Raw genomic sequence first — 57,017 nt, 5'->3', positions numbered from 1 at the left:
ACCACCTGGTTGCCTTCCAACTGCGGCTGGGTCACCCAGGTGAGGATGTCGTAGTAACGCCGGATGTTCGCCACAAAATGCACCGGCTCCCCACCGCGCGCATACCCATAGCGGGTCTTGCTGTACCACTGCTTCTGCGACAGGCGCGGCAGCATCTTCTTCACGTCCAGCCACTTGTTCGGGTTCAGGCCTTCGCGCTTGGCCAAGGTGCGGGCATCTTCCAAGTGGCCGGTGCCGACGTTGTAGGCGGCGAGGGCGAACCAGGTGCGATCCGGCTCAGCGATGCTGTCGTCCAGTTCATCCTTGATCTTGGCGAGGTACTTGGCACCGCCCATGATGCTTTGCTTGGGGTCCAGGCGGTTGGACACGCCCATCGCCTGGGCGGTGTTCTGGGTCAGCATCATCAGGCCGCGCACGCCGGTCTTGGACGTGACGGCCGGCTGCCACAGCGATTCCTGATAGCCAATGGCTGCCAACAGGCGCCAATCGACCTTTTCTTCCTTGGCATAGGCGCGGAAGTGTTTTTCGTACTTGGGCAAACGCTGCTGCAGATGTTGGGCGAAGGTGTAGGCGCCCACATAGCCGAGTACATCGACATGCCCGTAGTAGCGGTCTTTCAGACGCTGCAACGTGCCGTTTTTCTCGACTTTATCCAAGTAACTGTTGATCTCGTTGAGCAGGCTGTTGTCGTCACCGGCGGCGACGGCCCAGCTCTGGTTGCTGGCATTGCCGAGGTCGAATGCCACGCGCACGTTGGGGAAGTACACCTGGTTCATCGCCACTTCGTTGGAGTCGACCAGGGTCAGGTCGATTTGACCCTCGTCCACCATGCGCAGCAGGTCGACGACTTCAACGGCGTCTGATTCTTCGTATTCAATGGCAGGGTTCTGCTTTTTAAGCGCTGCCAGTTGCTCGGCGTGGGTGCTGCCCTTGAGCACCATGATCTTCTTGCCCACCAGGTCCGCCGCATTGGTCGGGCGGGACTGGCCATTGCGATAGATGATCTGCGGGGTGACTTCAAGGTAAGGGTGGGAGAAACGTACCTGCGCCTGGCGCTGTTCACTGCTGACCAGGCCGGCCGCCGCGAGGACCGGGCCGTTGGGCTTGCCCAACTGGCCGAACAGATCGTCGAGGTTGTCGGCGGTCTCGATCTCCAGCTTCACGCCCAGGTCGTCGGCAAAGCGCTTGACCAGTTCGTATTCGAAACCGGTTTCACCGTTGCGGTCCTGGAAATAAGTCGCCGGGCTGTTCCGGGTAACCACCCGCAATACGCCATCCTCCTTGATTCGCTCGAGCGTGCTGGGCTTATCAACACAGGCGCTGAGCATCAGGAAGAGTCCGGTTGCGATGAGCCATTTGGCGCATCGCGGGCGCAAAGCAGTTGGGGAGAACATCTGCGCAGTATACGCAAACGGCCCACGGCGCCATATCTCGACAGCGCGGGACTTGTCTGCTAGCGCCCGAAAAACTGTGCTGTAGCCCGCAGAAACGTGGCTTGGCAGGGGATTGTGACGGTTAAAATAACTGCGCCGAATGCCCACTATGACCCCTCGAAAGGGCTGTAATCCGGCCAACTGACGTTCGGCGCCAGCCACCGGTAGCGTTTCGGGTGCCGTTGGCGACGGTTTACGCTAGAATGCACGGCCTCAAAGCACACCCCCTTCCCGAGGCTGTCCCGAAGATGTTGATCCTGCGCGGCGCTCCTGCCCTTTCTGCCTTTCGCCACAGCAAACTCCTTGAGCAACTGAGCCAGAAGGTTCCAGCGGTTACAGGCCTGTATGCTGAATTTGCTCACTTCGCCGACGTTACCGGCGTGTTGACCGCCGACGAACAGCAAGTGCTGGCGCGCCTTCTGAAGTACGGCCCAAGCGTTCCGGTTCAAGAGCCTAACGGCCGCTTGTTCCTGGTATTGCCGCGGTTCGGCACCATCTCGCCCTGGTCGAGCAAGGCCAGCGATATCGCCCGCAACTGCGGCCTGAACAAAATCCAGCGCCTGGAGCGTGGTATCGCTTTCTACGTCGCCGGCCAGTTCAGCGATGCCGAAGCCGAGCTGATCGCCAGCAGCCTGCACGACCGCATGACCCAGATCATCGTCAGCCAGTTGGAACAGGCTGCCGGCCTGTTCAGCCACGCCGAGCCCAAGCCGCTGACCGCGATTGACGTGCTCGGCGGTGGCCGCGCCGCCCTCGAGAAGGCCAACACCGAGCTGGGCCTGGCCTTGGCCGAAGACGAGATCGACTACCTGGTCAACGCCTTTAGCGGCTTGAAGCGCAACCCGCACGACATCGAACTGATGATGTTTGCCCAGGCCAACTCCGAGCACTGCCGTCACAAGATCTTCAACGCCAGTTGGGACATCGACGGCGAAAGCCAGGAAAAAAGCCTGTTCGGCATGATCAAGAACACCTACGTGATGCACAGCGAAGGCGTTCTGTCTGCTTATAAGGACAACGCTTCGGTGATCGTCGGCTCCGTCGCCGGCCGTTTCTTCCCGGACCCTGAAACCCGCCAGTACGGCGCGGTGCAGGAGCCGGTGCACATCCTGATGAAGGTTGAAACCCACAACCACCCGACCGCGATTGCCCCATTCCCAGGCGCAGCCACCGGTTCCGGCGGCGAAATCCGTGACGAAGGTGCAACCGGCCGTGGCGCGAAGCCCAAGGCGGGCCTCACCGGTTTCACCGTGTCCAACCTGCAGATCCCAGGCTTCGAACAGCCGTGGGAAGTGCCGTACGGCAAGCCTGAGCGCATTGTGACCGCGCTGGACATCATGATCGAAGGCCCACTGGGCGGCGCCGCCTTCAACAACGAGTTCGGGCGTCCGGCGCTGACCGGTTACTTCCGTACCTTCGAACAGTCCATCACCACCCCGCGTGGCGATGAAGTGCGCGGTTACCACAAGCCAATCATGTTGGCCGGCGGCATGGGCAACATCCGCGAAGAACACGTCAAGAAAGGCGAGATCCTGGTCGGCTCCAAGCTGATCGTACTCGGCGGCCCGGCGATGTTGATCGGCCTGGGCGGCGGCGCAGCTTCCTCCATGGCCACCGGCACCAGCTCGGCAGACCTGGACTTCGCGTCCGTACAGCGCGAAAACCCTGAGATGGAGCGTCGCTGCCAGGAAGTCATCGACCGCTGCTGGCAGTTGGGTGACAAGAACCCGATCAGCTTCATCCACGACGTCGGCGCCGGTGGTTTGTCCAACGCCTTCCCGGAACTGGTCAACGATGGCGACCGTGGTGGCCGTTTCGAACTGCGCAACATTCCAAACGACGAGCCGGGCATGGCCCCGCACGAAATCTGGAGCAACGAATCCCAGGAACGCTACGTACTGGCCGTCGGCCCTGAAGACTTCGCGCGCTTCCAGGCCATCTGCGAACGCGAGCGCTGCCCGTTTGCCGTGGTCGGCGAAGCCACTGCCGAGCCGCAGTTGACCGTTACCGACAGCCACTTCGGCAACAGCCCGGTGGACATGCCGCTCGAAGTGCTGCTGGGCAAAGCCCCACGCATGCACCGTTCGGCGGTACGTGAAGCCGAACTGGGCGATGACTTCGACCCAAGCACGCTGGAATTGGCCGACAGCATCGAACGTGTGCTGCACCACCCGGCCGTGGCGAGCAAAAGCTTCCTGATCACCATCGGCGACCGCACCATCACCGGCCTGGTGGCCCGTGACCAAATGGTCGGCCCGTGGCAGGTTCCCGTGGCTGACGTTGCCGTCACCGCCACCAGCTTCGACGTCTACACCGGTGAAGCCATGGCCATGGGCGAGCGCACGCCGCTGGCCCTGCTGGACGCTCCGGCGTCGGGCCGGATGGCCATTGGTGAAACCCTCACCAACATCGCCGCGTCGCGCATTGGTAAATTGTCCGACATCAAACTGTCGGCCAACTGGATGTCGGCAGCCGGTCACCCAGGCGAAGATGCACGCCTGTATGACACCGTCAAAGCGGTCGGCATGGAATTGTGCCCTGAGCTGGGTATCACCATTCCGGTGGGCAAGGACTCCATGTCCATGGCCACCCGTTGGAACGAAGACGGCACCGACAAGAGCGTCACTTCGCCGCTGTCGCTGATCGTCACCGGTTTCGCACCGGTCACCGACATCCGCCAGACCCTGACCCCGCAATTGCGCATGGACAAGGGCACCACCGACCTGATCCTGATCGACCTGGGCCGTGGCCAGAACCGCATGGGCGCCTCGATCCTGGCACAGACCCATGGCAAGCTCGGCAAACACGCGCCGGACGTCGATGACGCCGAAGACCTCAAAGCCTTCTTCGCCGTGATCCAGGGCCTCAACGCCGACGGTCACTTGCTGGCCTACCACGACCGTTCCGATGGCGGCTTGCTGACCAGCGTCGTCGAGATGGCCTTCGCCGGTCACTGCGGCCTGAACATCGTGCTCGACAGCGTTGCCGAGGATGCCTCCGAAATCAACGGCATCCTGTTCAACGAAGAGTTGGGCGCAGTGATCCAGGTTCGCCAGGACGCTACCCCGGACGTGCTTGCACAATTCAGCGCCGCTGGCCTGGACGACTGCGTCGCGGTGATCGGCCAGCCGATCAACAACGGCGAGATCAACATCTCGTTCAACGGCGACACCGTGTTTGCCGGCCAGCGCCGCTTGCTGCAACGCCAGTGGGCCGAGACCAGCTACCAGATCCAACGCCTGCGCGACAACGCCGACTGCGCCGAGCAGGAATTCGACGTGATCCTGGAAGAAGACAACCCGGGCCTGAGCACCAAGCTCAGCTTCGACGTCAACCAGGACATCGCCGCGCCTTACATCAAGAAAGGCATTCGCCCACAGGTTGCCGTACTGCGTGAGCAGGGCGTCAACGGCCAAGTGGAAATGGCGGCCGCGTTCGACCGCGCCGGCTTCAATGCGATCGACGTGCACATGAGCGACATCCTCGCCGGTCGCGTTGACCTCAATGAGTTCAAAGGCCTCGTCGCCTGCGGTGGTTTCTCCTACGGCGACGTGCTGGGTGCCGGTGAAGGCTGGGCCAAATCGGCCCTGTTCAACAGCCGTGCCCGTGATGCGTTCCAGGGTTTCTTCGAACGCAACGACAGCTTCACCCTGGGTGTGTGCAACGGTTGCCAGATGATGTCCAACCTCAGCGAACTGATCCCAGGCAGCGAGTTCTGGCCGCACTTTGTGCGCAACCGTTCCGAGCAGTTCGAAGCCCGTGTTGCCATGGTGCAGGTGCAGGAGTCCAACTCGATCTTCCTGCAAGGCATGGCCGGTTCGCGCATGCCAATCGCCATCGCCCACGGTGAAGGCCATGCCGAGTTCGCCAGCGAAGAGGCCCTGCTTGAGGCTGACCTGTCCGGCACCGTTGCCCTGCGTTTCGTCGACAACCATGGCAAGGTCACCGAGACCTACCCGGCCAACCCGAACGGCTCGCCGCGCGGGATCACCGGCCTCACCAGCCGCGACGGCCGCGTGACCATCATGATGCCGCACCCGGAGCGTGTATTCCGCGCCGTGCAGAACTCGTGGCGCCCGGAAGAGTGGGACGAGGACGGCGCCTGGATGCGCATGTTCCGCAACGCCCGCGTGTGGGTGAACTAAGGCCGTGTACAAGCTCAGCTTCTTCGTGCCCGACAGCCACGTGGAGACGGTGAAAACCGCCGTCTTCGCAGCTGGCGGCGGGCGCATCGGCAACTACGACAGCTGCGCCTGGCAAGTGCTGGGCCAGGGCCAATTCCGCGCGTTGGACGGCAGCCAGCCGTTTATTGGGCAGGTGGGCCAGGTTGAAGTGGTTGAGGAATGGAAGGTTGAGCTGGTGGTGGCGGATGAGTTGATTGTGGCTGTCGTGGCTGCACTCAAGCTTAGCCATCCGTATGAGACACCGGCGTATGAGGTGTGGCAGCTGGCGGATTTTTGATCTGTTGGCTGTAGAAACAAGAAACCCGCTGGGCCAGTTTGGTCAGCGGGTTTTTTGTTGGCTGTAAGGGCCAATCGCAGGCAAGCCAGCTCCCACATTCGACCGCGTTTATCCTGAAGGAATGCAGTCGAATGTGGGAGCGGGCTTGCTCGCGAAGGCGTTGGGACAGGCGCGTCAGATCTTTCCCACAGGCCTTTCAGGTTGTCCCTCGGAACCCATCTCCCTAGCCTCCCTGCTTTGCATTTTCTCAGTGGTGGAATGTTATGAGTCTGACGACCAGAACTGATATGCGGCTATTGCATGGCGTGATGTATCACATCACAATCGCGCCATGATCGTTAGTTGGAAACATAAAGGCCTTCGCATCTTTTATGAAACGGGCTCAACGAAAGGGATCAATGCCAACCACGTGAATCGCTTGCGCCGTGTCTTGCTGATTTTAGACAGCGCGATTCATTGGAGCGATCTGGAACTGCCAGGTTGGCGCTTCCATCGCTTGAAGGGGGATCTTGTCGACTACTGGTCAGTGAGCATCAGTGGTAACTGGCGCATCATTTTTCGCATGTATGACGATCAAGTCGAGCTGGTCGACTATCTGGATTACCACTGAGAAGGGGTCTGTTTATGGGTATGCACAATCCTCCTCACCCAGGGGAAATACTGCTTGAGGATGTCATTCCCGGGCTGGGAATGACGATCACTGAAGTTGCTCGCCGCCTGGGTTTCGCTAGGGAAACCTTTTCAAGAATTCTTCATGGGCATGCGCCTGTTAGCCCTGATCTAGCTGTGCGGCTTGAGCGCGCGGGCATCAGCAAGGCCCAGATGTGGCTCTCAATGCAGAGCAGTTATGACCTGTGGCAGGCAGAGCATAGAGAACAGCCTGTTATTGAGCGGTTTGCTCGGATTGAGTAACCGAGATTAAAGCGCCCGGCTTTGGCCGGGTTTTCGTTGCCTGCGATGGCGTCGGTACAGGCGCCTCAGAGATTTCCTACAAGCCTTTCAGGTTGTCCCTCGGAACTCACCTCACTAACCTTTTCCCGTCGCTGCCAATTCAGTGACCGGGACTGCAAGCCCGCCGATAATTTGTTAGTGCTGAACAGCGCACCTATAATCATGCCGCTTTCATAAAGCGGTTATTGATTCATGGTGGCTGTGTGCGGGAGACCCTCGGGTCTGCCGAGGTTCCTAACAACTCGGTCTTGCAGACCCGTACACAGCTGCCACCCATCATCTGCAAGTGATGTCGGTAGCTCCCACTTTTTGTTAGGAGTTTTACCATGATCAAAAACAGTCCAAATCCTCCATCTGATTCTCAGCCCGCCGACCAACTCTTCACTGTACTACCCAACTTGAACAGCGAAACCCTGCTCGCCAATGCTTCCCAAGACCTGGCATCAGTCCAGGCACTGGCGGGCAATCTGGCGTTTGACGTCGACGGCCCCCAGCGTGATGCGGTGCTGGGGATTCATCGAATGGTGGAAGGTATCCAGTTGATGGTCGATCGGGTGTTGGACCTACAGGAAGTGCCGATCAGCAACTGAATACATCACACCCTGTGGCGAGGGAGCTTGCTCCCGTTGGGGGGCGAAGCGCCCCCAAAACCTGCCACAGCGTTCTGTCTGAAAAAAGGGGTGTTCTGAACAAGGGGCTGCTACGCAGCCCAGCGGGAGCAAGCTCCCTTGCCACAGGGGGATCAGGCGTTGATTGGGCGGGTCACCAACCGCTCCAGCGCCTCACTCAACCCGGAGGCCTTATCACCAATCAACAGGTGCCAAGCACCGCTTTCCAGCTGGCTGACACCTTGGCAACGCAGTGTCGGTCAGTAAATGAATACATCACACTCTGTGGCGAGGGAGCTTGCTCCCGTTGGGGGGCGAAGCGCCCCCAAAACCTGCCACAGCGTTCTGTCTGAAAAAATGGGTGTTCTGAACAAGGGGCTGCTACGCAGCCCAGCGGGAGCAAGCTCCCTCGCCACAGGGGGATCAGGCGTTGATTGGGTGGGTAACCAACCGCTCCAGCGCCTCACTCAACCCGGATGCCTTGTCACCAATCAACAGGTGCCAAACACCGCTTTCCAGCTGGCTCACCCCTTGGCAACCCAGTGCAGTGAGATCAGCTTCGGACAACCCCGAATCATCCCCCAACTCCACCCGCAACCGGGTCATCGCCACGGCTTCCAGCTGCCGCACATTCCCCCGGCCGCCCAAGGCACTCAGCCATTTCTCGGCTTCCTGCACATTCACCGCCAGCTGCTTATTCACAGGCGCAACCGTCATAGGTGCACTGACAACAAACGACGGCATGGCCAAGCGAATCTCATCGGCAATGCTATCGGCCATCGGCCCGACCACCACCTGCAAACTTCCGCCGTTGCCTGGCCGCACTACCGCCATGGCACCCAGGGCTTTCAGCTCCGCGTCCACCGCCTTGTTGCGATCCACCATGTCCAACCGCAGGCGTGTGGTGCAGGCGCCGACGCTCAGCAGATTCTCTGCGCCGCCCAGGGCTTGGATGTATGCCGTGGCCCGCTGGTTATCCGTCATCACCTCAGCCTGCACCACCTGGATATCTTCCCGGCCCGGCGTCTTCAGGTTGAAGCGACGAATGCAGTAGTTGAACACGCTGTAGTAGACCACCGCGTAGGCCAACCCCACCGGGAACACCAGCCAGCCATTGGTGGACTTGCCCCAACCCAGCACCATGTCGATAAACCCACCGGAGAAGGTAAAGCCCAGGTGGATATTCAGCATATTGGTGACAGCCATCGACAGGCCCGTCAGCACGGCGTGAATCAGGTACAAAAACGGCGCAAGAAACATAAACGCAAATTCAATCGGCTCAGTCACCCCGGTCAAGAACGAGGTCAGCGCCATCGACAGGAAAATCCCACCCATCACCTTGCGTCGTTCCGGCAATGCATTGCGGTACATCGCCAAACACGCAGCTGGCAGGCCGAACAGCATCACTGGGAACATGCCGGTCATGAACTGGCCGCCTTTGGGGTCGCCTGCAAAGTAGCGGGTCAGGTCACCGGTCACGACCGCCCCGGTCACCGGGTCGGTAAAGGTGCCAAACACAAACCACGCCATGTTGTTGAGGATATGGTGCAGGCCGGTAACGATCAGCAGGCGGTTGAACACGCCGAACACAAACGCCCCCAGGCTGCCGCTTTCCATCAGCAAGACGCCGAAGCTGTTGATGCCATGCTGGATCGGCGGCCAGATCAAACCAAAGATCACGCCCAAGCCGACCGCCGAAAACCCGGTGACAATCGGTACAAAACGTCGCCCACCAAAGAACGCCAGGTACTCCGGCAGTTTGATGTCCTTGAAGCGGTTATACAGCCCGCCTGCCATCAAGCCGCTGGCGATCCCGGCGAGCATGCCCATGTTGATGGTGGTGTCCATCACCTTGAGCGTGGAGACCATCACCAGGTAACCAATCGCCCCGGCCAGTCCCGCCGTGCCGTTGTTGTCGCGGGCGAAACCCACGGCAATGCCGATGGCGAAGATCAGCGCCAGGTTGGCGAAGATCGCCTGCCCGGCATCGTGCATCACCGCGATGTTCAGTAGGTCGGTGTCGCCCAGGCGTAGCAGCAGGCCGGCGATCGGCAGGATTGCGATCGGCAGCATCAGCGCGCGGCCGAGGCGTTGCAGGCCTTCGATGAAGTGTTGGTACATGGCGTGTCTCCCTATTCTTGTTGTTTTCAGCTCAGCGGCCAGTGGTGTTGACAGGCTTGGCGAACGGCCTTGGCACTGCTCAGGTCGAGCAGGCCCTGGCTCAGTTGCCGGCATTGCGCCGCATCCAGGTGGCGGACGCGGTCCTTGATTTCGCCGATCTGCAGCGGGCTGACGGACAGCTCGCTGACCCCCAGGCCAACCAGCACCGGTGTGGCCAGCGGGTCGGATGCCAGGGCGCCACACACGCCGACCCAACGCCCGTGTTTCGCAGCGCCCGCGCAGGTTTGGGCGATCAGTCGCAGCAGCGCCGGGTGCAACGCATCGACGCGGGCGGCGAGGCCGGCGTGGTCGCGGTCCATCGCCAGGGTGTACTGGGACAGGTCATTGGTGCCGATGGACAGGAAGTCTGCATACCGCGCAAGCTGCTCGGCCATCAGTGCAGCGGCGGGCACTTCGATCATCACGCCCAGTTCGGGGCGCTGGGTCAGCTCCAACTCCACGCACAGCTCATCCAGGCGTTGGCGGATGTGCAGCAGTTCATCGACCTCGCTGACCATCGGCAGCAGGATCCGGCAGCGCGCCAGCGGACTGACTTGCAGCAGGGCGCGCAGTTGCTGGTCGAGCACGTCAGGGCGCACCTGGGCCAGGCGAATGCCACGCAGGCCCAGCACCGGGTTGGCTTCGACGGGCAGCGGCAGGTAGTCGAGTTGCTTGTCGCCACCCACGTCGATGGTGCGGATGATCACTGACTTGTCACCCATGGCATCCAGCACGGCTTGGTAGGCGTGGCGTTGTTCCTGTTCATCGGGCGCGGTGCGGCGGTCGACGAAGAGAAATTCGGTGCGCAGCAGGCCGACGCCATCGGCACCGTTTTCAAAAGCAACCTGGGCTTCGGCGCTGGAGGCGACATTCGCGGCGACCTCAATGCTCACACCGTCGGTGGTGTGAGCGGGTTGTTGGGCTTGGGCCTGTTGCTGCTGGCGCCGCAACTTTTGCGCGTCGCGAATCTGGTGCACTTCAGCGTGGCGCGCATCGCTGGGGGCCAGTTCCAGGCGACCGTTGGCGGCGTCCAGCACCACGCGTTGGCCCTGGGGCACGTCGAGTACGTCGGCGCCCAACGCCACTACGCAAGGCAGGCCTTTACCCCGAGCCAAAATGGCTACGTGAGAAGTGGCGCCGCCTTCGGCCATGCAGAGGCCGACGGCGTGTTGCGCACTCAGTTGCAGCAGGTCAGACGGCGTCAGTTCATGGGCGCTGACAATCGCCCCGGCCGGCAATTCGAAGTGCCAGGCTTCACCCAGCAATGCGCGCAGCACCCGTTGTTGCAGGTCACGCAGGTCATTGGCGCGCTCGGCGAACAGCGGTTTGCCCAGGGCCAGCAGCACTGCGCATTGCGCCTGGATTGCATCGCGCCAGGCATGGGTAGCCGCGCTGCCTTGTTCAATCGAGCCGGTCGCAGCTTCGAGCAAATTAGGGTCTTCCAGCAGCGCGAGGTGGGCGGCGAAGATGTCCTCTTCCTCGGTGTTCTTGCGCTGGCGGGCGTGGTCGAGGGTGCTGCGGATTTCGCTGCGCACTTGCTCCAAGGCCGCGTCCAGACGCTGCAGTTGCTCATCGGCAGAGTGGTTGCCGGTGTCGGCAGGCAGCTCGATGCCGGTCAGGCGGAACAGCGGCCCGCACACCAGGCCCGGCGCAGCACACACGCCTTGCAACACACCGACTTCGGTATTCGCCCGGCGCGGCGCGGGGGCTGCGGCGGGGGCGTGGTGTTCTTCTTTAATGACGGCGGACAAGGCCGCGACCAACGCCTGCAGCGCCGCCTCAGCGTCCTTGCCACGACAGCTCACACGGACCTCATTACCTTCACCAATGCCCAGGCCCATCAAGCCAATCAGGCTGTCGCACGACGCCGACTTGTCGCCAAAATGCAGTTGCGCCTGACTGCTGAAACCCTGCGCGGCCTTGCGCACTAATGCCGCCGGACGCGCATGCAATCCGCCCCGATGGGTAATGCGTACGCTGGCGCTGGCTTCACCTGCCGAGTTATCCACAGGCGTTTCAGCCGACGCCGCCGGACGCGCCACGATCTGCAACAACGGCTCGCCGACCTTGACCGTTCGCCCGGCAAGCGCACGCAATTCGAAGCGCTCGCCATTGGTCAGGATGATCAGGCTGACCAGGCTCTTGCACTGGCGCGCAATCCGGTCCAGGTCAAACTGAACCAGGGCTTGGCCCTGGCTCACCCGCGCGCCGTTCTTCACCAGCAAGGCAAACCCCTCGCCATTCAGTTCCACCGTATCGATGCCCACATGCATCAACACCTCGGCACCGTTCTTGGCGCGGATCGTCAGGGCGTGCCCGGTGCGCGCGACGTGGATGATTTCCCCGTCAAACGGCGCGTGCAGGCAATCATTCAGCGGGTCGATGGCAATGCCGTCGCCCATGGCGCCACTGGCGAACACGTCGTCGGGAACATTGCCCAGGGTCAGTACCGGCCCGCTGAGGGGGGCGCAGAGGGTCAGATCATTATTGTTGTTGGACATGGGCACGGTACTCATCAGGAAAACACGGCACTCGACTCAGTGAGTGCGAGTGACTTTGCTCAGGTGGCGCGGTTGGTCCGGGTCCATGCCCCGGGCGACCGCCAGGCCTGCGGCCATCACGTAGAAACTCTGGATCGCCAGGATCGGGTCCAGGCTCGGGTGTTCGGCGCGGCTCAAAGTCAGGTCGCGTTCGGCGATATCGTCCGGCGCGGCCAGCAACACGCGGGCGCCGCGTTGGCGCATGTCGGCGGCCAGGCTCAGCAGGCCGGCTTGCTCGGCGCCGCGTGGGGCGAATACCAACAGCGGATAGTTATCGCCAATCAACGCCATCGGCCCGTGGCGCACTTCGGCGCTGCTGAACGCTTCGGCCTGGATCGCCGAGGTTTCCTTGAGCTTGAGCGCGGCTTCCTGGGCGATGGCAAAGCCGGCGCCTCGGCCGATGACCATCAATTGCTGGCAATCGCGCAGGGCGTCGATGGCTGTGGTCCAATCCTGCTTGGCGGCTGTACGCAGCTCGTCGGGCAGGGCGCGGCAGGCTTCGAGCAAATCGGCTTCCTGGTTCCAGTGGCCGATCAACAACGCGCTGGCGCTGAGGGTGGCGATAAAGCTTTTGGTGGCGGCCACGCTGTGTTCCGGCCCGGCGCACAGCGGTATATGAAACTCGCAGGCGGCTTCCAAGGGCGAATCTTCGGCGTTGACCAGCGAAACGCTCAAGGCGCCACGTTTACGCAGCAGGCGCAGGCTGTTGACCAGGTCCGGGCTCTGCCCCGATTGGGAGAACCCAAATGCGACCTGGCCGCTGACTTTCATCGGCGCTTGCAACAAGGTCACCACGGACATGGGCAATGACGCGACCGGAATGCCCACATGTTGCATGGCCAAGTACGCGAAGTAGCTGGCGGCATGGTCCGAGCTGCCACGGGCGATGGTCATCGCCACTTGCGGCGGCTGGCGGCGCAGGCGGCCGGCGACTTCCTCCAGCAACGGGTCCAGGCGTTGCAGCTGCGCCGCGACGGCGTCGCAGGAGGCCAGGGCCTCTTCAAGCATTTTTGAAGTCAATGGTTTCTCCTTCGACCATTACGTCGGTGAGTGTCAGGGAGCGGTCCAGGCGCACGCAGTCGGCAAAACTGCCGGGTTGCAGGCGGCCGCGTTCTTCCAGGCCCAGGTAGTCCGCAGGAAATTGCGACAGGCGTTGTGAGGCTTCGCTGATGGGCAGGCCGATCTTCACCAGGTTGCGCAGCGCCTGGTCCATGGTCAGCGTGCTGCCGGCCAGGGTGCCGTCGGCCAGGCGCACCCCGCCCAGGCATTTGGTCACGGTGTGGCTGCCCAGCTTGTATTCGCCATCGGGCATGCCGGCGGCGGCGGTGGAGTCGGTGACGCAGTACAGGCAGGGGATCGCGCGCAGTGCCACGCGCATGGCGCCGGGGTGGACGTGCAGCAGGTCGGGGATCAATTCGGCGTACTGGGCGTGCGCCAGCGCGGCGCCGACGATGCCGGGCTCGCGGTGATGCAGCGGGCTCATGGCGTTGTACAAATGGGTGAAGCTGGTGGCACCGGCGGCGAGGGCGGCGACGCCTTCTTCATAGCTGCCCAGGGTGTGGCCGATCTGCATGCGCACGCCGCGTTCGCTGAGGGCGCGGATCAGCGCATCGTGGCCGGCGATTTCCGGCGCGATGGTGATCACCCGGATCGGCGCCAGGCGCAGGTAGGCTTCCACTTCGGCCATCAACGCGGTGTGGGCGAAGTTAGGTTGGGCGCCGAGTTTGCCTGGATTGATGTAGGGACCTTCCAAGTGCACGCCGAGCACACGGGCGCTGCCTGTAGGACGTTGCTCGCAGAAGGTGCCGAGCTGGCCGAGCACGCGGGAGATTTCATCCACCGGTGCCGTCATGGTGGTGGCCAGCAGCGAGGTGGTGCCGAAACGCACATGGGTGCGGGTGATGGTCTCGAAGGCCTCAACGCCTTCCATGATGTCCTTGCCGCCACCGCCGTGCACATGCAAGTCGATAAAACCGGGCAGCAAGTAGGGCAAGTCGTTGTCAGCCGGGTCGCACGGCGTGCCTTCGATGGCGACGACCTTGCCGTGCTCGTGCACCAGGCGGCCGCGAATCCAGCCGCTGGGCGTGAGGATGTTGTCTTCGGACATGGGCAGTTCTCTAAATTCGCAGTTCAGCGGAATAGTCATGGCGGCGCAGTTCTGCGACGAAGTCGTAGTAGTCGTTGCGGCAGTAGGTGTCGGTGATTTCAATCGGCGTGTTGTCGGCGGTGTAGCCGACCCGGGTCATCAGCAGCATGGCGGTGCCGGGAGCAATGCCTACCAGCTTGGCGAACTCATCCGAGGCATTAATGGCCTGGATGTGCTGCAGGGCACGCACCACAGGCTTACCGATGCTTTCCAGGTATTCGTACAGCGAATTGCCGATGGCTTGCGGGTGGGGCAGCACTGAAGCGGGCATGGCGGTCATTTCAATCGCCATGACCGTGTCATCGGCTTTGCGCAGCCGTTTGAGGCGCGCCACTTTGTCGGTAGGCGACAGACCCAGGCGGATCAGCTCTTCGTGGGTCGGCGGGGTGATATCGCGCTCCAGCCACTGGGAGGTGGGGACAAAACCCTTCAGCCGCAGCATCTCGCTGAAGCCCGACAGGCGTGACAGCGGTTGTTCCAGGCGCGGCGTGATAAACGTGCCGGAGCCTTGGCTGCGGCGGATGAGGCCTTGGGCAAACAGCACTTCCAGCGCTTTACGCGCAGTCACTCGCGAAATACTCAACTGCTCGCTGAGGGCGCGCTCCGACGGCAGTGCCTGTTCGGATTTCCACTGGCCGGCATGGATCGCCGCTTCGAGGTTGCGCGCCAGTTGCAGGTACAGCGGCGTGGATTGTTTGTCGTCGGGACGCAGCGTCAGGATGGGGTTCATCTGTGAGGTTTCCGATGCGGTTATTGGAGTGTTGTCGCCCGGTGTGGGCCGGAAATTAATACCACTTAAATACCATGTCAATGCTGCCAAAACGGTGCAAGCACCGGTTTTAGGGCGCTCTATTGGTGCCTGGTATCAAGTGGTATTAGAGAGGTCTTTATCGCGCGCAGAAGTGCGCAGCCCGCACGGTGAACTGGTATTCACCGGCAGGCGCTGCCAGGGGCAGGAATTATTTTCAGATTATTTTACGAACGGTACGAGATTACGGCCGAATCTCGATCAGGGTGCCGTCTTTGACCAGGGTCCAGACTTCACGCATATCCACATTGCGCATGCCGATGCAGCCGTCGGTCCAGTCCAGGGTGTGGAACCACTGCTCCGGGTAATCCTCGGTGTCGGGGGTGCCGTGGATCATGATCATGCTGCCCGGCTTCACGCCTTCGCGGCGGGCGCGGGCGGCGTCGCTGATATTCGGGTAGGAGATGTGCATGGCCAGGTTGAAGCGCTCGCTGGTCTTGCGCCAGTCGATCCAGTACAGGCCCTCCGGCGTGCGGCGGTCGCCCTCGATCAACTTGTGGCCCTTGGGGTTTTTGCCCAGGGAAATACGGTAGGTCTTGAAGGGCTTGCCGTCGTTGATCAACTGCAGCTGGTGGGCGGACTTGAGCACCAGGACTTTTTCGACGGTTTTACCGCCCAGGGTTTCCACGGTGGAGGCCGATGACAGGGTAACGAACGACAGGCAGATAAGAGCAAGCAACCAACGCATTGAAACGGTATCCCTTTAAAGGCCATCTGCCGGAGTGTTATGGGGTGGGCTTGCCCATTGGCGGCACGGCCTCGCTGCGCACCGGGAACGACTGTTGCCGACGGTCAGCGAAAAAGTATTCTAGGGTACGCCCCACGGTGCGGAAAGCCAGCTCGGACCAAGGGATGTCGGCTTCGTCGAACAACTGCACTTCAAGGCTTTCGGGGCCGGCGGCGTAGTCCAGGTCCACCAGCTCGGCGCGGTAGAAGATATGCACCTGGTTGATGTGCGGCACATCGATCAGCGTGTAGAGGCTCAGGTTGTGCACGCGGGCGCAGGCTTCTTCCAGGGTTTCGCGGGCGGCGGCCTGTTGCACCGTCTCGCCGTTCTCCATAAACCCTGCGGGCAGGGTCCAGTAACCCAGGCGCGGCTCGATGGCGCGGCGGCACAGCAGCACTTTATCGCCCCACACCGGTACGGTGCCGGCGACGATATTGGGGTTCTGGTAGTGGATGGTCGAGCAGTGATCACACACAAAGCGCAGGCGGCCGTCGCCTTCGGGGATGCGTTGGGTAACCGGTTTACCGCACTGGCTGCAGAAATTCATGCTGGGGTTCCTGGAAAGTGCGTCTATCTTGGCGTGACGGGCAGGGCGCTGCAAGTTGTCGTTTAGCGACACTGCGCGGGTTTTGGGGTTGGGCACCCGCACGCTTTGGTGCATGATGCAAGGTAGCCAACAGACCGAGATGACTCATGCTGGACGAGCTACTTCGCCGGGTAAGCAATCACACGCCGCATACGCTGGAAACGGACGGACGTTTCCCCGAGGCCGCTGTATTGGTGCCGATTACCCGCAGTGACGAACCTGAGCTGATCCTGACCCTGCGCGCCAGCGGCCTGTCGACCCATGGTGGCGAAGTGGCCTTCCCCGGCGGCCGCCGCGACCCCGAAGACCCGGACCTGATCTTCACCGCGCTGCGCGAGGCCGAAGAAGAAATTGGCCTGCCGCCTGGGCTGGTCGAAGTGATCGGCCCCCTGAGCCCGTTGATCTCCCTGCATGGCATTCGCGTCACGCCGTATGTGGGCGTTATCCCCGATTACGTCGAATACCTGGCCAACGATGCCGAGATTGCCGCCGTTTTCAGCGTGCCGTTGGACTTCTTCCGACAGGATCCGCGCGAACATACCCATCGGATTGATTACCAGGGCCGCAGTTGGTACGTGCCCAGCTATCGGTTCGGCGAATACAAGATTTGGGGGCTGACGGCAATCATGATCGTCGAGCTGATCAATCTGCTCTATGACGACGCTCAGATCAGCCTGCATCAGCCGCCCAAGAGCTTCATCAATACCTAAGCCATCGCTTGAATGGCAATGCCGTGAGGGAAAACCATGAAATACCGCCTGGGCGACGCCCGTGTCGAGACTCATCCACAGAGCTGGGTGGCACCGAATGCCACACTGGTGGGCAAGGTCAAGCTGGAGGAGGGCGCCAACGTCTGGTTCAACGCGGTGCTGCGTGGCGACAACGAACTGATCCTGATCGGCAAGAACAGTAACGTGCAGGACGGTAGCGTCATGCACACCGACATGGGCTACCCGCTGACCCTGGGCACCGGCGTGACCATTGGTCATAACGCCATGTTGCATGGTTGCACTGTCGACGATTACAGCCTGATCGGCATTAATGCTGTGATCCTTAACGGCGCGAAGATCGGCAAACATTGCATCATCGGCGCCAACTCGCTGATCGGCGAAGGCAAGGAAATCCCGGATGGTTCGCTGGTGATGGGCTCGCCGGGCAAGGTAGTGCGTGAACTGACCTACGCGCAAAAACGCATGCTCGAAGCCAGCGCTGCGCACTATGTGCACAACTCGCAGCGTTATGCGCGTGACCTGGTTGAGCAGGAAGCATGAACCCCATTGAACGCCCCGTCGCCTCGCCGTGCGTGAGCATTTGCGCGCTGGACGATGACGACATATGCACCGGCTGCCAGCGTACGGTGGATGAGATCACACGTTGGAGCCGCATGGACAATGCCGAGCGCCGGGTGGTGTTGGGGTTGTGCCATGAGCGGGCGGTGGCGAGTGGGTTGGTGTTTATGGTCTCCGGGGAATCCGGTGCCTGATTTGTAGTGAGCGGGCTTGCCCCGCGCTGGGTGGCGAAGCCGCCCCAAACCCAGGCACTCAGTTCTAACTGGGAAAACTCAGTGCCTGAAATGGGGCGGCTTCGCCACCCAGCGCGGGGCAAGCCCGCTCACCACAAGAAGCCTGCTCACCACAGCAAGCCCGTTCACCACAAGAGGTCCGCTCGCTACAAGGGTTGCTGTGAAGTACCCTGTGCGGCATCACCCACAGGTCCGTCCTCCATGCTCTTCCTGATCGCCTACATCAGCAGCGTCGTGCTGATCAACTTCGCCTTCTCCACCGCCCCGCACCTGGACGTCATCTGGTCCGCCTGGGGTGGCCTGGTCTTCATCTTGCGCGACATGGTGCAAACCCGCTTCGGCCACGGTGCAATCATTGCCATGCTGGCGGCGCTGGTGCTGTCGTATGTCACGTCCGACCCGGCCATTGCCCTGGCCAGCGCCACGGCGTTCGCAGTGTCCGAGTGCATCGACTGGTTGGTGTTCAGTATCACCAAGCGCCCGCTGCACGATCGCCTGTGGATAAGTTCAGCACTGAGTATTCCCCTCGACACGTTTATCTTCTTCGGCCTGATCGGCGCGCTCACCCCGGCCGTGGCGGGCACCGCGCTGGTATCGAAATTCGCCGGGGTCACGGTGGTGTGGCTGATCATGGCTTGGCGAATCCGCAAGCGGGCCGTCGCCAACTGAGGCCAATTTTTACAGTTCATGTAAAATGCCCGCCTTTCTCCCCATGATCCGCTCCCCTGAGGACCTGAGATGACCCGAATCGGAACTCCATTGTCGCCAACCGCGACCCGCGTTTTGCTGTGTGGCTGCGGTGAGCTGGGCAAGGAAGTGGTAATCGAACTGCAACGCCTGGGCGTTGAAGTGATTGCCGTGGATCGCTACGCCAACGCGCCGGCCATGCAGGTGGCGCACCGTAGCCACGTGATCAACATGCTCGACGGCGCCGCCCTGCGTGCGGTGATCGAGGCGGAAAAACCGCACTTCATCGTGCCGGAAATCGAAGCCATTGCCACCGCCACCCTGGTGGAACTGGAAGCTGAAGGCTTCACCGTGATCCCGACCGCGCGTGCTACCTCGCTGACCATGAACCGCGAAGGCATCCGCCGCCTGGCCGCCGAAGAGCTGGACCTGCCGACCTCGCCGTACCACTTCGCCGATACCTTCGAAGACTACAGCAAGGCCGTCCAGGACCTGGGCTTCCCGTGCGTGGTCAAGCCGGTGATGAGTTCGTCGGGCAAGGGCCAGAGCCTGCTGCGCAGCACAGACGATGTGCAGAAAGCCTGGGATTACGCCCAGGAAGGCGGTCGTGCCGGTAAAGGCCGCGTGATCATCGAAGGCTTTATCGACTTCGACTACGAAATCACCCTGCTGACCGTGCGTCACATCGGTGGCACCACCTTCTGCGCGCCAGTCGGTCACCGTCAGGAGAAGGGCGACTACCAGGAATCCTGGCAGCCGCAGGCCATGAGCCCGATTGCCCTGGCCGAGTCCGAGCGCGTTGCCAAAGCGGTGACCGAGGCCCTGGGCGGTCGTGGCCTGTTTGGCGTGGAGCTGTTCATCAAGGGTGATCAGGTGTGGTTCAGTGAAGTGTCGCCGCGCCCGCATGACACCGGCCTGGTGACCCTGATTTCCCAGGACCTGTCGCAGTTCGCCTTGCACGCTCGCGCCATTCTGGGCCTGCCGATCCCGTTGATCCGTCAGTTCGGGCCTTCGGCTTCGGCGGTGATTCTGGTGGAAGGGCAGTCGACCCAGACCGCGTTCGCCAACTTGGGCGCCGCGTTGAGCGAGCCGGACACGGCGTTACGCCTGTTTGGCAAGCCGGAAGTGAATGGCCAGCGTCGCATGGGTGTGGCACTGGCGCGGGATGAGTCGATTGAAGCGGCTCGGGCGAAGGCTACTCGTGCTTCCAAGGCTGTTGTCGTAGAGCTTTAAACCGCGTCGCGCCCATCGCGGGCAAGCCCGGCTCTCACACTTGAATGAGTTCACAAGTCAAAATGTGTGAACCCGATCAAATGTGGGAGCGGGCTTGTCGGGTCGCCGCATGGCTGCGAAGGCGGTCTATCAGGCAACCTTGTTCAGGTCATTATCCCGCGTCTCTTTCAGGCACAGCACAGCAATCAAGCTGAGCAACGCCGCCGCCGACACATACCCGCCGACATAACTCAGCCCACCCATCGCCACCAGCTTGGTCGCGAAGAACGGTGCCGCTGAAGCCCCCACGATCCCACCCAGGTTATACGCCGCCGACGCGCCGGTATAACGCACACGCGTGGGGAACAATTCCGGCAGCATGGCGCCCATGGGCGCAAAGGTCACGCCCATCAGGAACAGCTCCAAGGCCAGGAACAGCGCCACCGCCCAGGTCGAACCGTGGGTCAGTAATGGCTCCATGGTAAAGCCCGACAGGATCGCCAGGATCGCACCGACGATCAGCACAGGCCTGCGCCCGTAACGGTCACTGGCCAAGGCCGCCAGCGGCGTGGCCAGGCCCATGAACAGCACGGCAAAGCACAACAAGCCAAGGAAGGTCTCGCGGCTATAGCCCAAGGTCGAAACGCCGTAGCTCAGTGAAAACGCGGTGGTGATGTAGAACAACGCATAACACACCACCATCGACGCGGCGCCCAGCAATACGGGCAGCCAATGCTGGCTGAACAGTTCCACCAACGGCACTTTTACCGGCGCTTCTTTGGCGACGGCATTGGCGAAGACTGGCGTTTCATGCAGCTTCAAGCGCGCATACAGGCCCACCATCACCAACGCAGCGCTGAGGATGAACGGGATGCGCCAGCCCCAGCTGCGGAACTGCTCGTCGTTCAGGCTCATCGCCAGGATCAGGAACAAGCCATTGGCCGCCAGGAAGCCAATCGAAGGGCCCAGTTGCGGGAACATCCCGAACCAGGCGCGCTTGCCTTTGGGCGCATTCTCGGTCGCCAGCAGTGCCGCGCCGCCCCATTCCCCACCGAGCCCCAAGCCCTGGCCAAACCGCAGTATGCATAACAGGATCGGCGCCCAGGCCCCGATGCTGTCATAACCCGGCAGCAAGCCAATCAGCGTGGTACACACGCCCATCAGCAGCAGCGAAGCCACCAGCGTCGATTTACGCCCGATGCGATCACCGAAGTGGCCGAACAGCGCCGAGCCCAATGGGCGGGCGATGAAGGCGATACCGAAGGTCAGGAACGACGCCAGCATCTGCGCGGTGCCGGAGGTCTGCGGGAAGAACACCGGGCCGATCACCAGCGCAGCTGCCGTGGCGTAGATATAGAAATCGTAGAACTCGATGGCGGTGCCGACGATGCTCGCCGTGGCGACCCGTGCAGTCGAGTTGGTCGGGGCGGCGGTCGCGGCCTCGTTGTAGGTGGTGCTCATGGCGATATCCCTGACGGTCATTGCGCGTTTGGACGCGGATTATTATTGGTCGAACACCCTTGGATCAGGGGTGTACGCGGGGTGGCTCGGGATGGGAGCGAACACCGGTCAGACACGATAAAGCGGTGCCTGGACGCGTTGGGTGCGGGTAGCACGCGGTCGGGCGGGGCTTGGATAAGCCGCAGGGATTATAGGAAGGGGTTTGAACAGACAACAAGTCAAAATGTGGGAGGGGGCTGCCCCCGATAGCTGTGTATTGGTCACCTTATGCAGTGACTGACACTCGGCCATCGGGGGCAAGCCCCCTCCCACATTTGATTGTGTTTTGTCTGGAAACTAAGCGGCGACGGGCATTTTGCTGGTGTGCCAGATCAGCACCTTGCTCACCCGGTTGTCTTCGGTCTCGAGGATTTCCAGGCGGTAGCGGCCGATTTTCAGGCACACCGCGCAGTCCGGGATGGTCTCCAGGGCTTCGGTGACCAGGCCGTTGAGGGTCTTGGGGCCATCACTGGGCAGGTGCCAGTTCAGGCTCTTGTTCAGTTCGCGGATCGAGGCGGCGCCGTCGATGATATAGCGGCCATCCGGTTGCGCTTCGATATGCGGGTTGTCTGCACTCTGCTCGCTTTCGAATTCGCCGACGATTTCTTCGAGGATATCTTCCAGGGTGACAATGCCCAGCACTTCGCCGTACTCGTCCACCACCATGCCCAGGCGTCGCTGTTGCTTGTGGAAATTCAGCAATTGCAGTTGCAGGGGCGTGCTTTCGGGGACGAAGTAGGGTTCGTGGCAAGCCGCCAGCAACGCTTCTTTGGTCAGGCTGGCGTCAGGCAGCAGGTGCTGGATCTGCCGTGTGTTGAGTACGGCTTGGACTTGGTTGATATCACTGTGGAACACCGGCAGGCGGGTGCGCTCGGAGGTGCGCAGTTGCTCGATGATCTCTTCGACCGAGTCATCCAGGTTGATGCCGTCCACTTCGCTGCGTGGCACCAGGATGTCGTTGACCGTGATGTTGTCCAGGGCGTGGATGCCTGGCATGCCGGGGGTACGGTTTTCGTCGGCCTCCGGTTCCGGTTCATCGTCGTGGTCGGGCTGCGGTTCGTCGCTCTTTTTCACCACGCCGGATGTGCGTGCGAAAGGGCGCAGCAGCAACAGGCTGATGCCATTGAGCAGCCAGGCCAGGGGGTAGAGGATTTTCAGCGGGACGCCCAGCAGCGTATTGCCAAAGCCCAGCACCGCTTGAGGGTGGCGAGTGGCCAGAGTGCGCGGCAAGTAGTCGGCGAGGATCAGCAGCAGGGCGCAGGAGATCAGCCAGCCGAGCCATGGACCATTCTGCGCCCAGGCGTAGATCGCCAGCAGCGTGCAGAGGATCACCACCGCCGCGCGGCACAGGCTGTTGCACAGGATCAGGCTATGGCGCGGGAAGTTCAGGCGGGCGGCGGCCTTGTCACCCTGGCGCGTTCCGGGGCGCAGGGCCAGCAGGTGTTGTTGCGCGGCCTCGATGGCGGTAAACAGTGCCGCCCATAACAGCAGCAAGGCAATTACCGCGAGCATCGGCCCCAGGGGCAAGTTGTCCATTTTTGCTGCCCGTCAGATATGCAGGATGTATTCGCGAACCAGCTTGCTGCCGAAATAGGCCAGCATCAGCAGGCAGAAACCGGCCAGCGTCCAGCGGATCGCCTTGTGCCCGCGCCAGCCGAGGCGGTTGCGCCCCCACAGCAAGACGCTGAACACCACCCAGGCCAGGCACGCCAGCAGGGTTTTGTGCACAAGGTGCTGGGCGAACAGGTTTTCGACAAACAGCCAGCCGGAGATCAACGACAACGACAGCAGCGTCCAGCCGGCCCACAGGAAGCCGAACAGCAGGCTTTCCATGGTTTGCAACGGCGGGAAGTTCTTGATCAGCCCGGAGGGGTGCTTGTGCTTGAGCTGGTGGTCCTGCAACAGCAGGAGCAGGGCCTGGAACACCGCGATGGTGAACATGCCGTAGGCCAGGATCGACAGCAGGATGTGCGCGAGGATGCCCGGTTCTTCATCAATCACCTGCACCGTGCCGGTGGGCGCGAATTGCGCCAGCAGCACCGTCAGCACGCCCAGCGGGAATAACAGCACCAGCAGGTTCTCGACGGGAATCCGATAGCAGGCCATCAGGGTCAGTGCGATGACGGCGGCGGCAATCAGGCTGGCGGCGCTGAAAAAATCCAGGCCCAGGCCGACGGGCGTCATCAGGTGGGTAAACAAACTGGCAGCGTGAGCCAGCAGGGCGAGGACGCCAAGGCCCACCAGCAGGCGTTTGTCCGCCTTGGTGCCTTGGGCCAGACGAGTGCCCTGATAGAAAGTCGCAGCGGCATACAAAATGGCGGCGGCGAGGCTGGGTAGCAAACTGGGTGACAAAGGGAGCATAAATCCTGTTAAGCAGGCCCGAAAGGCGCTGAGTTTGGCATACCCCTGCGTAACACGAAAGACTCCCGGACCAGACAGCGGGTGTGCATGGGCGCAGTCTTCGCTATAATCCGCGACCTGCCCACGCCGCAGGCTCGCCGAGCGCTGTTTTTAATAGCGATTTACCGCAGCCTGGGCCGCCATTACCTCGGTCTACCAATGCATTTCGATGAATAGGGCCTGAAAGGATCGCGCATGTTTGAAAACTTGACTGACCGTCTCTCGCAGACGCTGCGCCACGTAACCGGCAAGGCCAAGCTGACCGAGGACAATATTAAAGACACCCTGCGCGAAGTGCGCATGGCGTTGCTGGAAGCCGACGTCGCCTTGCCGGTGGTAAAGGACTTCGTCAACTCGGTCAAAGAGCGCGCAGTGGGCACCGAAGTGTCCCGCAGCCTGACCCCGGGCCAGGCGTTTGTGAAGATCGTCCAGGCCGAACTCGAAAGCCTGATGGGCGCGGCCAACGAAGACTTGAACCTCAGCGCCGTGCCACCGGCCGTCGTGCTGATGGCGGGTCTGCAGGGTGCGGGTAAGACCACCACCGCCGGCAAGCTGGCGCGCTTCCTTAAAGAGCGCAAGAAAAAGTCCGTGATGGTGGTGTCGGCTGACGTCTACCGTCCGGCGGCCATCAAGCAGTTGGAAATGCTCGCGGGCGAAGTGGGCGTGACCTTCTTCCCGTCCGACCTGAGCCAGAAGCCGGTCGACATCGCCAACGCCGCTATTAAAGAAGCCAAGCTCAAGTTCATCGACGTGGTCATCGTCGATACCGCCGGTCGCCTGCACATCGACGAAGAGATGATGGGCGAGATCAAGGCGCTGCATGCCGCGATCAACCCGGTCGAGACGCTGTTCGTGGTCGACGCCATGACCGGCCAGGATGCGGCCAACACCGCCAAGGCCTTCGGCGACGCACTGCCACTGACCGGCGTGATCCTGACCAAGGTCGACGGCGATGCCCGTGGCGGTGCCGCGCTGTCGGTGCGTGCCATCACCGGCAAGCCGATCAAGTTCATCGGTATGGGCGAGAAGAGCGACGCGCTCGAGCCGTTCCACCCGGAGCGTATCGCCTCGCGCATCCTCGGCATGGGCGACGTGCTCAGCCTGATCGAACAGGCCGAAGCGACCCTCGACAAGGACAAGGCCGATAAGCTGGCCAAGAAGCTGAAGAAGGGCAAGGGCTTCGACCTCGAAGACTTCCGCGACCAGCTGCAACAAATGAAGAACATGGGCGGCCTCGGCGGCTTGATGGACAAACTGCCGAACATCGGCGGTGTGAACCTGGCGCAAATGGGCAATGCCCAAGGCGCGGCAGAGAAGCAGTTCAAGCAGATGGAAGCCATCATCAACTCCATGACCCCGGCCGAGCGCCGCGACCCTGAGCTGATCAGCGGTTCGCGCAAACGTCGGATCGCCATGGGTTCCGGCACGCAGGTGCAGGACATCGGTCGCTTGATCAAGCAGCACAAGCAGATGCAGAAGATGATGAAGAAGTTCTCCGCAAAAGGCGGAATGGCCAAGATGATGCGCGGCATGGGCGGTATGTTGCCCGGCGGTGGCATGCCTAAAATGTAAAGTATTCGAGCGGGAGCCCGGCTCCTGCTCCGACCCACAGGGATGTGGGATCTCCAGCAAACCCGCCGTTGGCGGGCGCTGACTCGCCGTTTTAACCGACGGCTCTATAGCAGATCTGAATGGCACGCTGATAGGCGCCAGAAAAAGACATTTGCAAAAGTCCGGATATTCCTTAGAATATGCGGCCTTTCGGGCACCTATGCCCGCTGTGCATTTAGATTTGCAGCACCGACTACAGGAACGATGTTCACATGCTAACAATCCGTCTTGCCCTTGGCGGCTCCAAAAAGCGCCCGTTTTACCACTTGACCGTAACCGACAGCCGCAACCCGCGCGACGGTTCGCACAAGGAACAGGTTGGTTTCTTCAACCCTGTTGCTCGTGGTCAAGAAGTTCGTCTGTCCGTGAACCAAGAGCGCGTAGCCTACTGGCTGAGCGTGGGTGCACAGCCATCCGAGCGCGTTGCAAAACTGTTGAAGGACTCGGCTAAGGCCGCAGCCTGAGCAATATGAACGCGACGCCAGCTGTTGCTGATGATTTGATCGTTATCGGCAAGATTTACTCTGTTCATGGCGTTCGCGGCGAAGTGAAGGTGTATTCCTTTACTGATCCGACTGAAAACCTGTTGCAGTACAAGACCTGGACGCTAAAGCGCGAAGGTAGTGTGAAACAGGTCGAGCTGGTCAGTGGACGCGGGAGCGATAAGTTCCTGGTCGCAAAGCTCAAGGGTCTTGATGACCGTGAAGAAGCTCGTCTTCTGGCCGGTTATGAGATCTGCGTGCCGCGCAACCTGTTCCCTGAATTGACCGACGGCGAGTACTACTGGTACCAGCTGGAAGGTCTGAAGGTTATTGATCAACTCGGGCAATTGTTCGGGAAAATCGATCATCTTCTGGAAACCGGCGCCAATGATGTAATGGTGGTCAAGCCTTGCGCTGGCAGCCTGGATGATCGCGAACGCCTGTTGCCTTATACGAAGCAATGCGTGTTGGCTGTCGACCTGGAAGCAGGCGAGATGAAGGTGGAATGGGACGCGGACTTCTAAGCGTGGCTAATTTGCGCATTGAAGTGATCAGTTTGTTTCCCGAGATGTTCTCCGCCATCAGCGAGTACGGCATCACCAGTCGGGCGGTGAAACAGGGGCTGTTGCAGCTTACCTGTTGGAACCCGCGAGACTACACGACGGATCGACATCACACTGTGGACGATCGCCCATTTGGCGGTGGCCCGGGCATGGTGATGAAGATCAAGCCCCTGGAAGACGCGTTGGCTCAGGCCAAGGCCGCCGCCGGGGAGAAGGCGAAGGTAATTTACCTGTCCCCTCAAGGCCGCCAGCTGAAACAGGCTGGGGTGCGCGAACTGGCGAATGAGGAAGCACTGATCCTGATTGCCGGTCGCTATGAAGGCATTGACGAGCGCTTTATTGAGGCTCATGTCGATGAAGAGTGGTCGATTGGGGACTATGTCCTGTCTGGCGGTGAGCTGCCGGCGATGGTTCTGATAGATGCGGTTACACGACTGCTGCCTGGAGCTTTAGGGCATGCGGACTCCGCGGAGGAAGATTCCTTCACGGATGGTTTGCTGGATTGCCCGCACTACACCCGTCCGGAGGTGTATGCGGATCAGCGTGTTCCCGACGTATTGCTAAGTGGCAATCACGCACACATCCGGCGTTGGCGTTTACAGCAGTCCCTTGGTCGGACCTATGAACGACGCGCCGATCTTCTGGAAAGCCGCTCGCTTTCTGGAGAAGAGAAGAAGCTGCTCGAGGAATACATCCTCGCGCGGGACGATAGTTAACAACGTATCGATGGTAGGTCCATTGACTTACCTTAGGAGCACAGCATGACTAACAAAATCATCCTTGCACTCGAAGCAGAGCAGATGACCAAAGAGATCCCTACCTTTGCCCCGGGCGACACTATTGTCGTTCAGGTGAAAGTGAAGGAAGGCGACCGTTCGCGTCTGCAAGCGTTCGAAGGCGTGGTAATCGCCAAGCGTAACCGTGGTGTGAACAGTGCTTTCACTGTTCGTAAAATCTCCAACGGTGTTGGCGTAGAGCGTACTTTCCAGACCTACAGCCCGCAAATCGACAGCATGGCCGTCAAGCGTCGCGGTGACGTACGTAAAGCCAAGCTGTACTACCTGCGTGACCTGTCCGGTAAAGCAGCTCGCATCAAGGAAAAACTGGCTTAAGTCCAGCTTCCCGATGCAGAAAAAAGCAGCCTACGGGCTGCTTTTTTGTGCCTGAAATTTGTTAACTGTTCGCCGCTAACACAGCCTGGATGGCTACACATCTTTGTAGTGAGCGGGCTTGCCCCGCGCCGGGCTGCGAAGCGGCCCCAATAAAAGCACTGCCGAGTTCCAGATAGAACCAATTCGCCTGGTTTGGGGCCGCTTCGCAGCCCAGCGCGGGGCAAGCCCGCTCACTACAGTGTTGTGTATATACCTACGGCTATCGCAGGCTGTGTTGCCTGCCCCCCATGTTGTGACCGACGATGATCCACTGTGGGAGCGGGCTTGCCTGCGATAGGATCTGACAGACGCCACATAATTTTGCCTGAGCCCCCATGCCCGCCATTGACCACCCCCTGATCGACCGCTTCCTCGACGCCCTTTGGCTGGAAAAAGGCCTGTCGGACAACACTCGCCAGGCTTATCGCAGCGACCTGGCGCTGTTCAATGGCTGGTTGCAGGAGAAAAACCTCGAACTGATCAACGCCGGCCGCGAGCTGATCCTCGATCACCTGGCCTGGCGCCTGGAGCAGAACTACAAGCCACGCTCCACGGCGCGATTCCTCTCGGGTGTGCGTGGGTTTTATCGCTATCTGCTGCGAGAAAAACTGATCGCCCTCGACCCCACCCTGCAAGTCGAGATGCCGCAACTCGGTAGGCCATTGCCCAAGTCCCTGTCGGAAGCCGACGTGGATGCCTTGCTCGCCGCCCCTGACCTGAGCGAAGCCATCGGCCAGCGTGACCGCGCCATGCTCGAAGTGTTGTATGCCTGCGGGCTGCGGGTGACCGAGCTGATCAGCCTGACCCTGGAGCAAGTGAACCTGCGCCAGGGCGTGCTGCGAGTAATGGGCAAGGGCAGCAAGGAGCGGCTGGTGCCGATGGGTGAGGAGGCGATTGTGTGGGTGGAGCGCTATATGCGCGATGCGCGTGGCGAACTGCTGGGCGGGCGCCCCAGTGATGTGCTGTTCCCCAGCTTGCGCGGCGAGCAGATGACCCGCCAGACCTTCTGGCATCGCATCAAGCACCAGGCCAAGGTCGCTGGAATCGGCAAGGCCCTGTCGCCCCATACCCTGCGACATGCATTCGCCACCCATTTGCTCAACCACGGCGCCGATTTGCGGGTGGTGCAAATGCTCCTCGGGCACAGCGACTTATCCACAACCCAGATCTACACCCACGTGGCGCGCGCGCGCTTGCAGGATATGCACGCCAAGCACCACCCGCGGGGGTGAAAACCGCCATTTTATCCCGCCACGGGCTGCCCTGCGGCCCAACTGTGGTAGGCTTTGCCGGTTAGCAAAGGGGACGGCCCACACCCGGGTTTCATATCGGCGTACCTGCACCCGTCCTTGCATCTGCCTTCAGGAGTTCCCATGCGCTTGACCCAGATTATTGCCGCCGCAGCCATTGCGTTGGTTTCCACCTTTGTTGTCGCCGATGACGCGGCCGAGCAGACCATTCGCAAGAGCCTGGCCAACTTGGAGCTCGACACGCCGATCGAAAGCATCAGCGCCAGCCCGATGGCCGGCCTGTACGAAGTCAAGCTCAAGGGCAGCCGCGTGCTGTACGCCAGTGCCGACGGCCAGTACATCGTGCAGGGCTACCTGTTCCAGTTGAAGGACGGCAAGCCGGTCAACCTGACCGAGAAGGCCGAGCGCCTGGGCGTGTCCAAGCTGATCAACGGCATCCCGGTGGCTGAAACCGTGGTGTACCCGGCCATCGGCGAGACCAAGACGCACATCACCGTGTTCACCGATACCACCTGCCCGTACTGCCACAAGCTTCACGCCGAAGTGCCTGCGCTGAACAAGCTGGGCGTGGAAGTACGCTATGTAGCGTTCCCGCGCCAGGGCCTGGGTTCGCCGGGTGACGAGCAGTTGCAAGCCGTATGGTGCTCAGCCGACAAGAAGGCGGCCATGGACAAGATGGTCGACGGCAAGGAAATCAAGGCGGCCAAATGCGCCAACCCGGTTTCCAAGCAGTTCGCCCTGGGCCAGTCCATTGGCGTGAACGGTACACCGGCCATCGTTTTGGCTGACGGCCAGGTGATTCCGGGCTACCAGCCGGCACCACAAGTTGCCAAACTGGCGCTGAGTGCCAAATAAACCAGCATCGTCGAACCTTTGACGATCATGGCCCGTGGCTAAGTCGACGGGCCATTAATTGAAAGCCGCAGTTGTGCGGCTGTTTTCCACGGCCGACCTAGCGTCGGCCGTTTCATGGGGAGTTCTTCAGTGAAACCGGTCAAAGTAGGCATCTGTGGGTTAGGGACCGTCGGTGGCGGCACCTTCAACGTACTTCAGCGTAATGCTGAAGAAATTTCCCGTCGCGCAGGCCGCGGGATTGAAGTGGCGCAAATTGCCACGCGTTCGCCAAAGCCTCAGTTCCAAACGACCGGTATTGCGATTACCAACGATGTCTTCGCCGTTGCCACCAACCCTGAAATCGATATCGTCATCGAGCTGGTCGGTGGCTACACCGTGGCCCGCGAGCTGGTGCTCAAGGCCATCGAGAACGGCAAGCACGTGGTCACCGCCAACAAGGCGCTGATCGCCGTGCACGGTAACGAGATCTTCGCCAAGGCGCGCGAGAAGGGCGTGATCGTGGCGTTCGAAGCCGCCGTGGCCGGTGGCATCCCGGTGATCAAGGCGATCCGTGAAGGCCTGTCCGCCAACCGTATCAACTGGGTCGCCGGCATCATCAACGGCACCGGTAACTTCATCCTCACCGAAATGCGCGAGAAGGGCCGTACCTTCGAAGACGTGCTGGCCGAAGCCCAGGCCCTGGGTTATGCCGAAGCCGACCCGACGTTTGACGTGGAAGGCATCGACGCGGCGCACAAACTGACCATCCTGGCGTCCATTGCCTTTGGTATCCCGCTGCAGTTCGACAAGGCCTACACCGAAGGCATCACCAAGCTGACCACCGCCGACGTGAACTACGCCGAAGCCTTGGGTTATCGCATCAAGCACCTGGGCGTGGCGCGCAGCACACCGGCCGGTATCGAGTTGCGTGTACACCCGACGCTGATCCCGGCCGACCGCCTGATCGCCAACGTCAATGGCGTGATGAACGCGGTGATGGTCAACGGTGATGCCGCGGGTTCGACGCTGTTCTACGGCGCCGGTGCCGGCATGGAGCCGACCGCTTCGTCGGTGATCGCCGACCTGGTGGACGTGGTCCGCGCCATGACCAGCGACCCGGAAAACCGCGTGCCGCACCTGGCCTTCCAGCCGGATTCGCTGTCGGCCCACCCGATCCTGCCGATCGAAGCCTGCGAAAGCGCCTACTACCTGCGCATCCAGGCCCAAGACCATCCGGGCGTGTTGGCCCAGGTCGCCAGCATCCTGTCGGAGCGCGGCATCAACATCGAGTCGATCATGCAGAAGGAAGTCGAGGAGCAAAACGGCCAGGTGCCGATGATCCTGCTGACTCACCGCGTGCGCGAACAGCACATCAACGATGCCATCGCCGCGCTGGAAGCCCTGCAGGGCGTCGTCGGGCCGGTGGTGCGGATTCGCGTCGAACACCTGAACTAATGGTTTTGCTGCAAGGGCCCCGCAGGTTCGGCGGCCCTTGTTCAAGAATGCTCTAGAGGAGCCAGTCATGCGTTATATCAGCACCCGCGGCCAGGCACCGGCCCTGAATTTCGAAGATGTCTTGCTGGCAGGCCTTGCCACTGACGGCGGCCTGTATGTGCCGGAAAACCTGCCACGCTTCACCCAGGAAGAAATCGCTTCGTGGGCCGGCCTGCCGTACCACGAGCTGGCCTTCCGGGTGATGCGCCCGTTCGTCACCGGCAGCATTCCCGATGCGGACTTTAAAAAGATTCTGGAAGAGACCTACGGCGTGTTTTCCCACAGCGCCATCGCGCCTCTGCGCCAGCTGAATGGCAACGAGTGGGTGCTTGAACTGTTCCACGGTCCGACCCTGGCGTTCAAGGACTTCGCCCTGCAACTGCTCGGTCGTTTGCTGGATTATGTGCTGGAGAAGCGCGGTGAGCGCGTGGTGATCATTGGCGCCACCTCCGGTGACACCGGTTCGGCCGCCATCGAAGGCTGCAAGCACTGCGAAAACGTCGACATCTTCATCCTGCACCCGCACAAGCGCGTGTCGGAAGTGCAGCGTCGCCAGATGACCACCATTTTTGGCGAGAACATCCACAACATCGCCATCGAAGGCAACTTCGATGACTGCCAGGAAATGGTCAAGAACAGCTTCGCCGACCAGAGCTTCCTGAAAGGCACGCGCCTGGTGGCGGTGAACTCGATCAACTGGGCGCGGATCATGGCTCAGATCGTCTATTACTTCCATGCCTCCCTGCAGTTGGGCGGGCCGGCGCGTTCGGTGTCGTTCTCGGTGCCAACCGGCAACTTCGGCGACATCTTCGCCGGTTACCTGGCGCGCAACATGGGCCTACCGATCAACCAGTTGATCGTCGCCACCAACCGCAATGACATCCTGCACCGCTTCATGAGCGGCAACCAGTACGTCAAGGAAACCCTGCACGCGACCCTGTCGCCGTCGATGGACATCATGGTTTCTTCGAACTTCGAGCGCCTGCTGTTCGACATGCACGGTCGCAATGGCGCGGCGATTGCCGGCTTGATGGACACCTTCAAGAGCGGTGGCGGTTTCAGCGTTGACGAAGAGCGCTGGACAGAAACCCGCAAGCTGTTCGACTCGCTGGCCGTGGACGACGCACAGACCTGCGAAACCATCGCTGAAGTCTACGCCCAGACCGGCGAGCTGCTCGACCCGCACACCGCCATCGGTGTGAAGGCCGCGCGCGAATGCCGTCGCAGCCTGGACATCCCGATGGTGATACTCGGCACCGCGCACCCGGTGAAATTCCCGGAAGCGGTGGAGAAGGCCGGGGTTGGCAAGGCACTGGAATTGCCGGTGCACCTGGCAAACCTGTTCGAGCGTGAAGAGCGTTGCACCGTATTGGCCAATGACCTGAAGGCTGTGCAGGCGTTTGTGAGCCAGCATGGCAACCGGGGTAAGCCGTTGTAAGGCACACCGCGTAGACAAAAACGCCGCTTTCCCTTCCTTGGGTCAGCGGCGTTTTTTGTTTTGGCAGGCCCCACTTGGCGCAAGCGACTAGGTGAGCAGTTTCTGCACGATGGCCAATACGGTGCTGAACGCTGTAAACATGGCCATGACGACCCCTAAGGGATACCAGAAATTCTCACGGGTTATCTTGTGTGTCTCAGCAGTGAGTTTGCGTTGCTCCGCATAAATGCGTGATATGTCGGCGTGAATCTTCTCTAACGCAGCTTGCTCTTTATCGTGTTCCAGCATCGTCTTTATCCTTCGCAATCAACAAGGGCCTTCTGACCTGCGCGTTATCTGCGTGGCGGAGCCACCGGCGCTCACCGAGTATAGGATTCACCTCTGGTCCGAGCCTTCGGCAAACCTCAAAACGGCCCACCATTGCGTAAGCACTTGTGTGCGGCCGTTTTTTGGTTGTCATGTTGCAAGCGCATGCTGGAATCCGTCACCCCCTGACGGCCCCATAAAGACGATAAAGCGAACTTTCCTACGTCACAAACAGTCACTTAGGATAGATGCAGCTCCCGTTGAAACGATTGTTCCCGAACTATTGAGTGGTGATCGAGATGGAAAGTATCAGCCTATTGCTCGAAGAAGCACTGAGCCCTTATCAGGTTACGCTGACCACCTCTGGTGTGCAGGCCGAGTGCCTGGTGACGGTGAAGAATCCTGCTGGCGCTATCGTGGTCGAGCGTGAAGTCGATCGTGCGCAACTGATGGACAAGCGCGTGCTGGTGGATGTGGTGGATTGCCTGTTGCGCGACCTCAAGATTGCCGAAGGGCGCCTGGAACCGTCGGTCATTGCAGCCTTGCGCAACGCTGCCCAGACGCGCAGCCCCGCCGTCGCATGAAGAATTGTTTAACTGTGGAAACTTCCTACAACGTGGCCGGTCAGATTTCGTAACAGCAAGAGCAAACATTGTGCTCCGGTGTTTGTGCCTTGTTGTGCGGGTCTTTGTAGGCCACGTTTAACCCCGAGGTGTCTCCCCACCCTTCGGGGTTTCTTTTTGCCTGCGATTTGTCATGGTTCGGGTGAGTCCTGGAAAAAGCGCGGGTTGTCGCGCAGGTATTGTTCGCGCATGACCGGATCCAGCCAAGCAGCATAGGACTGCTGCACCTGTTCCTGTGGGATGTCGCGCAGCACTTGGTCGATTCGTTCAATGGCATGACGGCCCAGGGCGGTATCCGAACAGGCGATATGCGTACGTTGGTAGGGCAATGAGCCTTTGATCGGATAAAAGCTCAGGTCGTCCGAAGCAATCCTCTGTTGCAGCGCGTGATAGCGGATTTCCGGCCAATACCCCAACACCGCTTCCAGCCGTCCCCGGCGCTGCATTTGCAACAAGCTGCCAAGGGCGTCGTTGCCGTAATGAAGCGCCAGTGTGCGCGCATCGGCGTGTTTAAGCTGCTCATCGATAACCGGGCCGTAGCTGCGCTCCGCCGTGGCACCCACCCGCGTTCCACGGGCGTCGAGAAAAGCCTGCAGGTCGAACTGGCCGTCCACGATGAACGGCGCCATGGCGTCCTGTTGGCTGCGCCGTATCGCGATGCCATTGCTGGGGGTAACGAACGCCTGGCGAGAAAACACCACGTACTTGGCCCGTTCCGGCGTCCACAGCAGCGATGGATCGCAGGTGAATGAGGGTTCACTCAACATTTGCGTGCCCCGAGCGCGGTTGACGTGCAGCACCTGATGCCGGTATTCCGGCAGGCGCTCGATCAGTATCGGCAATAGTTGATCCAGCGCGCCCTGGCCCTTGCGCGGGCCTTCGAAAATGGTCAAAGGTGGCAAGTCACGCACTAGCCAGATCAGCGTGTCTTCAGCGCTGGCCGGCAGGGGCCAGCCGCAGGCGAACATGACGCTGAGGCCTAGCTGAATAAGCCGACGAGCCATCAGATCGCGCCGTCCTCGCGTAAACGCACAATCGCGGCCGCGTCATAACCCAGGCTGCCCAGCACCGTGCTGTTATGTTCACCCAACTGTGGCCCCACCCATTCACAGCTGCCCGGCGTGTCCGACAGCTTGGGTACGATGCCCGGCATTTTGAACGCCTTGCCGTCGGGAAGTTGGGCCTTGAGGAACATCTCCCTGGCAAGGAATTGCGGGTCGCCCAGCATGTCCTCGGCACTGTAGATCCGGCTGGCAGGCACTTCGGCTTTATTCAGCCGCTCCACCACCTGATCCAGCGGCAGTGAGTTCACCCAGCGATCAATCACCCCATACAGCTCATCGCGACGGCTGTCGCGTCCGTCATTGCTGGCAAGCGAGGGATCGTTGGCCAAGTCCTCACGGCCAATGGCTGACATGAAGCGCTTGAAGATCGCGTCCCCGTTGGCGCCAATCTGCACATGCTTGCCGTCGGCGCTGGTGTGGATCGAGGAGGGCGTAATACCGGGCATGATGTTGCCGGTGCGTTCGCGAATAAAGCCGAACACGTCGAACTCCGGGATCATGCTTTCCATCATGGCGAAGATGGCTTCATACAGCGCCACATCGACCACCTGGCCCAGGCCGCCGTTGACTTCGCGGTGACGCAGCGCCATCAGCGCGCCGATCACCGCCCACAACGCGGCAATCGAATCGCCGATGGAAATGCCGGTACGCACCGGCGGGCGGTCTTCGAACCCGGTGATATAGCGCAAGCCACCCATGGATTCACCCACCGCACCAAACCCAGGCAGGTCTTTCATTGGCCCGGTCTGGCCAAAGCCGGAGAGGCGCACCATCACCAGCTTGGGGTTGAGGGCGTGCAGGGTTTCCCAACTCAGGCCGAGTTTCTCCAGCACGCCGGGGCGGAAGTTCTCGATCAGGATGTCGGCGTTGGCCAACAGCTGTTTGAGGATGGCCAGGCCGTCCGGATGCTTGAGGTTCAGCGTCAGCGATTGCTTGTTGCGCGCCTGCACAAACCACCACAGCGACGTGCCTTCGTACAGCTTGCGCCATTTGCGCAGCGGGTCGCCGCCGTCCGGCGATTCGACCTTGATCACCTCGGCGCCGAATTCCGCGCAGATACGTGAGGCGAACGGGCCGGCGATCAGGGTGCCGAGTTCGATGACTTTCAGGCCGGCAAGCGGTTTGGCATTAAACGACATGAGGATCCTTGTCTGCGCGGGGCGGTGGTGTGATGCCTTTTAACATAGGCGAGCGGCCCAGGGATAAGGATGATGCAGCGCAGGATTCGTTGAATGGCCTCGCCATCGGTTAGACTGGCCGCCTTTCCCTGTCTCTAGAAGTCCGTTCATGGCCCAGCCGTCCACGACCTACAAATTCGAACTCAACCTCACCGACCTTGACCGCTCGGTGTACGAGAGCGTTAAACAGACCATCGCCCGCCACCCTTCGGAAACCGAAGAGCGCATGACCGTACGTCTGCTGGCCTACGCCCTCTGGTACAACGAGCAGTTGGCATTCGGTCGTGGCCTGTCAGATGTAGACGAGCCAGCCCTGTGGGAAAAAAGCCTGGATGACCGGGTTTTGCACTGGATTGAAGTCGGCCAGCCGGATGCCGACCGCCTCACCTGGTGCTCGCGCCGCACCGAACGCACCAGCCTGCTGGCCTACGGCAGCCTGCGGGTGTGGGAAGGCAAGGTGGTGCCTGTGGCGAATAACCTGAAAAACGTGCACATCGCCGCCGTGCCTCAGGAAGTCCTCGAGACGCTGGCCAAGGACATGCCTCGCGTTATCAAGTGGGACGTGATGATCAGCGAAGGCACGATTTTCGTCACCGACGACCGTGGCCAGCATGAAGTCCAACTGCAATGGCTGGTCGGCGAACGCGGTTGAAACGGTGGGAGGGGGCTTGCTCCCGATCGCGGCGTTCAGTCAGCACCCCATTGACTGATACACCGTAATCGGGAGCAAGCCCCCTCCCACAATGACCTGTGTCGTTTGTAGCCTTGTTGTTTAACCGTTTTATCAAAGAGAAGCTCCCGTCGCCCCATGCGTATCGATCCTCGCCCGTTGCCTGCCGTCCTGCCGTTTCTCGGTGACTTGCCACCGCTGTTGACCCGTCTCTACGCCGCGCGCGGGGTGCAGTCCGAAGCCGAGCTGGACAAAAGCCTGGCGCGGTTGATTCCCTATCAGCGGCTCAAGGGCATCGACGCAGCGGTGGACTTGCTGGTGACCGCGTTGGAACAGCGCCAGCGTATCCTCATCGTCGGCGACTTCGACGCCGACGGCGCCACTGCCAGCACCGTGGGCACCTTGGGCCTGCGCTTGCTCGGCGCCGCCCATGTCGATTACCTGGTGCCCAACCGCTTCGAGTATGGCTACGGCCTGACCCCGGAAATCGTCGCAGTCGCGCTGCAGCGCGAGCCGCAGTTGCTGATCACTGTGGACAACGGTATCTCCAGCGTCGAAGGCGTGGCGGCGGCGAAAGCGGCCGGGCTGAAGGTGCTGGTGACTGACCACCATTTGCCTGGCGATGAATTGCCGGCGGCGGATGCCATTGTCAACCCGAACCAGCCGGGCTGTGAGTTCCCGAGCAAGGCGCTGGCCGGTGTGGGCGTGATCTTCTACGTGCTGATGGCCCTGCGGGCGCGCCTGCGCAGCTTGGGCTGGTACGAGCATAAGCCTCAACCCAACATCGGCGAACTGCTCGACCTGGTGGCCCTGGGCAGTGTGGCCGACGTAGTGCCCTTGGACGCCAACAACCGCATCCTGGTGCATCAGGGCCTGGAGCGCATCCGCGCCGGTCGCGCACGGCCGGGGATCAAGGCGATCCTTGAAGTGGCCAAGCGCGACGCGGCACGTATCACCTCCACCGACCTGGGCTTTATCCTCGGGCCGCGACTGAATGCCGCCGGGCGCCTGGATGACATGAGCCTGGGCATCGAATGCCTGCTCACCACCGACGTTGCCGCCGCGCGTGAAATGGCCGCGCAACTGGACGGCATGAACCAGGACCGTAAATCCATCGAGCAAGGCATGCAGCGCGAGGCCCTGGCCCAGCTCAAGGACTTGCCGGTGGAGTCGATGCCCTACGGGCTGTGCCTGTTCGACCCGGAATGGCACCAAGGCGTGATCGGCATTCTCGCCTCGCGCATGAAAGAGCGCTATTTCCGCCCGACCATCGCCTTCGCCGATGCCGGAGATGGCCTGCTCAAGGGCTCAGGGCGCTCTGTGCCGGGGTTTCATATCCGCGATGCGCTGGCGGTGGTCGCCAGCCAGCATCCCCACCTGATCGCCAAATACGGCGGCCATGCCATGGCCGCCGGTTTGACGCTGCCCGAAGAAAACTTCCCGCTGTTTGCCGAGGCCTTTGATGCCGAAGTGCGTCGGCAGCTGCGCGAAGAAGACCTGACCGGGCGCCTGCTGTCCGACGGTACTCTGGCAGTGGAAGAGTTTCACCTGGAACTGGCCCGCGCATTGCGCCACGCGGGCCCTTGGGGGCAACACTTTCCCGAGCCGTTGTTTCACGGGGTGTTTCAGTTGGTGGAACAGCGCGTGGTGGGCGAGCGGCACCTGAAAGTGGTGCTCAAGAGCGAATGCGGGTCGGTGAAGCTCGACGGCATTGCGTTTGGGGTGGACCGTGAGGTCTGGCCGAACCCGACGGTGCGTTGGGTGGAGCTGGCCTATAAGCTGGATGTGAACGAGTTTCGCGGGAATGAAACCGTGCAACTGATGATCGCGCACATCGAGCCACGCTAGATCTAAGCAACACCACAAAGCCAATGTGGGAGGGGGCTTGCTCCCGATGGCAGTAGACCAGCCAACTGATCTTTGGCTGACCCACCGCTATCGGGAGCAAGCCCCCTCCCACATTTGGTTTTGCGTATGGCAGAAATTACTCGGCTTTGTCCTTGGCCTGGTGCTTCACAATGATGTCCACCAAACGCTTGGCCAGCGCCGGGTAGTTCTCGTCGAAGTGATGCCCACCTGGCAACTTCAAGGCTTCACCCACGGCGGTCTTGTCCGTGCAGCCGCTCTCGTCGACTTCTTCCGCACCGTAGATGCACACCACTTTCTCAGGCGGCAGCTTGGCCATTTCCGGGCCGGTGGCGGCTTCTTTGCCTGCGTTGCCCAGCCAACCTTCCACTTCAATCTCGAAGCTGCCAGTGCGCGCAAATGCCAGCAGGATGATCGCGTCCACGCGCTGTTGCTCGTTTTCCGGCAGGCGGTTGTAGATGGCCGGCAGTACATCGGCGCCGAACGAGTAACCGGTCAGCACGAAGCGCTTGGTGCCCCACTTCTGCCGGTAGTGCTGCATCAGCTCGGTGAGGTCCTTGGCGCTTTGTTCCGGGCTCTTGTGCTGCCAGTAGTAGCGCAGGGTGTCGATGCCCACCACCGGGTAGCCGATCTTGGCCATTTCACCGGCCACGTCGCGGTCCAGGTCACGCCAGCCGCCGTCGCCGGAGAGGAACAGGGTGACGGTGTCCTTGGCTTGGCCCGCCGGTACTTCAACCACTGGAATCGCCAGGCCGCCGTTGTCCGAGCCCACCAGTTGCTTGCGCAGCTCGTTGTTCAGCACTTGCGGGTAATGAATGTCGTAGTCGCTGATGCTGGTCGTGGCACGTGGGGTATCGCGTACGAAACTGGCGGCATCATCCTCAGGGTTGTCGTTCCAGGCCACCAGCCAATTGCCGTGGGCTGAGGTTTTTGGCAAAGGGTCGTTGCAGCCTGGCTGGGTCATGGCGAAACCGACGGAGATGGCGTTGGCCTTGTCGTCGCTTTGTGCCGCCAGCCAGCGCCAGGCCAGGCTTGCGCCAGGGCCGATGCCGCTGACCAGCGTCGCCGGGCCCTTGAGCTGGTCCAGGGCGCTTTGCAGGGCTTGTTCCTGCAGCTTGCAATCGTCCTTGGGCAGGATCACCTGGACAATCTGCGCCTTGCCGCCTTGGCTCAAGGCAATCAGTTGGCTGTCCGTCAGGGTTTCATCGGCCATCACGGCCACGGCCACACGGGCCTTGGGCGTGCCGTACGGGGTCACGCGGGTCATCACCGAACCGTCGGCCTGGGGCAGTTGCTCCAGGGTCGGCTGCGGGGCAGGGCGGTTCCAGTACCAATAGCCGCCACCCAGGATCAGGGCGAGCAGCACTACAAAGGCCAATACATACCGCCAGGAACGTCGAATCATCAGCGTTTCACCAATCCAGTCAAGCCGCCCGCGATCAGGGCGGCGGTATCGGCCAGTGCCACCAGCGGATCAAGTCCTGCGGGCACGGCCATGTAACGGGGTTCCCAGTCAGGCTGGAACTTGTCTTTGAAGCGGCGCAAACCTTGGAAGTTATACAGTTGCTCGCCACGTCGGAACACCATCGAGCCCAGGCGTTGGGTCAGCGGGGCGCCGCGGCGTGGTTGCAGGCCCGACAACGGCACCATGCCGAGGCTGAAGCGCGCGTAGCCGTGACTCTTATAGTGTTGAATCAGGCCGACCATCATGAACTCCATGGTCAGCTTGGGCGCGTCCGGGTGGGCGCGCATCAGGTCGAGACTGGCCAGGTCATGGTTGTAGGTCTCGAGCAGGTTGGCGAAGGCCACCGGGCGCCCTTCGAAGCGAATGATCGCAATGCGGAAGTGCTTGAGGTAGTCGTCGCTGAAACGCCCCAAGGAAAAGCCTTTTTCCCGCACGTTCTTGCCGGTCAGCCAGGCATCGGAGATGACCTTGAGCTCATCCATCGGCGCCGTGCCCGGTTCAAAGATCTCCAGGGACAGACCGTCCCGGGTGCCGCGGTTCCAGGTGTAGCGCAGGTCCTTCATCTCTTTGCCCTTGGCTTCCAGGTCAAAGCGTTTCAGGTCGACGCGGGCTTCTTCGCCCAGCTTGATCGCGGTGAGGCCGATGTCCATGTAGTACGGCAGGTTCTCCGCGCGGACCTGGTAGAACACCGGGCGCGCGTGGTGGATGTCGCACAGGTCGCGGAACTGCCAGATCATTTCGGCGCGTGGCTGGGTCGGGCCGATTGGGTCGTACAAGGCTACCAGGCTGCGCCCGCGACGGGCGTACATGAGGAAAGCTTCATCATTGGGATGGAACAGCAGCGCCTTGTCACCGGTCAGCGCCAGGCCGCCGTCGGGCTGGGACGAGGCCATCAGGATCTTGCTGGCGCGCTCCAGTTCGTCGGGGGTCGGCAGGTGGATCACCGGGCGCGCGGTGCGCAGCAGCCAGGTGAGCGACACGATCACCAGCAGCACGGCGGCGCCCAGCAGCGAGCGCAAGCCGCGTGGGGCGTTGGCGTCCAGGGTGAACTGCCACCACAGCTGGTGGCTGTAAGGGACGTCTTGGTAAGCGAACAGCAGCAGCCAGATCGAGGCTCCCAGCACGCAGACACTGGCGACCAGGTACAGCGGCGAGAAGGGCAGCTCGGTGAGGCGGCTGGCGCGGTAGAACGAGCGGCGGAAGATTGCCAGCAGGATGGCGGTCATGGTCATCAGGCTGGCTTCTTCCCAATCGAAGCCTTTGAGCAGCGAGAGCAGGGCGCCCACCAGCAGCAGCACCATGGTCAGCATCCAGGCGGCTGACAAGCGTCGACGCAGGCCCTGGGCCAGCAGCAGGCAGAGCACGCCGATCAGGCTGGCGCCGAAGTGCGAGGCGTCAATCAGGCGGTGGGGAATCAGGAAGCCGATGTTTTCCAGGCGTGAGTCGATTTCGGGCGTGGCGCCGGAAAACAGCAGGACCACGCCGGACAAAAAAACCAGTACGGCCAGTACTGGCGCCGCCAGCCCCGAGGCGACCCGCAGGCTTTGCTGGGTCTGGAACAGACGCTGGGCTTCGTTGACCAGCAGGAACACGCAGGCGATCAGCAGCGGCAGCACCACATAGATCATGCGGTACAGCAGCAGGGCAGCAGCCAATGGCGCGGCACCGAGTTTATCGGCGAAGGCCGCCAGCAGGATCGCTTCGAATACCCCCACGCCGCCCGGTACATGGCTGAGCACGCCGGCGGCCAGGGCCAGCAGGTACACGAGCAGGAAGGGCCCGAAGGGCGGCGCTTCCGGCAGCAGCATATAAAGGACGGTGGCGGCAGCGGCGACGTCCAGTGCGGTGATGATCAGTTGCAGGAAGGTCAGGCGGCGACCCGGCAGGCGCAGGGTACGACGGCCGGCTTTGACCAGCAGGTTGTCCGGGAAGGGCTGTTCCGGCAGGCGACGGCGATAAATGCCGATGCACAGCACCACCGACAACAGCAGCACCGCGCCGGCGATGCCGCCGAGCAGGCTTTGCGGCAGATGCAGATAGGTGGATGCCGCCGGCAGGTTGCTCAAGGTGGCCAGTGCAGCCAGGGGCGGCAGTGCGCAGCCCAGGGCCAGGCTGGCGAACACCGTCATGTGGGCAACTTCCGACGCCCCGATACCATGGCGTGCATATAAACGGTAACGCACCGAGCCGCCCGAGAGCATCGACAGGCCAATCGCATTGCCAATGGCAAACGCGGTAAAGCCGCCCAGGGCCAGGGTCTTGGCGGGTAGCTTCACCCCTGCATAGCGCGCACCGGAAAACTCGTAGCCCAATAGGATCACAAAGCCGGCGACGGCCGCGGCAAATGCGCCGAGCAGGGCGGGCTTGGGCACTTCCAGGATCGAGTCGTGGAGGGCGTAAAGGTCCAGCTCCAGCAGCAGGTGTCGGCAAGCGATCAAGGCGATGGCGAACAGCAGCAACGTGACGGCCAGCCCGATGGGTTGCCGGTACTTGCTCACCAGGTCCAGCCAACGCAAACGCGTTGGCGGGATCGGTTGTTCTGCTGTGACGGTGTCTTGTGGTTCAGACGAGTTGGCGCGCATCAATCACCTCGTGGATTGTGCGCGACAGGATGGAGGTATCCAGCCAAGTTACCAATCCCTATGGACAAAATAATTACAAATATTAACGCGTATCACCGGGGTCGGCGACAGCGGCCATTGGTCGTAGAGGGTAGTGCTTGAGCATTCAGCATAGCTTGCAATGACATGGACTCTACAACCCGTGTGGGGTTTCATGAAAGATGCCATGCCATTGTTTCAGAAGAACTTTTTTACCGGATACAAAAAAGGCCACTCTTTCGAGTAGCCTTTTTTGATGTTTGGTTGCGGGAGCCGGATTTGAACCGACGACCTTCGGGTTATGAGCCCGACGAGCTACCAGACTGCTCCATCCCGCGTCTGTGGGCGGCATTCTACAGCCCAGCGGCGAGGTGTCAACCGTTAATGGGCCGATGGGTCAAATAAGTGTAATTTGACCTGCCAGTCACCCTAAGTACGCGATAGAAAACGCTTTTGTAGTGAGCGGGTTTGCCCCGCGCTGGGTGGCGAAGCCGCCCCAACAAAGACACCGCCGAGCGCCTGATAAACCAAGTCGCCTGGTTTGGGGCGGCTTCGCCCCCCAGCGCGGGGCAAACCCGCTCACTACAAAAAAGCAGATACAAAAAAAGCACGCACAAAAAAGGCCACTCTTTCGAGTAGCCTTTTTTGATGTTTGGTTGCGGGAGCCGGATTTGAACCGACGACCTTCGGGTTATGAGCCCGACGAGCTACCAGACTGCTCCATCCCGCGTCTGTGTGTCGGCATTCTACAGAGGAACGCGTGTGTGTCAACCTGTGAATTGAAGAAAAGCGCTTGTGGTTCAAGTGGTTAGCTCTCCAAGCTAACGCCGGATGAGGCTCTGGGCCAGTCGGGCCGAGGGTTTCAGCTCTATTGGGATGCGAAATTCGATTGAGAAAATAAATTCATCTTGGAATTTTCCTACCGCTCAAGCGGAAGATTCAAACTACTGGTGCTATATACAGGTGTGAATGCGATACTGGCGCCCCGTAGGTTCACACCCCGTTTATATGACGCAGCGCAAAATCATCCACGTCGACTGTGATTGCTTCTACGCCGCCATCGAGATGCGCGATGACCCGAGCCTGGCGCAAAAGCCGTTGGCGGTGGGCGGCTCGGCGGACCGGCGCGGGGTGATCGCTACCTGCAACTACGAGGCACGCGCCTACGGGGTGCGCTCAGCGATGTCGTCACGCCATGCCTTGAAGCTGTGTCCGGACCTGACCATCGTCAAGCCGCGCATGGATGCCTATAAGGAAGCGTCGAAGGAAATCCAGACGATCTTTCGCGATTACACCGACCTGATCGAACCGCTGTCGCTGGATGAAGCCTACCTGGACGTGTCCGACAGCCCGCATTTTGGCGGCAGCGCCACGCGTATCGCCCAGGACATTCGCCGCCGCGTCTCCAACCAATTGCATATCACCGTGTCCGCAGGCGTGGCGCCGAACAAGTTCCTGGCCAAGATCGCCAGTGACTGGAAGAAACCCAACGGGTTGTTCGTGATCACCCCGGACCAGGTCGAAGACTTTGTCTCGCAGTTGCGAGTGAGCAAGTTGCACGGTGTGGGCAAGGTCACCGCCGACAAGCTTGCGCGCCTGGGCATAGAAGACTGCTTGCAGTTGCGTGAATGGAACAAGCTGGCGCTGGTGCGCGAATTCGGCAGTTTTGGCGAGCGGCTGTGGAGCCTGGCCCGTGGGATCGATGATCGTGTGGTGCAGAACGACAGTCGCCGGCAGTCGATCAGTGTAGAAAATACCTACGACGTGGACCTGCCGGACCTCTCAAGCTGCCTGGCCAAACTCCCCGAATTGATGGAAACCCTGGCCGGACGCATGGCGCGCATCGACAGCAGTTACCGTGCGGGCAAGCCGTTCGTTAAGGTGAAGTTTCATGACTTTACCCAGACGACGCTGGAACAGGCGGGGGCCGGGCGGGACCTGGAGAGTTATCAGCAACTGCTGACCCAGGCGTTCAATCGTGGCGGGAAGCCGGTGCGGTTGTTGGGGATTGGTGTGCGGTTGCTGGACCTGAGCAACGGCAACGAACAGCTCGAGTTCTCCTGGTAGGAACCCGGAACCAAAATGTGGAAGGGGGCGCGCCCCCTCCCACATTTGTTCTGCAACACTTCGAGCGTCTCAGCGTGCTCCAGGGTCTGCGACTAGCCGCCCCGCATCCTTGGTCAGTGCCTGCAGGAATTCCTGCTGCAACTCGGGATCATTGCGTGTCAGTTCGATCAGGCTTTGTTCCAGCTCGCTGGCTTCCTCTTCCAGGCCCAGCTCCGACAGGCGCTTGACGCGGTGCACCCACTGGCTGACTTCGTCGTCTTCCAGGTCGTCGTAGATCAGGCCATGGGCTTCCAGCAACTTGCCGCGCAGGGTGTTGCTGATCGCCAGGGTCGAGTCCGAATGCACATCGTCCTGGCCATCTTCCACGCTGATCTTCAAGGTCGTGACGCGGTTCAAGTCCTGCTCGGCAAACGGGCTGTCCAACAGGTTCAGGCGCAGCACGCCGTTGCGGTCGGTGGTCAGCTCATGCACTTGCTTGCCGGCAGTGACCTGCACCGGGCGTTCGCTCCAGGGCAGGCTCGAATACTCCACACGCTTGTCGCGCTGGACTTCATCGATGCCCGCCAGGTTCTGTTGCGCACGGCCGTGGGATTGCACGTTCATGAACGGGTTGAGACCGTCCACACCGTAGGTCAGCCAGTCGTGGGTCATGCTGGTCGGCAGGTTGCCGAGGGCGAAGATGTTCACCACGTTGGCGCCCGCGCCCGCCACCAAAGCGACCGCGCCCAAGGGCATCTCATAGAGTTTGCGCCAGGGTTGGTAAGGGGTGTAGCGATCGTAGCGGCGGGTGACTTCGAACTCAGTGACCTCGAAGGTCTTTTGCTCGTGAATGCGTACCCGGCGTTGCGGCAGCTCCAGCACTTTGGGTTCGCCTACATCGATCTGCAAGCTGTGGTCGAGCAACTTACGCTCGACCCGCTCCTCGTGCTCACTGCGTTGCGACATCTGGTTGGCGCAGCCGCTGACCAGCAGGGCGCCGCACAAGGCGGCGCCCCCCAGGGCTCTGGTGTTTCGCTTGAACATGACTTCTCTTGATCTGGTTTTCAGCGACGAATACGCGCCTGAAGGAAAGACAGCACGTCAGCCACCGGCAACGGTTGGGCTTCGGCTTCGGTCCGGCTCTTGTATTCCAGATTGCCATCGGCCAGGCCGCGGTCACTGACCACGATCCGGTGCGGGATGCCAATCAGTTCCATGTCGGCGAACTTGATGCCCGGGCTGGTTTTCTTGTCCCGGTCATCCAGCAACACTTCAAAACCGGCGGCCGTCAGTTCGGCATACAGTTTGTCGGTGGCTTCGCGCACTTGCTCGGTTTCATAACGCAGCGGTACCAGGGCAACCTGGAACGGCGCCAGGGCGTCACTCCAGATGATGCCTTTCTCGTCGTTGTTCTGCTCGATGGCAGCGGCCACCACGCGCGATACGCCAATGCCGTAGCAACCCATTTCCAGGGTGATCGGCTTGCCGTTCTCGCCCAGCACTTCGCACTTCATCGCCTTGCTGTACTTGTTGCCCAGCTGGAAGATGTGCCCGACTTCGATGCCGCGCTTGATTTCCAGGGTGCCCTTGCCATCCGGGCTTGGGTCGCCGGCCACCACGTTACGCAGGTCGGCCACGGTTGGCACCGGCAGGTCACGTTCCCAGTTCACGCCGAAGTAGTGCTTGTCGTCGATGTTGGCGCCGATCCCGAAGTCGCTCATCAGCTCGACCGAGCGGTCGATGATGATCGGCAGCGGCAGGTTCAACGGGCCGAGGGAGCCGGCACCGGCGCCAATGGCGTCGCGCAGTTCGGCGTCGGAGGCCATGACCAGCGGGCTGGCCACGCCAGGTTGCTGGGCGGCCTTGATTTCGTTGAGCTCGTGGTCGCCACGGATCACCAGGGCGATCAGCTTGCCTTCTTCTTCGGCGCGCACGATCAGGGTCTTGATGGTCTTTTCAATCGGCAGATTGAATTTCTCCACCAGGGCCGCGATGGTCTTGGTCTCTGGCGTATCCACCAGGCGCAGCTCTTCAGCCGGCGCTGGACGGGAAGTTTCCCGTGGCACGGCTTCGGCTTTCTCGATGTTCGCGGCGTAGTCGGAACCGTTGCTGAATACGATATCGTCTTCGCCGGACTCGGCCAGCACGTGGAATTCGTGGGAGCCGGCACCGCCGATGGAGCCGTTGTCCGCTTCAACCGGGCGGAATTTCAGGCCCAGGCGCGTAAACACGTTGCAGTAGGCCTGGTGCATGCGGTCGTAGGTGACCTGCAGGGACGCCTGGTCAGCGTGGAACGAATAGGCGTCCTTCATGATGAATTCGCGGCCGCGCATCAAACCGAAGCGTGGGCGGATTTCGTCACGGAATTTGGTCTGGATCTGATACAGGTTCAGCGGCAGCTGCTTGTAGCTGCTCAGCTCGTTGCGCATCAGGTCGGTGATCACTTCTTCGTGGGTCGGGCCGGCGCAGAAGTCGCGGCCATGACGGTCCTTGAAGCGAAGCAGTTCAGGGCCGTACTCTTCCCAGCGCCCGGATTCCTGCCACAGCTCAGCCGGTTGGGTGCTCGGCATCAACACTTCCAGAGAGCCGGCGGCGTTCATCTCTTCACGCACGATGGCTTCGACCTTGCGCATCACCTTCAAGCCCATGGGCAGCCAGGTGTACAGGCCGGAGGCCAGTTTGCGGATCATGCCGGCGCGCAGCATCAGCTGATGGCTGATCACGACCGCGTCGGAAGGCGTTTCTTTCTGTGTGGCGAGCAAATATTGACTGGTACGCATGGTAGGCCGTTGTCGGTTGCTTGGACTTGAAATGACTTGGGATTGTACGGGCGCAAGCTGCCGCCGTACAGGCATCAGAATACAGGGCTGTTTGTAGTGAGGGCGCTTGCTCCCGTTCGACAGCGCAGCTGGAGCCGGCTTTTATAGGGGCGCTTCGCACCCCAGCGGGAGCAAGCTCCCTCACTACAAAAGCATGTGTGTCAGTCGTCTACCGGTGGATTCAACCGAATCCGCCGATTCTCCTGATACCAATGCAGCGCAATCAGCAACAACGTCGGCACACCCAACATGCAGGTGATCAGGAAGAAATTGTGATACCCGAACTTTTCGACCATCACCCCCGAATACCCACCGATCAGGCGCGGCAGCAACAGCATGATCGAGCTGAGCAGGGCGTATTGGGTGGCGGAGAACTTCAGGTTGGTCAGGCTTGAAAGGTAGGCGACGAACGCCGAGGTCGCCAGCCCCGAGCTGAAGTTGTCCAGCGAGATGGTGAAGATCAGCATCTGCAGGTCCGGGCCCATGTCCGCCAGCATCACGAACAGCAGGTTGGTACCGGCCGACGCGATACCGCCGATAAACAGGATCGGCAGGATGCCGAAGCGCACGATCAGCAGGCCGCCCATGCCGGCACCCACCAAGGTCATGATCAGGCCGAAGATCTTGCTGACCCCGGCGATCTGGTCCTTGGTGAAGCCCTGGTCGATGTAGAACACGTTGGCCATTACGCCCATCACCGTGTCGGACATGCGATAGGTGGCGATCAGCCCCAGCAGCAGTAATGCTTGCCAGCGGTAGCGCAGGATGAAGTCATTGACCGGCGTCAGCACAGGGGCCAGGCCGCGTCGACCCATGGCCGAGAGGCACAGGGCGGTCAGGGTGATATAGAGGATGGCGCGCAGGAAGGCACGGTCTTCCATCAGCAAGTCCCACAGGCTCATGCCGTGGAACAGCACGCTTGCGAAATCCGTGTTGAACAGTTGGGTGAACATCGCCGGCACCGACACCAGCAACACGATCAGCACAAACACCGAGACCAATTGATGCACGAAGCTGTAGCGCCCGGCCTGCAACTGGGTGCGCAGTGGCACATTGGGTTCGCGCATGAACAGGGTGGTCAGCAGCGCAGGAATCATCAACACGCCGAACAGCACATAGGTGCCGGTCCAGGCCGAGTGTTTATAGTTGAAGCCGGTGGAACCGAAGCCTTCGGCAAAGAACAGTGCACCCGCCGTGGCCAGCAGCGCGGCGATGCGATAACCGGACATGTAGCTGGCGGCCAGGGCAGCCTGGCGGCTGTCGTCGGCGATTTCCAGGCGGTAGGCGTCGACGGCGATGTCCTGGGTCGCCGACGCGAAGGCCACGACGACGGCGATAGCGATCAGCCAGGACAAGTGTTTCTGCGGGTCGCAAAAGCCCATGCCGATCAATCCGAGGATCACCAGCGATTGGGCCAACACCAGCCAGGAGCGGCGGCGTCCGAGTTTGCCGAGCAACGGCAGGCGCCATTGGTCGAGCAGCGGCGACCAGACCCATTTAAAGGCATACGCCAGACCGATCAGGCTCGCGTAACCGATGGTCTCGCGGGCCACACCGGCCTCACGCAACCACACTGAAAGCGTCGAGAACACCAACATGTAAGGCAAGCCGGCGGCAAAGCCGAGCAACAACAGGACTAACGTCGAGGGGCTGGCATAGGCGGCGAGCGCGGCGCGCCAGGTTTTACGGGGCATGGGCTGGAGTCTGCCTCAGGTTTGCGGAAACAAAGCGCGCACTCTAACCGCTGTGCTCTACTGGGCGCCAGCCATGGCGCTGAATATCCACGCGATTGTTGCGGACAGTGACACCTTCATCGCGTAAACGCGCGCGCTGTTCGTCACCTGACGCACTGCCCGCCGGCAGACTTATCCGACCACCGGCACCCAATACACGGTGCCAAGGCAGCTTGGTGTCTTCGGGAAGCTGGCTCAAGGTGCGGCCCACCCAGCGCGCCGCGCGTCCGAGCCCGGCCAGGCGTGCCAGCTCGCCGTAACTGACCACGCAACCTTCAGGCACTTGCGCCAGGGTCAGGTACAGCGCGGTGCGGCGCATCTCGGCGGGGCTTTGCGGGGGCTCGGCAGATTTATTCACTGTGAGTCTATCCGTTGAAATCGTCGTCATTTGTGTAAGAAACGTCTGTAAACATGGCGATGAGCATTGAACTCAACCCCGATCCTTGAGTCAGTCCTTGCTAAGACGTTATCTAACACGATAATGCCCTCTTTTCGCCAAGCCCGAGCCTCGAATCCGCTTATGTTGTCCAGAACCCTGCTGTGCCTCGCTGTTGTCAGCGCCTCAACGCCCTTGCTCGCAGATACCGTGTGGTTAAAGAACGGTGACCGCCTGACCGGCAAGATCAAGGTCTTCGACGGCGGTAAGTTGCTGATCCAGACCGACTACGCGGGCGCCATCCCGGTGGACTGGAAGCAGGTCAAGACCCTGCAAAGCGACCAGGAGTTACTGGTCAAGCAGGATGCCTACACGGGCGAGAAGGCCAAATCATTGCAAGCGGCGGATGATGGCAAAGTGGTGCTGGCCAATGGCGAGGCGCCCAAGACCGTCGACCTGGCCAGTATCCAGCAGATCATCAAGCCCAAGCCGGTGATCGAAGACTTGGTGTGGAAGGGCAATGTCGACATGGCGCTGGACTACAAGCGCGCCGAGAAGGACACCAACGACTACGACGTCGACTTCAAGACCACCGCGCGGCATGGCCAATGGCGCCATACCGGGCAGGGCGAGTACAACCGCGAATTCCAGGACGACGTGACCACCACCGACAACTGGGCGTTGGAATACGACCTCGACCGCTTCCTGACCGAACATTGGTTCTGGCAAGGTCGCTTGACCTACAAGCGTGACAAGGTTGAAGACCTCGCCCGCCAGCGTACGGTCGGTACCGGCCCGGGCTACCAGTTCTGGGATGATGAGCTGGGGGCATTCTCCCTGGGCTCGCTGGTTAACCGCACCGATTACGAATATTCCGACGGCGGCAAGGACAACTTCTATTCCCTGGCCATGAAGTGGAACTACAACCGCTATCTGGTAGGCAAGACCGTTGAGTTCTTCACCAGCGGCGAACTCGGCAAACCCATCGGTGGTCCGGCGGAGTATTCCCTGGATGCGGAAATGGGCCTGCGCTACAAAGTCACCGAATGGGCCTCGCTCAACCTCAAGGCTGAACGCGATGTCATCAGTGGCGACTCGGAAAGCAGCCTGAGCAAGACCCGTTACACCGCAGGCTTCGGTGTGGCCTGGTAACAGCCTTCGACACATCCCGGCAGGAGAGCCTCTGGCAACTGGTGCGTAGATTGATTACCTTGTGTTGAGATCCATTCCCATATGCCATGGGCGGCGGAATACCCGAGGAGTCAAACGTTGAGCGCACAGGTTGCCAAGAACGCCCGAGAGCTGTTGCTCAAGGAATACCGTGGGGCCCTCTCCACATTGTCCAAGGCCATGCCCGGTTTCCCTTTCGGGTCGGTCGTGCCGTATTGCCTGGACGAGCAGGGCCGCCCGCTGATCCTGATCAGCCGGATTGCCCAGCACACCCATAACCTGCAAAAAGACCCCAAGTGCTCATTGCTGGTGGGTGAACGTGAGGCGGATGACGTGCAGGCGGTCGGGCGCCTGACCTACCTGGCCGAAGCCGAAAAACTGGAAGAGGGCGCCGCGATTGAAGCGGCGGCCGAACGCTACTATCGGTACTTCCCCGATTCGGCCAACTACCACAAGGCCCACGACTTCGACTTCTGGGTACTCAAGCCGGTGCGCCACCGCTACATCGGCGGCTTTGGCGCGATTCACTGGGTTGACCAACTGACCCTCGCCAACCCGTTCGCCGGCCAGGCTGAGCGCAGCATGATCGAACACATGAATAGCGATCACACCAAGGCCATTGCCCACTACGTTGAACTGGCAGGCCTGCCTGCCACCGAACCTGCGCAGTTGGCGGGCATCGACAGCGAAGGCATGCATTTGCGTATTGGCCAGTCGTTGCATTGGTTGCCTTTTGCAACGCCTTGCAACACGCCGACACAAGTCCGCGAAGCGCTGGTTTCATTGGCTCACGCCGAGGTCTGGCCGAAAAAAGAGGCCGCTGACGCTTGAATTCACGAAATGGCGACGTCATCTAAGGTGGACTGGCAAGGCATTCTTGCGTTGAGGAACCATTTGATGCGCCCTTTTTTATTGCTCTTTCTGCTGTTCCCGGTGTTGGAGCTGTTCGTATTCGTTCAAGTCAGCAGTGCGATCGGGTTTTTCCCGGCCCTGTTGCTGATCATTCTCGGCTCGATGCTCGGCGTCCTGGTGCTGCGCGTCGCCGGCCTGGCCACGGCGCTACGTGCCCGTGAAAGCCTCAACCGTGGCGAATTGCCCGCGCAGACCATGCTTGAAGGCCTGATGATGGCCCTGGCGGGTGGCCTGTTGATCCTGCCAGGCTTTATCAGCGATGTGGTGGGCCTGGTGATGTTGCTGCCAGTCACCCGTAAGCTGCTGGCCGGCAAGATGCGCCAGCGGGCTGAAGAGGCTGCGATTCGCCAGCGTGCCTTCGCCGAAGACCTGCAACCCCGTGGTGGCCCGGCTCCGCGCCAGCCCCTGGGGCGTGAAGGCGATGTGATCGAAGGTGAGTTCGAACACCGCGACAGCAAATAACCGCTTCATTGGCACGGCACCTTCGGGTGCCGTGTTGCTTTCAGCCGTCGGCACAGGTAAAAAATTTCCGCCGCGGCCCCTTGTAATAAGCTTATGCGCCCTTATGTAACGGTCACCGCAAGGTTTCTGGTGGCGACACCAGACAGACTTCCGCGTCTTGCTTGGCGAGGCGCGACCGGCACAGCCGGAAGACAACCCGCCGGTACACACACCGGCCGATGAAAAACACAATTAGGAGAGATCGACAATGAGCAAGCTTCGTCCTCTGCACGACCGCGTCGTAATCCGTCGCAGCGAAGAAGAAAAGAAAACCGCCGGCGGGATCGTTCTGCCAGGTTCGGCTGCTGAAAAAGCCAACCACGGTGTGATCGTCGCTGCTGGCCCAGGCAAGACCCTGGAAAACGGTGATGTACGTGCGCTGGCCGTTAAAGTCGGTGACAAGGTTGTATTCGGCCCTTACTCCGGCAGCAACACTGTGAAAGTCGACGGCGAAGACCTGCTGGTTATGGCTGAGAACGAGATTCTCGCCGTTCTGGAAGACTGATTTCCCCGCTCATTTTCCCGTTACTACAAAGTATTTAAGGAATATCGATCATGGCTGCTAAAGAAGTTAAATTCGGCGATTCCGCCCGCAAGAAAATGCTCACCGGTGTCAATGTCCTGGCTGACGCAGTAAAAGCGACCCTGGGCCCGAAAGGCCGTAACGTGATCATCGAGAAGAGCTTCGGCGCTCCGACCATCACCAAGGACGGCGTTTCCGTCGCCAAAGAAATCGAACTGGAAGACCGTTTCGAAAACATGGGCGCGCAGCTGGTCAAAGACGTTGCCTCCCGTGCCAACGATGACGCAGGCGACGGCACCACCACTGCTACCGTCCTGGCCCAGGCGATCGTCAACGAAGGCTACAAAGCCGTCGCTGCCGGCATGAACCCGATGGACCTCAAGCGCGGCATCGACAAGGCGACCATCGCCATCGTTGCTGAGCTGAAAAACCTGTCCAAGCCATGCGCTGACACCAAGGCTATCGCTCAGGTAGGCACCATCTCCGCCAACTCCGACAGCTCCATCGGCGACATCATTGCCGAAGCCATGGAAAAAGTCGGTAAAGAAGGCGTGATCACCGTTGAAGAAGGCACTGGCCTGGAAAACGAACTGTCGGTTGTAGAAGGCATGCAGTTCGACCGTGGCTACCTGTCCCCGTACTTCGTCAACAAGCCGGAAACCATGGTTGCCGAGCTGGACAGCCCGCTGATCCTGCTGGTCGACAAGAAAATCTCCAACATCCGCGAAATGCTGCCAGTGCTGGAAGCCGTTGCCAAAGCCGGCCGCCCACTGCTGATCGTTTCCGAAGACGTTGAAGGCGAAGCCCTGGCGACGCTGGTTGTGAACAACATGCGTGGCATCGTTAAAGTCGCAGCCGTCAAGGCTCCAGGCTTCGGCGACCGTCGCAAGGCCATGCTGCAGGACATCGCCGTTCTGACCGGCGGTACCGTTATCTCCGAAGAGATCGGTCTGAGCCTGGAAAGCGCCACCCTGGAAAACCTGGGCAGCGCCAAGCGCGTGACCATCTCCAAAGAAAACACCATCATCGTTGACGGTGCTGGCGTAGAGCAGGACATCCAGGCTCGCATCACCCAGATCCGTGCCCAGGTTGCCGAAACTTCGTCCGACTACGACCGTGAAAAACTGCAAGAGCGTCTGGCCAAGCTGTCCGGCGGCGTTGCAGTGATCAAGGTTGGCGCCGGTTCCGAAGTTGAAATGAAAGAGAAGAAAGCCCGCGTTGAAGACGCCCTGCACGCAACCCGCGCAGCCGTTGAAGAAGGCGTGGTACCTGGCGGTGGCGTTGCGCTGATCCGTGCTCTGGAAGCCCTGACCAACCTGACCGGCGACAACGCTGACCAGAACGTCGGTATCGCTGTACTGCGTCGTGCTGTTGAAGCGCCGCTGCGCCAGATCGCTGCCAACTCCGGCGACGAGCCAAGCGTTGTGGTCAACGAAGTCAAGAACGGCAAAGGTAACTACGGTTACAACGCTGCGACTGGCGTCTACGGCGACATGATCGAAATGGGCATCCTGGACCCTACCAAGGTGACTCGTTCCGCGCTGCAAGCTGCAGCCTCCATCGGTGGCCTGATCCTGACCACCGAAGCTGCAATCGCTGACAAGCCTAAGGCTGAAGGCGCTGGCGGTGGCGGTATGCCAGACATGGGCGGCATGGGTGGCATGGGCGGCATGATGTAAGCCAGCCTTAACCCCGCTCTGAATAAGCCCCGCCTGCAGTGATGCAGGCGGGGCTTTTTTGTGCCTGTGTGGGCATCGGCAGTGGCTGAACAGGTTGCCCGTCTACGTGTGGAGTTCCCGCACCTGCGGCACCTCAACCCTCGAGGGCCGGTAGAGCAACAGGCAGTACAGGCCCAGGCAGATCAGCCAACAGAAAATCGCCGTCCATACATTGTGGGAGAAGAAGTGGGCGCCTTGCAGCATGCGGCTCACTGAAAAAGCGCTGCCCAAGCCGATGGCAAAGATGAACGCCTTGCGCGCCAGGCGTGGCCGGCGATCGCGTAGCGCAAAGAACCAGGCAAACAAGGCAAACCCGGTTGCCGCATGACCGCCGGGCCAGCAGCGCCCAGGTTTATCCGTGGGCGGGCGCGGGCTCAGCAGTTCGCTGTAGGTTTCCTGGCCGCCGAATTCCTTGAGGCTCCAGGGGCACTGCACGGCGGTGATGGTTTTCAACGGCGAGACGAAGGCCGTCGCCAGGCCGAGGGACAGGACCAGGCAGACCAGTTCGCGGCGATAAGGCTTGAGCCGTTGCAGGATGAAGGTGCCGACGAGCCCTAGAATCGCCAGAACCGAAAACAGGATGACCAATTGCTTGGCACGGTCATGCAGGATGTCTTCAAGGAAGAAACTGTAACGCCCGATGAAGCCGCCATCCGCCGCATTGTAGAAACGCTTGGCGAGGTCCATGTCCAGCGATGTCAGCTCCAGCAACAGCATCAGGAGCGCGGCACCGGCGGGTATGCCCAGGCACAGCCAAAGATTGAGCGGCTTGGAAGCCGGCGCCGCGAGTGTGGACTGCATGACGAACCCTGCTTGAAGAATCCCGTACCGAACGGCACGGGACGTGTTCGTTAACGCGTGCTAAGTACCGGAGCCTCGTCCTTGGGGGCTCGCCATCCAAGTAATTGCTGCTTGAACCCGTAACTGGCGGCTTGGTAGTAGGTGATCGCCCGTTGGATCAACGCGTCATCGCTGCCGACCCGCAGCTCCTGGCTCTCGCCCAAGGCTTGATCGTGGCGACGCAGACCCAGGCGTGGGCTCAGGATCGCCAGGTCAGTGCCGTCAAACAAACCCAGGTGTTGGTAGTTACCGACCACTACGCGCGGTGGCAGCGGGTTGTCCTGCAACAGGTTGCGGCCGAAGAAGGCTGATTCGTAGCTCAGGTTGATCAGGCCCAGCAAGGTTGGCGCCAGGTCGATCTGGCTGGCCAGTTGCGCGGTTTCCCGAGCATCGATCAGCTTGGGCGCATAGATGAACAGTGGAATCTGGTAGTTGGTGATAGGCAAGTCTTCCTTGCCCGCGCTGCCGGCCGTGTGGTCGGCGACGAACACGAAAATCGTGTTATCGAACCACGGCTTCTGGCGCGCTGCCTCCAGGAACTCGCCGATGGCATGGTCGGTGTATTTCACCGCGCCATCACGGCCGTTGCCGGATTTGATATCGATGCGCCCGTCCGGGTAGGTGTACGGGCGATGGTTGGACGTGGTCATCAGTTGCAACAAAAACGGCTGCTGTTTGGCGTAGTCGGCATCGGCCAGCTTGAGGGTCTGTTTATACAGATCCTCGTCGGCCATGCCCCAGGCGTTTTTAAACGAAATCTCCGATTCAGGCACGCTGCTCTGATCGACGACCCGATAACCGTTGCCGCTGAAGAACGCGTTCATATTGTCGAAGTAACCACGCCCGCCGTAGACGAACACACTGTCATAGCCAATGGCGCTGAGGTGTTGGCCGAGGCTGGCGAAGCCGCTTTCCCGGCCGATGCGCTTGACGATCGAGCGCCCAGGCGTGGGTGGAATTGCCAGGGTGATCGCCTCCAGACCGCGATCGGTGCGGGTGCCGGTGGCGTAGAAGTTATTGAAATACAGGCTCTGTTTGCGCAGCGCATCCAGGTTAGGCGTAAGGTTGCGGCCATCGCCATTACTGCCCAGGTACTTGGCGCTGAAGCTTTCGATGGTCACCAGCACGATGTTGGGTTTACGTAGCGTGCCTGGGTTGGTGATGGCGCGGCGGATATCCAGCGGGTCCTGGCCGATGAAGCGCGCGTTGGGTTCGCTGAGTTCAGCGCGCAGTTGTCGTGCCACGATGTCCGTCGGCAGGGTTTTGTAGAACTGCGGGTAATCCAGCTCGTTATTACGGAAGGCGGCAAAGAACTGATACGGGCCATTGCTCGCCAACTCGTTCTTGTAGGCATTGCCGCCCTGCGTGCGCGGACTGTCCTGGCTGATCAGTTGCAGGCTCAGGCCGGTGACGACCAGCAGGGCCAGGGCGTTCAGCAGACGACCACGCATCGCCGGCAGCGGGGCACTCATCGCTGCGTTGAATGGCTTGCGCAGGGCCAGGCTCAGCACCATGGCCAGCATCGCCAGCAGGCTGAGCAGTTTGCCGATCGGGTAGGACTCCAACAGGTTGTTCAACACCTCATCGGAATACACCAGGTAATCGACGGCGATAAAGTTGAAGCGCACGCCGAATTCATCCCAGAACAACCATTCGGCAACCGAGGTAAACAACATGGCGAACAGGCTGACAGTCAGCACTGCCTGCAGGAACCAACGGTGCCCACGGCGGCGCCACAGGGCGGGGGGGCATAGCAGCAGGTACAGCCCCAGTGGCAGGGCCGCGTAGGCTAGAAAACCCAAGTCGTAGAGCACACCCACACCAAACACCGGCAGTAAGTTGCCTCCGACCTCGTCCAGGTGAGTGATGAGCAGTACGCTGCGTGTGAGCAAGAAAATAACCAGCCAGGCACCGGTTACCAACAGCAAATAGCGCATTGGCGCTGTTTTGAACAAACCCATGTCTATGTTCCTTATATCAATGGGAGGCGATCTTCGCCCTGACACTGTAGTCAGTTTGTGAAGCTATAGTGAAAAACTCGTT

Annotated in this window: 50 protein-coding genes and 2 tRNA genes (1 of these 52 cut by a window edge); 28 read left to right on the top strand and 24 right to left on the bottom strand. The window is 60.9% G+C overall.

The window, feature by feature from the left end:
* Positions 1–1,394, bottom strand: partial view of a membrane-bound lytic murein transglycosylase MltF gene (mltF, locus tag BM403_RS14000; RefSeq protein WP_015885718.1) — the 5' portion only. It extends 67 nt beyond the left edge of the window; the window shows 1,394 of its 1,461 coding nt (coding positions 1–1,394); its start codon is at positions 1,392–1,394; its stop codon lies off the left edge, out of view.
* 287 nt (positions 1,395–1,681) lie between these two features.
* Between mltF and purL the strand changes: the two genes are divergently transcribed.
* The 5 genes from purL (at position 1,682) to BM403_RS13975 (ending at position 7,435) form a co-directional block, all read left to right on the top strand.
* Positions 1,682–5,578 (top strand): phosphoribosylformylglycinamidine synthase, encoded by a 3,897-nt coding sequence (gene purL, locus BM403_RS13995; RefSeq protein WP_093543266.1) that lies wholly within the window; start codon positions 1,682–1,684, stop codon positions 5,576–5,578.
* A 4-nt stretch (positions 5,579–5,582) separates the two neighbouring features.
* Positions 5,583–5,894, top strand: coding sequence for a YqfO family protein (locus BM403_RS13990; protein WP_015885716.1), 312 nt, complete (start codon positions 5,583–5,585; stop codon positions 5,892–5,894).
* A gap of 331 nt (positions 5,895–6,225) precedes the next feature.
* A complete protein-coding gene (locus BM403_RS13985; protein ID WP_015885715.1) occupies positions 6,226–6,504 on the top strand; it encodes a type II toxin-antitoxin system RelE/ParE family toxin in 279 nt (92 codons plus the stop codon).
* A 14-nt stretch (positions 6,505–6,518) separates the two neighbouring features.
* Positions 6,519–6,806: a HigA family addiction module antitoxin gene (locus BM403_RS13980; protein WP_010207958.1), complete on the top strand. Its 288-nt coding sequence runs from the start codon at positions 6,519–6,521 to the stop codon at positions 6,804–6,806.
* 365 nt (positions 6,807–7,171) lie between these two features.
* The gene (locus BM403_RS13975; RefSeq protein ID WP_015885714.1) at positions 7,172–7,435 is read left to right on the top strand and encodes a DUF6124 family protein; all 264 of its coding nucleotides are present in this window, start codon (positions 7,172–7,174) and stop codon (positions 7,433–7,435) included.
* Between the two features lie 441 nt (positions 7,436–7,876).
* Here the strand turns inward: BM403_RS13975 and nagE are convergent, their stop codons facing one another.
* The 7 genes from nagE to BM403_RS13940 all read right to left on the bottom strand — a co-directional run bounded on the left by nagE (position 7,877) and on the right by BM403_RS13940 (position 16,381).
* A complete protein-coding gene (gene nagE, locus BM403_RS13970) occupies positions 7,877–9,574 on the bottom strand; it encodes an N-acetylglucosamine-specific PTS transporter subunit IIBC (RefSeq protein ID WP_093543264.1) in 1,698 nt (565 codons plus the stop codon).
* Positions 9,575–9,600: 26 nt separating this feature from the next.
* Positions 9,601–12,114 carry a phosphoenolpyruvate--protein phosphotransferase gene (gene ptsP, locus BM403_RS13965; RefSeq protein WP_093543262.1) on the bottom strand — a complete coding sequence of 838 codons (2,514 nt, stop codon included), beginning with the start codon at positions 12,112–12,114 and terminating at the stop codon, positions 9,601–9,603.
* 36 nt (positions 12,115–12,150) lie between these two features.
* On the bottom strand, positions 12,151–13,161 hold the full coding sequence (locus tag BM403_RS13960) for an SIS domain-containing protein (RefSeq protein ID WP_015885711.1): 1,011 nt from the start codon (positions 13,159–13,161) through the stop codon (positions 12,151–12,153).
* Positions 13,154–14,260, bottom strand: coding sequence for an N-acetylglucosamine-6-phosphate deacetylase (gene nagA, locus BM403_RS13955; protein WP_015885710.1), 1,107 nt, complete (start codon positions 14,258–14,260; stop codon positions 13,154–13,156). The genes BM403_RS13960 and nagA overlap by 8 nt, the downstream gene beginning before the upstream one ends.
* 10 nt (positions 14,261–14,270) lie before the next feature.
* Entirely contained in the window at positions 14,271–15,029 is a 759-nt protein-coding gene (locus BM403_RS13950) for a GntR family transcriptional regulator (protein ID WP_015885709.1), read from the bottom strand.
* 262 nt (positions 15,030–15,291) lie between these two features.
* Positions 15,292–15,795, bottom strand: coding sequence for a L,D-transpeptidase family protein (locus tag BM403_RS13945; RefSeq protein ID WP_015885708.1), 504 nt, complete (start codon positions 15,793–15,795; stop codon positions 15,292–15,294).
* Positions 15,796–15,832: 37 nt separating this feature from the next.
* Positions 15,833–16,381, bottom strand: a complete 549-nt coding sequence (locus BM403_RS13940; RefSeq protein WP_043205844.1) for an NUDIX hydrolase — start codon at positions 16,379–16,381, stop codon at positions 15,833–15,835.
* Between the two features lie 146 nt (positions 16,382–16,527).
* Here BM403_RS13940 and BM403_RS13935 point away from each other — a divergent pair, with 146 nt between their 5' ends.
* The 5 genes from BM403_RS13935 (at position 16,528) to purT (ending at position 19,862) form a co-directional block, all read left to right on the top strand.
* Entirely contained in the window at positions 16,528–17,130 is a 603-nt protein-coding gene (locus BM403_RS13935) for a CoA pyrophosphatase (protein WP_015885706.1), read from the top strand.
* 36 nt (positions 17,131–17,166) lie between these two features.
* The gene (locus BM403_RS13930; RefSeq protein ID WP_093543260.1) at positions 17,167–17,691 is read left to right on the top strand and encodes a gamma carbonic anhydrase family protein; all 525 of its coding nucleotides are present in this window, start codon (positions 17,167–17,169) and stop codon (positions 17,689–17,691) included.
* Entirely contained in the window at positions 17,688–17,903 is a 216-nt protein-coding gene (locus tag BM403_RS13925; RefSeq protein ID WP_093543257.1) for a DUF1289 domain-containing protein, read from the top strand. Before BM403_RS13930 ends, BM403_RS13925 begins: the two co-directional genes overlap by 4 nt.
* Positions 17,904–18,143: 240 nt before the next feature.
* On the top strand, positions 18,144–18,611 hold the full coding sequence (locus BM403_RS13920; protein ID WP_015885703.1) for a VUT family protein: 468 nt from the start codon (positions 18,144–18,146) through the stop codon (positions 18,609–18,611).
* Between the two features lie 69 nt (positions 18,612–18,680).
* Positions 18,681–19,862 carry a formate-dependent phosphoribosylglycinamide formyltransferase gene (gene purT, locus BM403_RS13915; protein WP_014719785.1) on the top strand — a complete coding sequence of 394 codons (1,182 nt, stop codon included), beginning with the start codon at positions 18,681–18,683 and terminating at the stop codon, positions 19,860–19,862.
* A gap of 129 nt (positions 19,863–19,991) precedes the next feature.
* On the opposite strand, the gene BM403_RS13910 is transcribed toward purT, so the two are convergent.
* The 3 genes from BM403_RS13910 to BM403_RS13900 form a co-directional block, all read right to left on the bottom strand.
* A complete protein-coding gene (locus tag BM403_RS13910; protein WP_015885702.1) occupies positions 19,992–21,302 on the bottom strand; it encodes an MFS transporter in 1,311 nt (436 codons plus the stop codon).
* A gap of 336 nt (positions 21,303–21,638) precedes the next feature.
* Positions 21,639–22,877, bottom strand: a complete 1,239-nt coding sequence (locus BM403_RS13905; RefSeq protein WP_015885701.1) for a transporter associated domain-containing protein — start codon at positions 22,875–22,877, stop codon at positions 21,639–21,641.
* A gap of 12 nt (positions 22,878–22,889) precedes the next feature.
* On the bottom strand, positions 22,890–23,702 hold the full coding sequence (locus BM403_RS13900; protein WP_015885700.1) for a cytochrome C assembly family protein: 813 nt from the start codon (positions 23,700–23,702) through the stop codon (positions 22,890–22,892).
* A gap of 234 nt (positions 23,703–23,936) precedes the next feature.
* Between BM403_RS13900 and ffh the strand changes: the two genes are divergently transcribed.
* The 9 genes from ffh (at position 23,937) to thrC (ending at position 32,564) form a co-directional block, all read left to right on the top strand.
* Positions 23,937–25,313 (top strand): signal recognition particle protein, encoded by a 1,377-nt coding sequence (ffh, locus tag BM403_RS13895; protein WP_010207982.1) that lies wholly within the window; start codon positions 23,937–23,939, stop codon positions 25,311–25,313.
* 251 nt (positions 25,314–25,564) lie between these two features.
* Positions 25,565–25,816, top strand: coding sequence for a 30S ribosomal protein S16 (gene rpsP, locus BM403_RS13890; protein ID WP_003175899.1), 252 nt, complete (start codon positions 25,565–25,567; stop codon positions 25,814–25,816).
* Between the two features lie 5 nt (positions 25,817–25,821).
* The gene (gene rimM, locus BM403_RS13885) at positions 25,822–26,358 is read left to right on the top strand and encodes a ribosome maturation factor RimM (RefSeq protein WP_015885699.1); all 537 of its coding nucleotides are present in this window, start codon (positions 25,822–25,824) and stop codon (positions 26,356–26,358) included.
* Positions 26,340–27,113: a tRNA (guanosine(37)-N1)-methyltransferase TrmD gene (trmD, locus tag BM403_RS13880; protein ID WP_173390389.1), complete on the top strand. Its 774-nt coding sequence runs from the start codon at positions 26,340–26,342 to the stop codon at positions 27,111–27,113. The genes rimM and trmD overlap by 19 nt, the downstream gene beginning before the upstream one ends.
* Before the next feature lie 45 nt (positions 27,114–27,158).
* Complete coding sequence (rplS, locus tag BM403_RS13875; protein ID WP_003175895.1) at positions 27,159–27,509, top strand: 50S ribosomal protein L19; 351 nt, start codon at positions 27,159–27,161, stop codon at positions 27,507–27,509.
* A 374-nt stretch (positions 27,510–27,883) separates the two neighbouring features.
* Positions 27,884–28,780: a site-specific tyrosine recombinase XerD gene (gene xerD, locus BM403_RS13870; RefSeq protein WP_015885697.1), complete on the top strand. Its 897-nt coding sequence runs from the start codon at positions 27,884–27,886 to the stop codon at positions 28,778–28,780.
* 141 nt (positions 28,781–28,921) lie between these two features.
* Positions 28,922–29,653, top strand: coding sequence for a thioredoxin fold domain-containing protein (locus tag BM403_RS13865; RefSeq protein ID WP_015885696.1), 732 nt, complete (start codon positions 28,922–28,924; stop codon positions 29,651–29,653).
* A gap of 129 nt (positions 29,654–29,782) precedes the next feature.
* Positions 29,783–31,087, top strand: coding sequence for a homoserine dehydrogenase (locus tag BM403_RS13860; protein WP_015885695.1), 1,305 nt, complete (start codon positions 29,783–29,785; stop codon positions 31,085–31,087).
* Positions 31,088–31,154: 67 nt separating this feature from the next.
* A complete protein-coding gene (gene thrC, locus BM403_RS13855; RefSeq protein ID WP_046035251.1) occupies positions 31,155–32,564 on the top strand; it encodes a threonine synthase in 1,410 nt (469 codons plus the stop codon).
* Positions 32,565–32,651: 87 nt separating this feature from the next.
* Here the strand turns inward: thrC and BM403_RS13850 are convergent, their stop codons facing one another.
* Positions 32,652–32,852, bottom strand: coding sequence for a hypothetical protein (locus BM403_RS13850; protein WP_043205840.1), 201 nt, complete (start codon positions 32,850–32,852; stop codon positions 32,652–32,654).
* A gap of 317 nt (positions 32,853–33,169) precedes the next feature.
* On the opposite strand from BM403_RS13850, the gene BM403_RS13845 reads away from it, so the two are divergent.
* The gene (locus tag BM403_RS13845; protein WP_093543254.1) at positions 33,170–33,454 is read left to right on the top strand and encodes a DUF3509 domain-containing protein; all 285 of its coding nucleotides are present in this window, start codon (positions 33,170–33,172) and stop codon (positions 33,452–33,454) included.
* Positions 33,455–33,624: 170 nt separating this feature from the next.
* Here BM403_RS13845 and BM403_RS13840 read toward each other — a convergent pair whose 3' ends face one another.
* A complete protein-coding gene (locus tag BM403_RS13840; RefSeq protein ID WP_015885692.1) occupies positions 33,625–34,497 on the bottom strand; it encodes a TIGR02285 family protein in 873 nt (290 codons plus the stop codon).
* On the bottom strand, positions 34,497–35,696 hold the full coding sequence (locus BM403_RS13835) for a CaiB/BaiF CoA transferase family protein (protein ID WP_093543252.1): 1,200 nt from the start codon (positions 35,694–35,696) through the stop codon (positions 34,497–34,499). The genes BM403_RS13840 and BM403_RS13835 overlap by 1 nt, the downstream gene beginning before the upstream one ends.
* 148 nt (positions 35,697–35,844) lie before the next feature.
* Here BM403_RS13835 and BM403_RS13830 point away from each other — a divergent pair, with 148 nt between their 5' ends.
* Both BM403_RS13830 and recJ read left to right on the top strand, forming a co-directional pair.
* Entirely contained in the window at positions 35,845–36,387 is a 543-nt protein-coding gene (locus BM403_RS13830) for a YaeQ family protein (protein WP_003193952.1), read from the top strand.
* Positions 36,388–36,543: 156 nt separating this feature from the next.
* The gene (gene recJ, locus BM403_RS13825) at positions 36,544–38,253 is read left to right on the top strand and encodes a single-stranded-DNA-specific exonuclease RecJ (RefSeq protein ID WP_015885690.1); all 1,710 of its coding nucleotides are present in this window, start codon (positions 36,544–36,546) and stop codon (positions 38,251–38,253) included.
* A 136-nt stretch (positions 38,254–38,389) separates the two neighbouring features.
* Here the strand turns inward: recJ and BM403_RS13820 are convergent, their stop codons facing one another.
* The 4 genes from BM403_RS13820 to BM403_RS13805 form a co-directional block, all read right to left on the bottom strand.
* Positions 38,390–39,676, bottom strand: coding sequence for a virulence factor family protein (locus BM403_RS13820; RefSeq protein ID WP_093543250.1), 1,287 nt, complete (start codon positions 39,674–39,676; stop codon positions 38,390–38,392).
* Positions 39,676–42,318 (bottom strand): bifunctional lysylphosphatidylglycerol flippase/synthetase MprF, encoded by a 2,643-nt coding sequence (mprF, locus tag BM403_RS13815; RefSeq protein WP_093543247.1) that lies wholly within the window; start codon positions 42,316–42,318, stop codon positions 39,676–39,678. The genes BM403_RS13820 and mprF overlap by 1 nt, the downstream gene beginning before the upstream one ends.
* Before the next feature lie 279 nt (positions 42,319–42,597).
* Positions 42,598–42,674, bottom strand: a tRNA-Met gene (locus tag BM403_RS13810).
* A 315-nt stretch (positions 42,675–42,989) separates the two neighbouring features.
* Positions 42,990–43,066: transfer RNA gene (locus BM403_RS13805), tRNA-Met, on the bottom strand.
* A 278-nt stretch (positions 43,067–43,344) separates the two neighbouring features.
* On the opposite strand from BM403_RS13805, the gene dinB reads away from it, so the two are divergent.
* Positions 43,345–44,403 (top strand): DNA polymerase IV, encoded by a 1,059-nt coding sequence (gene dinB, locus BM403_RS13800; RefSeq protein ID WP_064054577.1) that lies wholly within the window; start codon positions 43,345–43,347, stop codon positions 44,401–44,403.
* 69 nt (positions 44,404–44,472) lie between these two features.
* On the opposite strand, the gene BM403_RS13795 is transcribed toward dinB, so the two are convergent.
* The 4 genes from BM403_RS13795 to BM403_RS13780 all read right to left on the bottom strand — a co-directional run bounded on the left by BM403_RS13795 (position 44,473) and on the right by BM403_RS13780 (position 49,253).
* Positions 44,473–45,426: a hypothetical protein gene (locus tag BM403_RS13795; protein WP_015885686.1), complete on the bottom strand. Its 954-nt coding sequence runs from the start codon at positions 45,424–45,426 to the stop codon at positions 44,473–44,475.
* A gap of 20 nt (positions 45,427–45,446) precedes the next feature.
* Positions 45,447–47,162 carry a proline--tRNA ligase gene (locus tag BM403_RS13790; RefSeq protein ID WP_043205836.1) on the bottom strand — a complete coding sequence of 572 codons (1,716 nt, stop codon included), beginning with the start codon at positions 47,160–47,162 and terminating at the stop codon, positions 45,447–45,449.
* A gap of 200 nt (positions 47,163–47,362) precedes the next feature.
* Positions 47,363–48,895 carry an AmpG family muropeptide MFS transporter gene (locus BM403_RS13785; RefSeq protein ID WP_015885684.1) on the bottom strand — a complete coding sequence of 511 codons (1,533 nt, stop codon included), beginning with the start codon at positions 48,893–48,895 and terminating at the stop codon, positions 47,363–47,365.
* A gap of 43 nt (positions 48,896–48,938) precedes the next feature.
* Positions 48,939–49,253, bottom strand: coding sequence for an MGMT family protein (locus BM403_RS13780; protein ID WP_256577167.1), 315 nt, complete (start codon positions 49,251–49,253; stop codon positions 48,939–48,941).
* Positions 49,254–49,454: 201 nt separating this feature from the next.
* Between BM403_RS13780 and BM403_RS13775 the strand changes: the two genes are divergently transcribed.
* The 5 genes from BM403_RS13775 (at position 49,455) to groL (ending at position 54,095) form a co-directional block, all read left to right on the top strand.
* Positions 49,455–50,462, top strand: a complete 1,008-nt coding sequence (locus tag BM403_RS13775) for a DUF481 domain-containing protein (protein WP_046035257.1) — start codon at positions 49,455–49,457, stop codon at positions 50,460–50,462.
* 117 nt (positions 50,463–50,579) lie between these two features.
* Positions 50,580–51,311: a HugZ family pyridoxamine 5'-phosphate oxidase gene (locus BM403_RS13770; protein ID WP_093543242.1), complete on the top strand. Its 732-nt coding sequence runs from the start codon at positions 50,580–50,582 to the stop codon at positions 51,309–51,311.
* A gap of 66 nt (positions 51,312–51,377) precedes the next feature.
* Positions 51,378–51,854, top strand: a complete 477-nt coding sequence (locus tag BM403_RS13765; RefSeq protein ID WP_015885680.1) for an FxsA family protein — start codon at positions 51,378–51,380, stop codon at positions 51,852–51,854.
* Between the two features lie 247 nt (positions 51,855–52,101).
* Entirely contained in the window at positions 52,102–52,398 is a 297-nt protein-coding gene (groES, locus tag BM403_RS13760) for a co-chaperone GroES (protein WP_003175874.1), read from the top strand.
* Positions 52,399–52,448: 50 nt separating this feature from the next.
* Positions 52,449–54,095: a chaperonin GroEL gene (gene groL / locus BM403_RS13755; protein WP_015885679.1), complete on the top strand. Its 1,647-nt coding sequence runs from the start codon at positions 52,449–52,451 to the stop codon at positions 54,093–54,095.
* A 102-nt stretch (positions 54,096–54,197) separates the two neighbouring features.
* On the opposite strand, the gene BM403_RS13750 is transcribed toward groL, so the two are convergent.
* Entirely contained in the window at positions 54,198–54,935 is a 738-nt protein-coding gene (locus tag BM403_RS13750) for a phosphatase PAP2 family protein (protein ID WP_046035260.1), read from the bottom strand.
* A 50-nt stretch (positions 54,936–54,985) separates the two neighbouring features.
* On the bottom strand, positions 54,986–56,935 hold the full coding sequence (locus tag BM403_RS13745) for an LTA synthase family protein (protein ID WP_093543240.1): 1,950 nt from the start codon (positions 56,933–56,935) through the stop codon (positions 54,986–54,988).
* Between the last annotated feature and the right edge of the window lie 82 nt (positions 56,936–57,017).

The organism is Pseudomonas sp. OV546 (assembly GCF_900116845.1).
GTDB classification, from domain to species: Bacteria; Pseudomonadota; Gammaproteobacteria; order Pseudomonadales; family Pseudomonadaceae; genus Aquipseudomonas; species Aquipseudomonas petroselini.
Note: the sequence above shows the minus strand (reverse complement) of the source record. Positions and strands in the feature narration are given on the sequence as shown.

What these genes read in the sequence shown, in the direction of transcription:
- BM403_RS13820 (WP_093543250.1), bottom strand. Translation starts at nt 39,676, where the DNA reads ATGATTCGACGTTCCTGGCGGTATGTATTGGCCTTTGTAGTGCTGCTC.
- BM403_RS13985 (WP_015885715.1), top strand. Translation starts at nt 6,226, where the DNA reads ATGATCGTTAGTTGGAAACATAAAGGCCTTCGCATCTTTTATGAAACG.
- rpsP (WP_003175899.1), top strand. Translation starts at nt 25,565, where the DNA reads ATGCTAACAATCCGTCTTGCCCTTGGCGGCTCCAAAAAGCGCCCGTTT.
- BM403_RS13865 (WP_015885696.1), top strand. Translation starts at nt 28,922, where the DNA reads ATGCGCTTGACCCAGATTATTGCCGCCGCAGCCATTGCGTTGGTTTCC.
- mprF (WP_093543247.1), bottom strand. Translation starts at nt 42,318, where the DNA reads ATGCGCGCCAACTCGTCTGAACCACAAGACACCGTCACAGCAGAACAA.
- rplS (WP_003175895.1), top strand. Translation starts at nt 27,159, where the DNA reads ATGACTAACAAAATCATCCTTGCACTCGAAGCAGAGCAGATGACCAAA.
- BM403_RS13950 (WP_015885709.1), bottom strand. Translation starts at nt 15,029, where the DNA reads ATGAACCCCATCCTGACGCTGCGTCCCGACGACAAACAATCCACGCCG.
- nagA (WP_015885710.1), bottom strand. Translation starts at nt 14,260, where the DNA reads ATGTCCGAAGACAACATCCTCACGCCCAGCGGCTGGATTCGCGGCCGC.
- BM403_RS13920 (WP_015885703.1), top strand. Translation starts at nt 18,144, where the DNA reads ATGCTCTTCCTGATCGCCTACATCAGCAGCGTCGTGCTGATCAACTTC.
- BM403_RS13840 (WP_015885692.1), bottom strand. Translation starts at nt 34,497, where the DNA reads ATGGCTCGTCGGCTTATTCAGCTAGGCCTCAGCGTCATGTTCGCCTGC.
- groES (WP_003175874.1), top strand. Translation starts at nt 52,102, where the DNA reads ATGAGCAAGCTTCGTCCTCTGCACGACCGCGTCGTAATCCGTCGCAGC.
- BM403_RS13930 (WP_093543260.1), top strand. Translation starts at nt 17,167, where the DNA reads ATGAAATACCGCCTGGGCGACGCCCGTGTCGAGACTCATCCACAGAGC.
- BM403_RS13905 (WP_015885701.1), bottom strand. Translation starts at nt 22,877, where the DNA reads ATGGACAACTTGCCCCTGGGGCCGATGCTCGCGGTAATTGCCTTGCTG.
- dinB (WP_064054577.1), top strand. Translation starts at nt 43,345, where the DNA reads ATGACGCAGCGCAAAATCATCCACGTCGACTGTGATTGCTTCTACGCC.
- BM403_RS13940 (WP_043205844.1), bottom strand. Translation starts at nt 16,381, where the DNA reads ATGAATTTCTGCAGCCAGTGCGGTAAACCGGTTACCCAACGCATCCCC.
- xerD (WP_015885697.1), top strand. Translation starts at nt 27,884, where the DNA reads ATGCCCGCCATTGACCACCCCCTGATCGACCGCTTCCTCGACGCCCTT.
- recJ (WP_015885690.1), top strand. Translation starts at nt 36,544, where the DNA reads ATGCGTATCGATCCTCGCCCGTTGCCTGCCGTCCTGCCGTTTCTCGGT.
- BM403_RS13750 (WP_046035260.1), bottom strand. Translation starts at nt 54,935, where the DNA reads ATGCAGTCCACACTCGCGGCGCCGGCTTCCAAGCCGCTCAATCTTTGG.
- nagE (WP_093543264.1), bottom strand. Translation starts at nt 9,574, where the DNA reads ATGTACCAACACTTCATCGAAGGCCTGCAACGCCTCGGCCGCGCGCTG.
- BM403_RS13975 (WP_015885714.1), top strand. Translation starts at nt 7,172, where the DNA reads ATGATCAAAAACAGTCCAAATCCTCCATCTGATTCTCAGCCCGCCGAC.
- trmD (WP_173390389.1), top strand. Translation starts at nt 26,340, where the DNA reads ATGGGACGCGGACTTCTAAGCGTGGCTAATTTGCGCATTGAAGTGATC.
- ptsP (WP_093543262.1), bottom strand. Translation starts at nt 12,114, where the DNA reads ATGTCCAACAACAATAATGATCTGACCCTCTGCGCCCCCCTCAGCGGG.
- BM403_RS13850 (WP_043205840.1), bottom strand. Translation starts at nt 32,852, where the DNA reads ATGCTGGAACACGATAAAGAGCAAGCTGCGTTAGAGAAGATTCACGCC.
- BM403_RS13960 (WP_015885711.1), bottom strand. Translation starts at nt 13,161, where the DNA reads ATGCTTGAAGAGGCCCTGGCCTCCTGCGACGCCGTCGCGGCGCAGCTG.
- BM403_RS13935 (WP_015885706.1), top strand. Translation starts at nt 16,528, where the DNA reads ATGCTGGACGAGCTACTTCGCCGGGTAAGCAATCACACGCCGCATACG.
- BM403_RS13780 (WP_256577167.1), bottom strand. Translation starts at nt 49,253, where the DNA reads ATGCGCCGCACCGCGCTGTACCTGACCCTGGCGCAAGTGCCTGAAGGT.
- BM403_RS13765 (WP_015885680.1), top strand. Translation starts at nt 51,378, where the DNA reads ATGCGCCCTTTTTTATTGCTCTTTCTGCTGTTCCCGGTGTTGGAGCTG.
- purT (WP_014719785.1), top strand. Translation starts at nt 18,681, where the DNA reads ATGACCCGAATCGGAACTCCATTGTCGCCAACCGCGACCCGCGTTTTG.
- purL (WP_093543266.1), top strand. Translation starts at nt 1,682, where the DNA reads ATGTTGATCCTGCGCGGCGCTCCTGCCCTTTCTGCCTTTCGCCACAGC.
- BM403_RS13795 (WP_015885686.1), bottom strand. Translation starts at nt 45,426, where the DNA reads ATGTTCAAGCGAAACACCAGAGCCCTGGGGGGCGCCGCCTTGTGCGGC.
- BM403_RS13835 (WP_093543252.1), bottom strand. Translation starts at nt 35,696, where the DNA reads ATGTCGTTTAATGCCAAACCGCTTGCCGGCCTGAAAGTCATCGAACTC.
- BM403_RS13945 (WP_015885708.1), bottom strand. Translation starts at nt 15,795, where the DNA reads ATGCGTTGGTTGCTTGCTCTTATCTGCCTGTCGTTCGTTACCCTGTCA.
- rimM (WP_015885699.1), top strand. Translation starts at nt 25,822, where the DNA reads ATGAACGCGACGCCAGCTGTTGCTGATGATTTGATCGTTATCGGCAAG.
- BM403_RS13900 (WP_015885700.1), bottom strand. Translation starts at nt 23,702, where the DNA reads ATGCTCCCTTTGTCACCCAGTTTGCTACCCAGCCTCGCCGCCGCCATT.
- BM403_RS13845 (WP_093543254.1), top strand. Translation starts at nt 33,170, where the DNA reads ATGGAAAGTATCAGCCTATTGCTCGAAGAAGCACTGAGCCCTTATCAG.
- BM403_RS13785 (WP_015885684.1), bottom strand. Translation starts at nt 48,895, where the DNA reads ATGCCCCGTAAAACCTGGCGCGCCGCGCTCGCCGCCTATGCCAGCCCC.
- BM403_RS13775 (WP_046035257.1), top strand. Translation starts at nt 49,455, where the DNA reads ATGTTGTCCAGAACCCTGCTGTGCCTCGCTGTTGTCAGCGCCTCAACG.
- BM403_RS13910 (WP_015885702.1), bottom strand. Translation starts at nt 21,302, where the DNA reads ATGAGCACCACCTACAACGAGGCCGCGACCGCCGCCCCGACCAACTCG.
- BM403_RS13745 (WP_093543240.1), bottom strand. Translation starts at nt 56,935, where the DNA reads ATGGGTTTGTTCAAAACAGCGCCAATGCGCTATTTGCTGTTGGTAACC.
- BM403_RS13925 (WP_093543257.1), top strand. Translation starts at nt 17,688, where the DNA reads ATGAACCCCATTGAACGCCCCGTCGCCTCGCCGTGCGTGAGCATTTGC.
- thrC (WP_046035251.1), top strand. Translation starts at nt 31,155, where the DNA reads ATGCGTTATATCAGCACCCGCGGCCAGGCACCGGCCCTGAATTTCGAA.
- BM403_RS13980 (WP_010207958.1), top strand. Translation starts at nt 6,519, where the DNA reads ATGGGTATGCACAATCCTCCTCACCCAGGGGAAATACTGCTTGAGGAT.
- ffh (WP_010207982.1), top strand. Translation starts at nt 23,937, where the DNA reads ATGTTTGAAAACTTGACTGACCGTCTCTCGCAGACGCTGCGCCACGTA.
- BM403_RS13830 (WP_003193952.1), top strand. Translation starts at nt 35,845, where the DNA reads ATGGCCCAGCCGTCCACGACCTACAAATTCGAACTCAACCTCACCGAC.
- BM403_RS13790 (WP_043205836.1), bottom strand. Translation starts at nt 47,162, where the DNA reads ATGCGTACCAGTCAATATTTGCTCGCCACACAGAAAGAAACGCCTTCC.
- groL (WP_015885679.1), top strand. Translation starts at nt 52,449, where the DNA reads ATGGCTGCTAAAGAAGTTAAATTCGGCGATTCCGCCCGCAAGAAAATG.